Here is a 54,590-nt window from a genome sequence, read left to right on the forward strand (position 1 = left end):
GCGTCTCGCTTGGAGGGCCTGCCGATGAAGGCAATGGCGCGGTCAACGCGCGATGCCAGCTCCAACTGGAGATCTTGGGGGAGAAGTTCCTGCCACAGGCCCCACGCATGCATGGCATGCGCCGTGATCTCCGGGGTGCTGCGGTCAAAGGGCAGGGTGCCCCAGCCTCGGCAGAAGGTGGGGATGCCCCCGTCGCGATTCTGCAGATCCATGAGCCACCTCACACCTCTGGCCACCGCGGGAGCGAGGACCTGGCGCTCGGCTTCGTCTTCGCACAGATGCCAGAGGGCCACGAGAGCGCCGCTGGTGTCGTCCGCATCGGGCACGCCGCCGGGCAGATCGGTCCAGGCCCAGCCGCCGGGGGCTGCATTGGTGAAGGGGTGTATTTCCTGATACTGCTGCCCTAGCAGCCAGGTTTTCAAAGCAGGGATGTCCAGCGCATCGCGGCCTTCCGGGGTTGCGGTGAGCGCCTTGGTGGAAAGGGTGGTGCCCCAGGTGGCGAGATTGGTATCGATCGGCCAACTTCCGTCAGGGCGTTGGGAATCCTCCAGGAAGCGCACGGCTTCAGGAACGCAGGGGTGGAACTTCTCACCCGCGCTGGCGAGCGCCATGGTGACGAAGCTTGTCAGCGGTGTGGCCTCCAAATAGCCGCCCGTGCTGGGCTGCAGGAGCTTCAGCATGGGGCTGATGCGCGGCCAGAGAGCCCTGCGCAGGGCGTGCAGCGGATTGAGCAGGGAGGGCGGTGCGTGGTAAAACCGCGCATAGCCAATGGCGATCAGCGCAGGCAGCGCATAGCTCACCACGGGCAGCCCAATGGCTCCGAACCATTCACGGGGCATGGCCGCCAGCTCAAACGGCAGGGCCAGCACCCGGGACCAGGCCTCTTTCTCCGGCCCCAAGCGGCCGCCGATGGCGCACAGCATGAGGATGGGCACGGAGAAGGTCTTGTCCTTGCCATAGCGCGCCACCACGGCACGGCAGATCACCTCCGGCTCCAGAGAGCCCGTTCTTTCCTTGATCCAGGCTTCGCAGTGCTGGATGGGCTCGGTGCGGTCCGGCTCGCACAGGCTGAGGGCCGACCAGCACAGCAGGGTGGTGGAGAGATTGCTCTTGCTCAGCGTGGTGTCACCCCAGCCGCCATCCTTGTTCTGGTGAAGCACCAGCCACCGCACCCCCTGGGCGATGCGGGCCGAGTGCAGCGGTGCATCCACCAGATGCAGCGCCACCATGGCCGTGGCGGTGGAAAGGGCGCTGTTGGACAGATGCCCCTCCCAGTGCCCGTGCGCATTCCGCAGGGAAAGCAGATGCGCCCGGGTGTTCTGAATGGCTTCGGCAAGTGAGGGATCAGATGTTGCCATGGTCGTCCTTCCTTCACTCATCGAAGCGCAATTTCTAATTCATCATTCCCAATTCAGAATTTTACTGCAGCCCTTCCGCCATCTTCTGGAGCTGACCCAGCTTGGCGGCCCAGTCGGTCTCACGCTGGCGGTGATCGTCCAGCACCTTGGCAGGCACTTTTGAGGTGAAGTTTTCATCCGCCAGCTTGGCGCGCACCTTCTCCAGTTCGACCTCCACTTTGGCGATCTCCTTCTTCACACGCTCGCGCTCTGCGTCCACGTCGATGAGGCCTTCGAGCGGCAGGAAGAGCTCGCCAAACGGCGTGAGCACCACCGGCGTGCCTTTCGGCGCGGCATAGGCGGGATCGAGGTCCAACGTCTCTGCGTTGAGGAGGATCTTCACCACCTCCACCTCGTGAGAAGCCAGTTCGGAGGCGGGCTTGAGCACGAAGCGCACGCGCTTGTTGCTCGCGATGTTGGCACCGCTCTTGAGTCCGCGACCGAGGTTCACCACTTCCTGCTTGGCCGCAGAGAATTTTGCATCCTCTTCGGTCAGGCCGAAGTAGGCGAGCTCAGCTTCGTCGAAAGACTTGGGCCACGGGGCGAACATGATGGTGTCGCCGCCCTGTTCGGCCGGCATTTCCTTGTTGAAGCCCATGCCCTGCCACAGCTCCTCCGTGATGAACGGAAGGAAGGGGTGGAACAGGCGCAGCGTATGGCCGAGCACGAAGTCCATCACCGCCAGGGTGTTGGCCTTGCGGGCTTCATCACTGCCGTTCAGCACGGCCTTGGTGGCCTCCACATACCAGTCACAGTACTCACTCCAGAAGAAGCGGTAGAGCGTGGCGGCGGCATCGCTGAAGCGATACTCCTCCAATGCCGTGGTCACTTCTGCAATGCCGTCGCTGAGACGGGCGAGGATCCACTTGTCGTCGCTGCTCAGCAACTCAGGCTTGATCTCGCCCTCGGAGGCTCCGCCTTGCATCTGGCGGAAGCGGGCAGCGTTCCACAGCTTCGTACAGAAGTTGCGGCCCAGCTCCACGTTCTTCTCATCGAAGAGCACGTCAGCACCCAGAGGGGCGCTGCGCATGATGCCGAAGCGGAGAGCATCGGCGCCAAACTTCGCGATCAGCTCCAGAGGATCCGGCGAGTTGCCCAAGGACTTGGACATCTTGCGGCCCTGCTTGTCGCGGATGATGCCGGTGAAATACACGTTCTTGAACGGCATCTCACCCATCCACTCGTAGCCAGCCATGATCATGCGGGCCACCCAGAAGAAGATGATGTCGGGCCCCGTCACGAGGTCCGTGGTGGGGTAGAAGGCCTTGAGATCGTTGGTTTCCTTGGGCCAGCCCATGGTGGCAAAGGGCCACAACCAGGAGCTGAACCACGTGTCGAGCACGTCGGCATCCTGCGTCCAGCCATCGCCTTCCGGCGCGGTCTCGCCGCAGTACACTTCGCCCTCGCGGTACCACACGGGCACGCGATGGCCCCACCAGATCTGCCGGCTGATGCACCAGTCCTGAATGCCGCCCATCCAGTGGTCATACACCTTGGCCCAGCGGTCGGGGAAGAAGCGCATTTGCCCCTCAGCCACCACCGCCTGGGAGGCAGGCACGCTGGGGTACTTCAGGAACCACTGCTCGCTCAGGCGGGGCTCGATCGGCACGCCCGCGCGCTCAGAGTAGCCCACATTGTTCTGGTAGGGCTCCTCCTTCACGAGGTCGCCCATTTCACGGAGCAATTCCACGGCCTTCTTGCGGGCTTCGAACCGGTCCAGACCCTGCAGGTCCTTGCCGGCGAGCTCGTTCATCGAGGCGTTCGGATTCATGATGTCGATCTGCGGCAGGTTGTGCCGCTGACCGATTTCAAAGTCCGCCTTGTCGTGTGCCGGGGTCACCTTCAGCACGCCCGTGCCGAACTGCGGGTCGATGTGGTCGTCCGCCACAATCGGGATGCCTGCCTGATTTTCCAGGGGCAGGGGACGGCGCACGTGCTTGCCGATGAGATGGGCATAACGCTCATCCTTCGGGCTCACGGCGATCGCGGTATCGCCCGGGATCGTCTCAGGACGCGTGGTGGCGATGGTCAGCCAGGTGCCCGGCTCTTCCACCACCTCCACTTTGAAGTAGTACAAGTGGCCGTTCTGCTGGCGCATCTCCACTTCTTCATCGCTCAGGGCGGTGAGGGCGGAGGGGCACCAGTTCACCATGCGCTTGCCACGGTAGATCAGGCCCTTGTTGTACAGGTCCACGAAGACCTTGGTCACACACTTGGAGTACTCCTCGTCCATCGTGAAGCGCGTGCGCGACCAGTCGCAGGAGGCACCGAGGGCGCGCAACTGCTTGAGAATGATGCCGCCGAACTTCTCCTTCCACTCCCAGATCTTCTCCACCATCTTCTCGCGGCCAAGGTCGTCGCGGTGCTTGATGGAGCCGTCCTTCTTGAGAGTCTTTTCCACCACGTTCTGGGTGGCGATGCCGGCGTGGTCCGTGCCAGGCAGCCAGAGCACCTCCTTGCCTAGCATGCGGGCGCGGCGGGCCAGGATGTCCTGGATGGTGTTGTTCAGGACGTGCCCCAGGGTGAGGATGCCCGTCACGTTTGGCGGAGGGATGACGATCGAGTAGGCCGGGCGCTTGTCGGTCACGCGGGCGGGATCGGCGGTGAAGCAGCCACGCTCCAGCCATTGCGCATACCAGCGCTCTTCCACTTCGTTGGACGTGTAGGTCTTGCTCAGTTCGGGCATAGGGGCGCACAGCTTGCACCAAAAGGGGGGCGTTTGCAAACGGGCGTGAGAAACGATCCCAAGCCGTCCATCAGGATCAGCTTTGAATCCGGCGGGACTCGTATTACGTTTCCACCCTAGTGAAGTTCTGCCAGTATTCCCGCCGCCTCTTGCCCGTCCTTGGGCTGGGAGGTCTGCTTTTGTCCCCGTCTTTGTCGCCAGCTGCGCCCTCCGGGGCCGAGACTTCGCTGGAGGAGTTGCTGTCCCTCCAGACCCAGATTCAGTCCGTGCAGGAGCGCACCCGGAAGGCGCTGGTGGCCATCGAGTGCGGGGGCGGGACCGCCAGCGGGGTCATCGTAAGTCCCAACGGCCTCATTTTCACGGCCGCTCACGTGACGGGTGAGCCAAATCGCAAGGTGAAGGTCATCCTCTCCGATGGACGCACCGTGGAGGGAACCTCGCTGGGGCTGGATACCGCCACGGATTCCGCGATGATTCAGCTGCCCGCTCCGGCCAAAGCCTGGCCCTACGTCTCCATCAGCCGCGAGACCCGCGAGGTGAAGGTGGGCGACTGGTGCTACGCGCTCGGCCATCCTGGCGGGTGGGATGTCGCCCGCGGCCCCGTGCTGCGGATTGGCCGCATCGTCAAGGTGGCGGCCAACATGCTCCAGAGCGACTGCGTGCTCATGGGCGGCGATTCCGGCGGGGCGCTTTTCAATCCCCAAGGGGACGTCATCGGCATCCACAGCCAGATCTGGCAGGGCCGGGACCAGAATCTCCACGTCAGCATGGCTCCCTTCCTCCGGGCGTGGGAGGTCATGAAAAAGGGGCAAGTCATCACGGCCTGGGCTCAGGGGAGCGGCGGCTGGATCGGCCTCAGCACAGAGGCCGCCGAGGGTGGGCTCAGCATTCGGGCGATCGCACCGGACTCCCCGGCCATGAAGGCGGGTCTGAAGGAGGGCGATGTCATCATGAGCGTGAACAATGAGAAGCTGGCCGCTCCGGTGGACTTCTCGCAGGCCATTCGGAATCGCACGGCCGGTCAGTTGATCACGCTGAAGATCCGCTCGCCCCACGGGGAGCGGTTTGTGGAGGTGAAGCTCGGCCAGCGTCCCGAGCAGTAGGCCGGTATCGAGAGGACCATCATGCGACTGATTCCATCTTTTCCGAGACCGGGGTGCTTCAGCCGGTCGCTTGTTTCTTTGGTGTGCTTTGCCCTGGTCGGGGGCTGGGTGTTGGATGGCAGTGTGTTCGGCCAGGAAGTCCTGCCCGACGAACTGCGTACCAACGGCGCGGGCAGTCTCAAGGCGGTCCAGCCCGTCAAGAATCTCGCCATGCAGAGCGCCATTCAGCTAGGCAAGAGCAAGGAAAAAACGCTCACTGGGGTGGCAGCCACGCCAGACGGCTACATCCTCACCCTCGCTAGCGAGGCGGAACCGCTGAAACCTCTGCGCGCTTTCCTTTCCGATGGAACCAGCGCCGAGGTTCGCGAGGTCAAACGCGATGACCGGCTCAATCTGCTGCTCCTGAAAGTGGACCGGGCAGGTTTCATGCCTGCGGCCTGGGGTGAATCGCTCTCCCTGGACATCGGCCACTGGGTGGTGAGTCCCACTGAGCATGGCAGCGAGGTGCGGCTGGGGGTGGTGAGCGCCAACCGCCGTGCCATCCCCAACTCTGGCGCGGTTCTGGGCGTGCGCTTCGGGCTGGATGACGCTGATGTGGGTGTCATGGTGGAGGAAGTGGCCGCAGACAGTCCGGCAAACTTGGCGGGCATCTTGAAGGATGACGTCATCCTGGCAGTGGATGGCAAGGGAGTGTCCAAGAATGAAGCCGTGGCCCGCATCGTCTCGGGGCGGCAGCCAGGGGATCTGATCAAGATCAAGTACCGCCGGTCCGGCGCAGACAAGGAGACGGAAGTGCGTCTCGCCAGCAAGAGCCGCGTGCTCATGAACTGGGCGGGAGAGGACTTTGGCAATCACGGCACCTCCTTCCGCACCGACAACTATCCGGAGATCATCCAGCATGATCTGCCCCTGGGCCCCATGGACATGGGCGGTGCCGTCTTTGATCTGCACGGCCGCGCCATTGCCATCAATGTGGCCCGCGTGGACCGCGTCACCAACTACGCCCTGCCCGTCGAGGCCTTCCTGCCCGACCTGCTGAAGTGGTTGCGTGAAGACCGGCTCGCAGAAAAAGAGAAGGCCAAAAAGCGGGAGAAGTGAGAGGCTTCGGCCAGCTCGCCGAGTTCAAAATCGATTGCCTTTCTTGTCGGGAGTCGTATCTTCGTTCACCGATGACAGAATAAGAGCATCAGACTCCAAGTGGTTTCCTGAATCCCGCGCTCCATGGATGAGCCCGGGCAGCAGCGAGGTGATTTCACCGGCTGCTTGTGAACGCCAACCTGCTCTTCCGCCTCATCATGTCGATGACGCGGGTCCACGCTCATGTCTACCTCGGTTTCTTTTGCCAATGTCACTTGGTGCACCCCTGATGGTGACCCTCTCTTCACAGATCTGACCCTGGCCCTCACCGGCTGTCGGACGGGCCTCGTCGGCCGCAATGGTGTGGGGAAGTCCACGCTGCTCAAGCTGATCACCGGTGAACTCCGGCCGCATGCCGGCAAGGTGATCGTCCACGGTCGTGTGGCGTCCCTTGAACAGGTGGTTCAGGAAATAGAGGGCCAGACGGTCGCCGGGCTCTTCGGGGTGGGTGATGGGCTCGCCCTGCTGCGTCGTGCTGAGGCGGGCACGGCTGAACTCGATGAACTGGGTGAGGTGGACTGGACCCTGGAGGCGCGTATTTATGCCGCGCTGGGCAAGGTCGGCCTCGACGCTGGTCCGGACACTCTTTTGCAGGAGCTTTCCGGCGGCCAGCGCATGCGGGCCCGGATCGCGGCCGTCTGGTTCGCAGAGCCCGATTTGCTGCTGCTGGACGAGCCCACCAACAATCTCGACCTCGAGGGCAGGGCGGCGGTGCTCAGTCTCCTGAGGGAATGGTCGCACGGAGCGATTGTGATCAGTCACGATCGTGAGTTGCTGGAAACCATGGACGTCATCGTGGAACTCACGTCACTGGGAGCGAGGAAATATGGCGGCAACTGGTCCCACTACCGGGAGCGCAAGACGCAGGAGCTGGAGGCCGCCCAGCATGATCTCGCTCATGCGCAGAAGCGTCTGGCGGAGGTGGATCGTGATGCGCAGGTTGCCGTGGAACGCAAAGCGCGCCGGGATGCGGCGGGCCGGCGCAAAAACGCAAAGGGTGGGGAGCCGCCCATCCTGCTGGGGGCCCGGAAAGATCGCGCAGAGGATTCGGGAGGTGTCGGGGCTCGCTTGGCGGAGCGCCGACGGTCGGAGGCGGCGGAGGGGCTGGTTTCTGCGCGGGGACGTCTGGAAGTGATCCAACCGTTCACCGTAGTGCTGGCACCCACGGGGCTTCCCGCTGGAAAGACCGTGCTGGAAGTGGATGCGGTCACGGCTGGCTATGAACCGGGACAATCCATCGTGCGGGATGTTTCGTTCTCCATCACCGGACCGGAGCGAGTAGCGATTCAGGGCCGGAATGGCTCGGGCAAGACCACCTTGTTGCAGGTGATTTCCGGCAAGCTCGCCCCATGGGCTGGCAGTGTTCGACTGGGGGTGCCATTTGCCATGCTGGATCAGCAGGTGAGTCTGTTGATTCCCCAGCTTTCCATTCGGGACAATTACCGGAAGCTGAACCCTGACAGCGATGAAAATGCCTGCCGGTCCTCCCTGGCGAGATTCCGTTTCAGGGCGGACGCCGCACTACAGACCGTCGCCACCTTGAGCGGCGGGCAGTTGTTGCGGGCCGGACTGGCCTGTGTCCTCGGCGGTAGTCATCCGCCTCCTTTGTTGATCCTCGACGAGCCGACCAACTCCCTGGACATTGAGTCCATCGAGACGGTGGAGGCCGGGCTCCGCGGGTATGATGGAGTGCTGCTCGTGGTCAGCCATGATGAGGCGTTTCTTCGCGGAATTGGTATTACGCGGAGGATAGTGCTGTCAGGGTCTTAAGGCGCGCAAGCTGCACTGGATATGGGAGGTGTGGCTTGAAAGCCTTGGGCTTAGTCAGAGCTTTATGCCCACTACTCAGCGGGATGTAGTCCTGAATTCCTTGAATCTGAATCAAGGCTCGTAGAACGTCAACCCTGAGAACGCTTTGCATCTGGTGTCGATACGTTGATCCAAGGAGGCTTTGTCCAGCAAGGATGCAAGATGGGTGCGGTCATCGGCACTCAGCAAGAGGGATTGGGTTCGAGACACGACACCAACATAGCAGATATCTGCTTATTGCATACATATTAATAGGACGATGCGCTAGCTGGCGTCCGCCCTCAAGAACGTCAACAACTTGAACCCGACCCATGACCTCAATCATGGGCGAGCATGCCTTCTCATCCTCTCCGTCGTCCACGGTGTTGAATCCGGCCACCTGCGCCGCGGCAAGACCATCAGCTCCTGCATCAAGACTTGCCCGATCTGGGGTGTTCTCACGAGCATCGTTGCAATCATTTATCTCGCGGTCTGCAAACCCATGCTGTGATCTTCACAGGTGGAACTGTCCGGGCCTCAACGGCGGCGCCAAATTGACAACGCGACAAGCTCTTGGCAGCTTCGCGAAGCGAGGCTACCCCTCTAACACTAAGTTCGCTGGAAAATCCCAGCGCCATTGTGATCGCGGTCCAGGCGGGAAGCCAAGTGGATATTCCATTAGAAAGCTTGAACTTCGGGTCAAGTTAGCTCACCAAGTGCGCTCGAGTTGTCTGGCAGTCCATCCAATTCCCCTGCCAACCGATGAGTCACCGACGCCCAACCAAAAGTCATCCATGCTGTCTTGTCCAAATGCTTGAACTCCCAGCCAATTCGCTCCTTTTACCCCTTGTTCGCCAAAAAACATTCCCGCTGAAAGGTGTTTTGAGAATACACCTCCCACTTCGATTGCATTGATAAGATTGGGAGTTTCAAAAAATTCGGCTCCGTTGGAATGCAAATCAACCGATCTCATCAAGGGATCAGCACGATCAAGAAGCACTCTCAGTTTTTGAGATACCAAGGTAGGTTTGCCTGTCTTCGACGATAACTCAATATCCAATTGATTGAGATTGTCCACCCCCTCGTGAACCTCCTTTGCAGTGGAAGCGATTTCTTTCACTTTTTCAATGTTGTTTCCATTGCCCTGACCCTCGTTGAAAAGCTGTATACAAGCGCCGCTGATGGCTCCATTTGCAAACTTCCCGCCGCCCACAACGGATGCTGTCCCCCCCACCAAGGCGGACAAAACAGTCTTAGCAGCCACCCCGAGATTTGCTTGATTGGTAAGCGGCGACAATCCCGCTGTAAATCCCGCAGCCAAGAATCCGTGAGTGAAACTTCCACCGCCGAGTTCAGATGCTCCACCGCTGACAACCCCGTGCGCAACCACCTTCGCTAGATAGTTTTGCGCTGTTGTCGCATGCCCCAACACTTCACCCACCTGGAACGCTCCAAATGCAGCGATCCCCGAAATCGCTCCAGACTTCAGTCCGGCACGCATCGCATCGCCAACGCTCCCCCCGGCAAGCAAGGTTCCGCTGAAGGCGGTTCCAAAGCCAAAACTAGCCCCTGCGACAGCTGCGCCAAAGCTGGTTAGTCCAAATCCTCCAGCTCCTGCAATCGCGCTAAATGCAGTCCCTAAGCTAACACTTTGCCCTGCCAGTATTGCTGCGCCCCAGACGCCCATTCCAGCAGTCACAATTCCAATGCCCACCGCCGCAATCGTCTTCCAATTGTTCTTCAAGAACTTCCCTATACTCTTGAAGAAAAACCCGCTCGGATCCGTCATCGACAACGGATTGTTCAACACATAACTGTACCGATTTAAGTTCTGCAAGTTATCGGGCGATTGCACAAACGGATCCGGACTGAGAAAACGTGCCGTAAGGGGATCATAGACACGCCCCCCCATGTGCACGAGGCTCATAGCGTGCAGCATCTCGTGTCCGGTGAAGCCGCGATGAGTTTCCTCCGCCCCGGGTTCCGGCGGGGTGGGATAAGTGACTGCCCAGGCATTGTTCGCGAAAGTCAGTGTGCGCGGTCTGCCCCACGCGTCGAAGCTCTGGCGCTCGACCACGCCACCGCTGCTATCCGTGATCGCATCCACTGAGCCCAGGTGGTCCTTGTGGATGTAGCGAGTCTTGGGCGCAGTCGCCGAAGTGGTGCGTGCCTCCGTATGAATGGCCGTGACGCCTCCACCACCTGCCACATAGTGGATGTGGCGAACGAGCCCCTCAGAGGTGACCTCGCGTTCATACAGGCCACCTACATAATCTCGCACAGTCTGATGGAGCTTGCCGGACGAGGTTTTCCGGTACAGCGTCTGCCGGTAGAGAGCGCGGTCGGTGCCATAGTCAAACCGGAGGCTTTCTTCTCCCTTGCGGATCCTCAGTGGTTTGTTGAAGGAGCTGTAGTCCAGGCTGGTGGCTCCATCAATGGTGCGATTGCCCTTCAAGTCATAGGAGCAGAGTTTGTTCAAGCCTGTGGTGCTCTGAGAGACCGCAGTGACGGCGTGGGGGCCGGAGCCTCCTCCTCCATATTCCAAGTGACCCACATCGCTGCGTTGCAGCAGATTTCCCAGATCATCATAGGCAGCCGTCACCGGGGTGGATGCCGTGGTGGCAACCTGGGTGAGGCGGTTTAAGGTATCATACTGAAACTGCTCCGCGAATGGCGCGGCATAGCGGAGGTCCCGACGGGCTGAGAGATTCCCCACGAAGTCGAAATCAAACTCCAGCTTCTGGACATCTCCCGCAACCGTCCGGCCCGCGGTGATGGCCTCCACCAGACCGGTCTCTGGGTCAAAGGTTCGAGAAGTGACGACGCCATTGCCCTGAGCCTCCTGCGTCACCTGGCCCCGAGCGTTGACGGTCAACGCCCGCCAATAGACGAGCGAAGCATTCGAGGCATGCTGCACCTGCTCCAGGTGCCCAAGAGAGTTGTAGGACTGCCGGACCGCAAAGCCACTGGGATAAGTGATGGTAGCAGGCCTGCCGATGGGGTCGTACTGCTTCGATGTGGCGAAGACCTGGGAACCGTGGCTTTCCGTCGCAGCAACGGGCCGGGCCAGAACGTCATAGTAGTGTTGCCTCTGGAAGCCGCTAGTACTCTCCCTGGCAAGCTGGCCGATGCCTTGGGCAGCCGTGTCATACTCGAAGGTGGCGCCCCCTTCAGGCTCAATGCGGGCTACGAGACGACCGAGGACATCATACTGCATCTCCACAATTTGACCGGCAGCGTTGGTCTGGTGGGTGAGTTCGCCAAAGCCGTTATATGAGTAGGTGGAGATGCCGCTGTTGGGCTCGGACATCCAGACTTTATTGCCGCGATGGTCATAGCGGAGCTCCGTGGTGTTTCCAGCAGGATCCCGCACAAAGCGAATGCTCCCGTAGGGATCATAGGAGCGGGTGACCGTCTTCCCTAAAGCCCCCAAGTGCTGAGTGGAGGCCACCGTCCACCCCATGGCATTCACGCGGGTGGAGGTCTTCTGGAAATACGATGCCGTAGCGGTGCCGGCGGTTCGCTCCAGTGTGACAGTCAGGCCGTCATAGGTGGTCTTGGAGACACGATTGCCAGGGTCGGTCTGCAGGGTCTGCCGTCCCACAGCATCGTACTCCATCACCGAATACAATGGAGTCTCCCCCAGGAACGCAGGATGGGAAGCATGGCTAACCTCGCCACGGGCATTATACACCTTGTGAGCCAGGACAGTGCGACCATCGAAGGCGATTGCGTCTGAACGGATCTCCCGATCCAACAGGTCATACCATACCGTTTTGGGTGCCCCACCTGTGGACTGCACGCGCACATAGTGGACGGCTCGCGGTGGTGCACCCAACGTGGCCCCCGTGACTCGGCGGAAAAAGCTCCTTGTCTCCGTGCCATCCGCCCGAGTTTCTTTTTGAGGTCGCCCCAAGGCATCGTACTGCCAGGTGGTGGTGAGGCCATTGGGGCCCGTCTGGCTGAGCGTATTCCCCAGCAGCGGATCATAGACCTTCGACTCGGTATGCCCTTTGGCATTGGTGGTGGAGGCCAGGAACCGGCCGTCTGGAGTGTAAGTGGTGCTTGTGACGCGGGCGGCAGAGCCAGGGATGCTCAGAGTGCTGGTCAGGATATTACCGAACCCATCATGCGCGTAGTCCTTTTGCTGACGCAGTTCCCCAGCACCAGGCTCCACCACTTCCTGCACCAGCAGTCCAGTGACAGGATGATACTGGAACGTGGCCACTCTGGAGGCACTCACGGTGCCGCTACTGCCCGGAATGGGGTTCGGGGCAGTCTTCGTCACTGTGCTGGTAGTGAGTCGGCCGAGGTGCCATTGGGTGGCCGAAGGTGAGTCCGCATAGAGGTTGACCACCTCCTCTGTCAAGAAGCTCCCGTCTGGTGCTGATGTGGTCGTGGTGCTGGCGAGCAGATTGCCAAAGGCATCATAGGAGGCTTTTCCATCGACAGGGCCTCCACGAGTAACCGAGCCACGCAATGCAGTGGCGCTGGGCCGATTCACCTCATAGCTGTGGCTGGCACTCGTTGCCTCTGCGACAAAGTAGGTGTTCGGCTTTCCTGCCCGGGTCGTGGTGAGCAATTGCCAAGTGGTCGTACTCTCGCTGATCAGCGCACTTCCTCCTGCTTGGGCTGCCGACAATCGTTGCTCGGTTCGTTTAGGACGACCTGCCAACAGAGGGCTCGAGTTTTCGTATTCCGTCCGTGTGATGATCCCCGAAGTGGCGTCCGTGGAGACTACGGCTTGAAACCCCTGAAATCCCCGCCCAGTCATGTCCGCCCAAGCACCTTCGTAGCGGTAAGTAATGGTGTTGCTGCCCAATTGAGAAGCGTTGGCACCAGTGAAGGCATCGCCATCAACGCCGTTCCGCTGAGTGACGGCGCTGACCACGCGCATGGGCATCTGGAGATCGTAGTAGGGATAGGCAAAGCTGTTGCCCCGAGTATAGACGCTGGAGTCTGTGAGAAGTTGATAGCTGAAGTTTGTCCTCTGCCCGTGGCCATAGTCCACGGCCTCCACCACAAGCGGGTCAAAGCCCTCCGCTTGGACGGACCAACAGCCATCGTTGCTCGAAAAGTAGAGAAAGTCCCCCTTGCCATCTCCATTAAAGTCACCTGTGACAAAGCGGCTCCCACCATCACGCTCCCGTTCAGCCCACGTCCCGGCGGCTGCGCCCTTGTCCACCTGGAAGGTGCCATCCCCTCGCGAGTAGGCGATGAAGTTTTTGTGAGGCGCAGCCGCGAAGTGTAGCACGTCGGAGAGGCCATCCCCATTGAAGTCCTCGGATACCAGGTGGTCACTGTTATCTCCAATATCCACCCCTGCGAACCCACCCGGGGTCTGCTGATAAGTAAAGGAACCGTCGCCTTTCGAGGTCAGCAGCCAACTGTCATCTGGGCTGGTTGACTGGTAGAAGATATCCGTGAGGCCGTCCCCGTTGTAATCCCCTCCCACCATGCAAGCGGAGGTGGAGTACTGCAGATTCGAAACGCCCATGCTGGCATGGTCTTTCATCTCGAATGAGCCGTCTCCCTTGGATAGTGCCAGCCAGTGAAACTGCCGGTCAGTGTAGTGTAGATGCAATACATCCCCCCGCCCGTCGCCATTAAAATCTCCCGGGATGATCCAGGACCTGTTGGGAATACTCGAGACAGGTTTGTTCTCGAGCCCTGCCGGGTTCTCGATGCGTTGGAACGTGCCGTCTCCATTGGAGAGCGCCACGATCTGGTCCCCATTTCCTTGGAGTCGCAAGATGTCGGCTCGCCCATCCGCATTAAGGTCCATGGTGATCAGATCTGCCCAGTCAGTGGTAGCGTAGTCCAGATTCGTGATGCCACTGATTTGAGCTCCTGTTAGAACTCGGAAGGTGTTATCGTTCTCGGCCAATGCCAGGAAGTTTCCGGGGTTTTGATCTCCCCGGATGTGGAGGATGTCGGAGCGACCATCGCCATTGAAGTCAGCAATACGCACCCGGGAATTCCCCGTCCATCCCGAGATGGGGTGCGCCACCAGTTCGGGGATAGGCTTGGTCAAGCCAAAGAGGCCTGCACCTGTCGCGAGCGCTTTCCAGTGGGAGCCATGCTCATCCAACATCAGCAAATCGTGCTTGCCGTCCTTGTTGAAGTCGCCCGTGATCAGTGGCACCGGCGGCGATTGACCGATATCCTCGTTCTCAAGCTGACCATGCTCGTCGAGGATGGTGAAGCGCGAGCCAGCTGTCGCCTTCCACTGAAAACTGACAGGAGGAAGCTGAGAGCCGTCGGACAGCGTTTCTTGAATGCTGAGGAGTTTGCTAAGATTGGAGATGGCGGCCTGCTCATAGACGAGCGAGTAACGCCTCACCATGGTGGATACTCCACCCTTCGTTGCCCGGGACTCCACGCTGCGCAGCCGTTTGAGGAAACGCATGGCATACCCTGCCATGTAACCACTTTTTGGATCGGGGCGGTCTTCATATTCAAAGACGATCGATTGGTTTGCCGTGAGGGCCTGCGTTGTATTCTGTGTGTATGCGATACTGGTGACAAGCAGTTCTCCCCTCTGCCGCCCGAGGACGTCGTAGCCAAACGTCATGCTGTTTCCGAGGGTGTCGCTGATTTTCTCCACCGCCCAAACCAATGCCGAAGGACAACTTTCGGGAGAGACGCGGGAACCGGAAGTCGTCCCGAACTCAAGGATCAGCCCCGCCTTTGTTTCCACGACCCATCGTGCCGGGCCCGACCCTTGCTGTTGATAACTCCGAATGCGTGAGGAAGGATCAAACTCCAGACGATATTCGGTGCCATCTGCCCCATCCAGACCATTGATGGCAATCAACCGTTGACCGTCCAGGGCAAAACGATCATTGGTGCCGAAGGCAACACTCCCCTTGAAGCCATCCTGAGCCGTGGAGGCTCCAACCCGTGAAATGGCACTCATGCCGCTCAAGCTGAATCCAAGCCCTAATGGGCCGTTGCCCCCCTGGCTGGTGTAGTTGATGGATAGCTTGGGTTGCATGCCCGCAGTACCAGGCGAAACAACAATGGGAACGCTGACCTGTGCCGCCCCAGATTCAGACACGCCGCTCTCTACTGGAGAGTAACCAGATGAGATCCCCGAATGGTCAGGCACGATCGGAATCGTGCCGGAGGTGAAGCTCCAGTCCGCAGACTGCCCCCCAACAGTGAGGGTGAAACTTTGGGGCATTCCGGTTTCGGCGGGTGCAACGGCTTCCAGCCAGAGCACGTCTCCTGCTTTGACCGAGACACTGGAGAGAGATTGAAGCACTCCATTCACATAGAGTCTGGCACCTGCTGGAACAGAGGCCGACACTGTCCCTGCGAAACCACCCAATGTGATGGCATTGGATCGAACCGTCGTGCCCGTCAGCGCAATCTGACCCGGTGTGAAAACGAAAGGTTCGATAGCGGGGCTGGTGACCGAGATGTCGTCGCGCGTGACCCTGAGCCGCATAAAGGCTGTGGATCGATCCGCCAATGACTGAAGGTCTTGGTACTTTACCTGCCTCAGACCAGGAGTCAGGTTATCTCCCTCATCCTGAGTGGTGAGCGTTGACGGCGGCATCGATCCTGAAAAACCGAGCAGCGGGTCCGGTGACCAGTTCGCCAGATCTGTGGAAGTTTGGCAAATCACACCGAGCGCGGGGTCGTCGGTGCGGATCCAAGTGGTCAATGATGGATGCCTCAAGGCAGGATCGGCCCCACCGGGCACGGCAAAGACGTAACAGGCTGAGGCGGGAGTGAATGACTTCGGGTCGGTTTTGCACGCATATTCCACCAGGTTGCAGATCCCATCATGGTCTGGATCCGCCCGATATCCCCAAATGGAAGCCTCAGAAGCAGTGCTTGCAGACACCACCAAGCCCCAATTTGTCGCAGTCCATTGCGTGTAAGGGTCAACAGTGGCTCCCACTGCGGGAATGCAGCAAAGAATTCCGGCAAGACAGATGGCGGACAGTGTGGAGGGGGATGCGGCACGCATAGCTTCTGAATGCGAAGGCTTCTGGTTTGCTCCGTACGGAGGCATACCTCTGCGCGCGTTTTTCGATGCGGCAATCGAAAATTTTGGCACATATGTGCCTGAAAACGTTCGCTGGGTCTTTGGATGCAAATGAGCCTCGGCGGCAAAGTGTTGGGCGCGGTCGCAGCTCGCCACGCCAGCTTGTCCGGGATAGTTCAAACTTTGCCTGTCACTAACAAGCTCTACAGCAGGGACTTGGCATCCCAGTGCTGCAATCTTTTCATCGCCAGCATCCCATGGCTGAGAAGTCGGCCAGCGATTCCAATTCAGAATCGATAAACGCGACATCGCCCCGGAGATGAAACCCTACCCAAGGTTCAGTGCCAGCCGATGCGAGATACAGTGTTCGCTCGAACTCCCGGCTCCATCCCCAATCACGCGGCGCATGAGGACAAACTTTGGCGGAAAGGTGTTGCAGCAACGCGTGGACGGCCGGTGTCCAGGGACCGACGGGACGTCGGACTCGGCTGCCGAATCGCGTCACGGTGGATACGCTGCCGGACGCGGACTCTCCCTCTCCTTAGATCGCGTCCGGTGTTTGACATCCCTGCGTTTTCCTACGCCTCGATCGCCTTCTTCACCACTTGCATGGTGGCGGCCTGGCGCTCGTGGACGAAGTCCATGGCCTTCTTCACCTTGGCTTGGGCGGCGGGATAGTCGCTGTTGATAGTCAGCAGGGTGTCCACCGTCTTGCCCGCGGGCGTGGAGTCGAGCTCGAGGAGCCATTCGGAGAGGCCGATGTCCTTGAACATCCAGCACTTGGGACTGTGGAACTCTGAGTACGTGTGAATGATCGGCGTGCCATTGGCCAGCGCGATGATGGGCGAGTGCGGCTCGTGGCACACGACCGTATGGGCACGGGCGAAGACGGAGGCCGCTTCGTCCGCATTCCAGAAAGTGTCCAGATTCACCACATGCTTTTGAATGTCTGCCGGGAGCAGGTCATAGATGAGGCGCTTGTTGTGCACCATCTCCTTCTTCACCTCGGGCGAGATCAACACCTTGTACCCGGTGCGTTGGACCCACAGCGTCACGAGTTCGCGGTAAACACCGGCGCGGCGTTCGTCGTCGGCCACCTGTTCCGGAGTGGGGTGCAGGGGATTCAGCGGCGGATTGTGCACCCCGGGGTGCTTGGCAGTGTGCGTGCGCAGTTGCAGGGTGATGAACTTGCGGTCTTCCAGGCCAGCTTGTTTCATGAACGCCAGAGCCTTTTCATCATCGCGCACATCAATGCCGAAGCAGCCGTCTGGGGCAAACTCCAGCACCGGCGTTTTGACCCCGGCGGTCTGCAGGATTTCCAGGGTCCTGCCTTCGCGGCAATAGACAAAGGCGGCGTTGTTCAGCAGTTCGATCCGCTCGGCCGCCTTTTCGCCCTGCACGAAGTCGGGGAAGTATGATTGACCGTAGAGACCGTAGGGCTTTCCAATCTTCCGGCAGTAGCTCATGAACGAAGTGTCCGTGCCCATGCCGGAGTTGTGGATGGCCACGTCCGCGCGTTTGAAGGCTTCGACCAGCGCCTCACCCTTCTTGTCCTGCTTGGTCAGATTGCCTTGCAGGATCTCCACTTTGGGAAAGCGGCGGCGCAGCATGGCTTCGACGCGGCCATCCAGCTTGGAGGCCCAGAGGATGACGTGCGCCTCGGGGAGGTGTTGCTCAAGAATGCGCAACGTGCCCGGGGTGTGACCGATGTCGCCAATGTTCACCGTGTCCCACGCGGACTTCAGCAGGACGGTCTTGCCCTTGCCGGCATCCTGCCCGAATGCGGGCAGGGAAGCGGCTCCCAGAGCCAGGCCGGCTTGGGAGAGGAAGGTGCGTCGGGTCTGCGTGGGAGCTGCTGGGGAGGACATGAAGAAAGGGGCGAAACGGGAAGAATGTAACGGCTTCACCCGCCCGGGCAAGGCTTCCATGCTTTGGCGGCGATCCAAATCTGGCCGGAGGGATCACATCTGACGGTTCTGATCCGTCCCCGCCCACCAGCCAGAGAGGCGGTCCCCTGGGAACGGGGGAATGGCCAGCCCTGCGGATTCATAGTGAGAGGTGTCGTTGAAGAGTGTGAGCCGGGCGCGAACGGGGCTCTTGAAATCCACAATGTTCAGCGCGGCAGGACTCTGGTCCAGATTGTCCCGGTAGCGCCGTGGGTCGAAGCCAAGAAGGGAGCTGAGCAGCAGGCGGATGGTGGCCTTGTGGGAGACGATCGCCACATTCCCTGAAGGATGCGCATGCAGGATGTCCATGAGGGCGGGCAGGGAGCGGGCGGTGACGGCCAGGCCGCTCTCTCCGCCGGGAGGAGCAAAGGTGAAGGGATCCTCCTCCCACGCCGCCGCCTCTTCGGGGTACTTTGCCTCCACTTCAGGGCGGGTCATCTCCTCCCAGTGACCGTGCGAGATCTCGCGAAGACCATCCCGAGGCTGCACCTCCAGTCCATGGGGCTGGGCCAGGATGCGGGCGGTCTCCATCGTTCGGTCCAGGGGCGAGGCATAGACGGCAGTGAGGTTTTCATCAGCCAGCCGGATGGAGAGCCGGCGGGCCTGCTCCCGCCCCTGGTCCGAGAGGGGAACATTGATGGAGCCGGCAAATCGGTCCTCGGCCGTGAGGATCGTGGCACCGTGGCGAATGAGAAAAATGCGGGTGTTCATGGAGAAAAGGGAGGAGGGAAAGTTGTCAGGCAGAAATCAGACCACTTCCACACGGCTATTGTGCCCTTCCCAATGGTTGGAAGCCAGCCAGTAGAACGTGAACTCTGCTGCTCCACCGACAGGCAACGCCGTGGTGGGCAGATCCACATACCACAAGCCCAGGGCTTCGTTGCGTGTCGTTTCCGTCTCTTGAGTGGACTGCCAGCCGTCCAACGACCACACCACTCTGGCACCGGCATTAAGCACGATGCGAAGTGTCTTGCCGTCATGCATGTGCCGCAGCGGATGGCGGAAACTCCAGATCTCATGCGTGCCGTGGGTGCGTCGGATGGCGTAACGGTCTCGAACCGGAGGCAGGAGGTCAAAGCAGACGCCGTCATTGCGGCTGCGGACGAGCGAGACGTACTCCGCATGAGACCAGCAGAGAGGCATGGCCGCACCGGTGGGGCCGCCGGGGCGCAGGTGCTCGCCCAACGGGGCGTCGTCCCAGAGTTGCTCGCTGATCATACCGCCGTCATTGGCAAACTCTTCCATGGCCTTGATATAGGGCATGGGGTCACGTCCCGCCGCGAGTTCGTAGTGGCCGCGTTCTCCCGTGAGAATGGGCCAGGATCGGCCCACGCCGCCGCCATCAAAGGGGCCGCCATCCGACTTTTGCCCGTAGCCGTCGTGGTTGTACCGTCGCCAGCCGGGTCCCTGAGGCAGATCGCGCTTGATGACACCATCGATGACCTCCAGTGACTCAAGGATGACCGGATCATCGGCGGGGCGGATGCCCAGTCGCACGAGGTGGAGGAAATCACCTCCCACCACGTTCCGGGCCGGGTGATAGCCACCGCCATTGGCCACCAGCAGCACGAGCGAGTCGGGATCAGGATGGGGATCAGGAGCCAACGGGTCCGCAGGCGTGATGCGGACATAGTGGCGGGATCGCCCCGGCACCAGATCGCCCCGCGTGGTGACGGTCCACTCCTCCAGATGGTCAGACAGCCAGTCGGCATAGGCGAGGATGAACTCGGAGGTGTCGCCAAGGTCACGTTCCTGGGCAAATTCAGCCGCAGCCACCAGGCCGGCGATCACTGTCGCCAGCGTGGAGGGGGAGTATCCCGCATTCTCCTCCCAGCGCTCCTGCATGGTGACGGGACCATTCTGAATGAGATGACCGGCGGCGTGGCGGATCATCTTCCACGGGTCAAACAGGCCGAGTCCGTTGCCTTTGTGCTTTAACCTCCAGGCCAGCAGGATGGGCGCGGCCACCTCATCCATCTGCATGCCCGGCCAGTAGGCGTTGCCATTGATCCAGGAGTTCTGCGGGAAACTGCCATCTTTCCCCTGGATGGTGCTCAGCCAGATCAGGGCGCGCAGCGGCGTGCTGTGTTGCCCGGTGGCCAGCAGCGCGCTGGCGCTTTGCACGAGGTCACGTGTCCATACCAGATGATAGCCGCCGAGGTCATCGTCTCCTTTGGATTCGCCCCAAGGGATGCTCATGGAGGCCACCAGCGCCCCCTGGAAGATCTTGTCTTCATGAGAGAGCAGGATGCACCGGCTCAGGCGGTACATGCTGCCCTGATCTGCGGTGTTGTGGCTGAAGTCATACTTGGGATCGATCACCGCCCGCTGCCACTGCTTCACATAGCCTTCCCGATGGATCTCAAAGGGGGTGGCCAGGGATTGCAGCAGCTTGGCTGCCGTGCTCTGGCAACTGCCGCCTACGCCGACCGCGATGGTGAATTCGCCACTGTCCGTAAGCCTAATTTCACCCGTGAGCGCAATGTTGCCGTGCTCCGCCGCACGGAACTGCCAGTCCATCTGGAAGTTGTCGGACAAGTCCTGCCAGCCATCGCTGGCTCCGGCGAATCCCACCGAGCGCTTGGAAAAGCCCGTGCTGCATCCCAGCAGCAGATGCGTGCCTGCTCTCTCCGCATGCAGCAACTCCGCACCACCCAGGTCGCAGCACCAGCCCGAGTTCCCCTCTCCGCGACCCGCAATGTGCGGTGCCAGCAACACATAGAGCCGCAGCTTCCCTTTCAGCGCTTTATCCTTCACCTCCAGCCGAACCTGCATGAGCAGCACGGAGCGATGTGGGTCCGTGAGGATCTGCTTCACCAGCCGGTAGCGTCCATCTGGAGCCGTGTTGATGATCTGGTAGAACGGGCAGTCTTTCTCCGGGTAGCTGATCTCGTGGCTCAGATCGCGCTTTTCCTCATGAAAGAACGTTTCGCCGTCAGTGATGAGAAGCTGGCAGTCCCGGGTGTTCGGCTGATCCACATGGGGATAGTAGATCTCATTGATGATGCCGTGGCTCAGGGTGAACCACACCCGGCAGCTCGTGTGGTAAGACGTGCCCAGGCCCTCCTTCGCGCTGGAGGTCCAGCGGGGTGGGATGCCCGGCGCGCCAAAGACGGTGCTGGCTGTGCCGGCGTCTGGCTGAGAGGAGGGATGAGGATTCATGCGGCTGGCCGGGATACGTTTGCCATGACCCGGTAGTGGGGCAAATCGTCTCTGAGCTATGCGATTTACGGCGCAGCCAAGTGTCAGTGGCGCCTGCGTTTCAGCACGGCGTTCACGTACTTGGATCCTCCCTTCACCTTCTCGATGTCGAAGACCGAGACCAGTTCCCAGCCCTCGGCGCCCAGCCGGTTGAGTTCACTCAGCAGCGGTTCGGTGTCGAATTCCGTGCCGGAGAGGAACCTGGATTCCGTCTTCATTTTGAGGATGTGGTACTCCCAAGTGACTGGAGATTCGCTCATGATGCATCCGAGAGTAGCGATCTGATGCAAGGCATGTCAATTCTTCATGCCAGTGGGACAGGCCTGATTCATTAGCTTTGACGTGGTTGCTGCTGACCCCAGCGACCGCCATAGTGAATACGCTCGTGGCGCACTTGCGTGAACGTGGGGTTGATGACGGTGGGAGGGTTGAGGAAATGCTCGTAGGCCAGGCACATTTGCAGGCCTGCCTCCGTAGCGCTGGAGCTCGTCGGAGCGGCATGCGGGGACATTGTGCTTGCCATGCTCTCATGGAGAGGTTAGCATGGAATTGCATGTTTAAGTCATGCTTGTGATATGCAGTTTCAGCTCGAAGACATTCATCCCCTGACTGACTTTCAGCGCAATGCGAAGGCGCATCTTGCGCGGGTCAACAAGACAGGCAGGGCTGAGGTGTTGACCGTAAACGGGAAGGCTGAGGCGGTCCTGGTTGGCAGGCGCTCCTATGAGAAAATCATGGCGGCGATGGAGGAGCTTGAAACACTGAAGTCGATCAATCGCGGGCTGGAGGAGATGGATGCCGGTAAGACTGTCAGTGCATCGGCGGTCCATCAGAAATTGAGAAAGCTGTGAGTGCGTTTGATGTTGAGTACACAGTCTCGGCCGTTGAGGAAATTGAGGAGAGCTTTCGTTGGATCCGTGAGCGAGCCCCAATGGCTGCCGAGAAATGGAGAGAGGAATGGATCAGCAATTGAATCTTTGGCGGACAACCCTCTCAGTTGTCCCATTGACCCTGAGAGCCCCAAATTCGCCAGCGAAATCAGACTGATGCTTTTCAGGAAAAAGCGCTCGCAGATCAGAATCTACTACACAATCAGTGGAAGACGCGTGGTCATCCTCGCGGTAAGGCGGGTTTTTCGCAAGCCGTTGGACAGTGACGACTTCGCTCAGTGAACTTGAACTGCTTGAGTTGAACTACCTGTTGCCCCACGTCGCATATGCTCACTCGGTCAAGCTTACCCGAGCGATGATTTGGAACCGGGAACGTCGAGCAAGGGGCGAATATCAGCTGCTGTTTTTGGGGCCAGAAAGGCAGGATCAGCGGCTGCTTGTCCCACGACATACAGCATGGGCAAAGTGAGGCCACAGGCGATCACGGCACCTTCATCGCCATTTGGTACTCCAACTACAATCAACACCACCAACAAGAGCATCCACAGGCCCAGAAAGAGGTGGCGCAACCAGGCTGTGACCCCCAAGGGGCGGGCAGGAGGCCAATTGAGTTGCGAGGGCAGTTCACGTCTGAGCAAGAGCAGCCAGATCAACGGGGTTGTCACTAGCGCACCGACTGCCCAGGTGATGCTCTCAGTAGCAATAGGGATCGCAATGGAATCAGCCCAGATGGGATAGTCCCAACGACTTTGTCGGAGGCCGTAATACCATGCAGAGGCGGGCGCTCGAAAGGCCCAGAGGGACACCCAAACAACGTAGAACGTGCTTTTTCGATACTTGACGGGGAGTGAGCCAAATGCCCTAAGCCCCTGAAGTGTTAGCCAGAGGCTGATGCTCAATGACAAAAGACCCCGACCCCAATCGGACAGTACTTTGTGGGATGTTTCATGGGCGTGAAGCTGGGAATACCATTCTTCTGATTGGTTGGGCGTTGCACTCTTAGAGAGCTGATCGGCCAGACGTTGAGGGAAGCCGTCCTCCGTGTAGACCGGAATGCAGACGGCGATGAACAGTAAAGCCATCCCTGCTGCCATCAGCAGGAGGCGGAGGGTGGACGCCAGTCGTTTGAGTCGTGCCATACAAAATTCCCAGGCTAAGGAGGGCGTTTTCAAAGAAGTGAACGAGCGCCTGTCTGATCTGCGTAGAGTCCCCTCTCCAACTCAATTTCCATGCACATTAAACGCATTCCCTCCACCGGCCTCATCGCCTTTACCGCCGGAATGATGATTTTTTCCAACGTCAACTTGTCGGCGCAAACCCCGGTCCCTGCCGGCGAGCCCACCAACGCTGATGAGGCCGCGGCCAAGAAGGCGGCCGAAGCCAGGGAGCTGATTGCCAAGTTCGCAGCGTGGAAGTCCAGTCTGCCGGAGAAACAACAGGCCTGGGAAACGGTGCTCGAAAGCAACCTGGGCAACTTCTACCTGCCCCTCTACCAAAAGGACAAGATCAAGACTCCGCCCACCCCGACGGCCTGGGACTACCTGGAAGATGACGCCAAACTTCCCCGCGTACTGCTCATCGGCGACTCTGTGTCCCGCGGCTACACGCTCGCCACCCGGGCGGCGCTCAAGGGCAAGGCCAATGTGCATCGGGCTCCAGAGAACTGCGGCCCCACCGCCAATGGTTTGAAGAAGCTCGACATCTGGCTGGGGGAGGGGAAGTGGGATGTCATCCATTTCAACTTCGGTATCCATGATCGCGCGACTCCCAACGAGGAGTATCTGGTGCGGCTGAAGCAGATCGTGGAACGTCTCAAAAAGACGGGGGCCAAGGTGATATGGGCGACCACGACCCCCATCCCACCCGACACCAAGGACGGCCCCAAAGCCACAGAGTCGATTGAGGAGAAGAACCGGATTGCCCTGGAGTTGATGAAGAGTGAGGGCGTCGCCATTGATGATCTCTATGCCTTCATCCTTCCCCAGCTTGGCACCGTGCAGAACCCCAAGGATGTGCACTTCACCGCGCAGGGATACGAGCTGCTCGGAGGCCAGGTCGCACAGTCAGTGATTGGAGTGATCAACGCCAAGTGAGTGATCCTGCCAGATAGTTATTTCCCATTTACCCTCTCATGAACATCAAGTCATTGCCCCATCTGATACCTTCCGTGTTGTTGCTGGTCGGAGCCTCCACGCTCACTGCGGCCCCTGAGCTGACCTTCAACGATCCCAAACCCCAACGGTACGAACTCACCGCACGAGCCAGCCAGATCGACCCCCGGGCCAAAGAACATCCGGAACTGGAGTTCGTCTTCACCAAGAAGGACAAGCCGGCCGATACGGAACGGGCCATGGTGGATACCCGGGTGAAGCCCCAGGGCAAGCTGGTCATCTGGCTCATGGGATACAACGGTGGTCTGTTCGAGCGCATTTCCAGCTACGGGTTGCACGGCATCCAGGTGCACTATGCCAATGGCTGGTTTGGGAAGTTCTCCAAACTCGCGCCTGCGGATGATGACAAGTATCTGGGCAAGATCCGCCTGGAAGCAGCCACCGGTGAGGACTTCAGCCCGGCGGTGGAAATCCCCAAGCCCGACGGCATGATGGAGCGTTCCTACCAGTTCGTGAAATGGCTCGCCAAGGAGAACCCCCAGGGCAGGTGGGAGACCTTCCTCACCGAGGACGGCAAAGGCCTGCGTTGGGACAAGGTGATCATCTCCGGTGCCTCCCACGGGGCCACCACCGCGGCCCGCTTTGCCAAACATCAAAGGGTGGACCGCGTGGTCATGTTCTGCGGCCCGCGTGATCAGCTGGAGACCTGGCAGGGCCTTCCTTCCGCCACGCCGGAGAACCGCTATTTTGGCTTCAGCCATGTTCTCGACGGAGGCTGGACAGGGGATCACTACTGCCGCTCCTGGGAGATGATCGGTTTGCACCAGTTCGGGCCCATTGTGAACGTGGACCAGGTCAAGGCTCCCTATGGCAATACTCGCCGCCTCATCACGGATGCGGACGTGAAGAACGACGCCAACAAAGCCCACGGCAGCGTGACGCCGGGAGGCTCCGCGGTGAAGAACGCCGCAGGCGAATTCATCCACGAAGACGTCTGGCGTTATCTCTTCAACCAGCCGGTGGACGCCGTGGGGCAGCCCGTGCCCGCTGATGCAGATTGCGAGAAAGACCTGCGTGGCAAAGAGAAGAAGGCCAAGTAGTCCGGTGATGGGGGCGGACCGCTACTCCGGCTTCTGCCAGGGTACGGCTCCGCCCATTTGAATGTGTCGACGCAATGCTGTCGAAAGCTCCCGGCTGACCTTGGGAGCTTTCCCCATGGCATTGCGTTCCTCCTTGGGATCGTCCTTCAGGTTGTAGAGTTCCAGTGGGAAAAAGGGTCCGTTTTGCATGAGTTTCCAGCCGTCTTTGATGATGGCCTCATAGCTTTTGCCGCCGTATTCAGGGCCGCCTTCACGGCGCACGAAATAGAGCTCGCGGCCCTCCGGCATTGGCTGCCCTTTCAACGCGGAGGCCAGACTTACCGCATCCGTGCCCGCTGGTTGCGCAACACCAGCGAGTTCAAGGAAAGTGGCGCCGCTGTCGAATCCCAGTCCGGCATAGTCCTGGCGTGACCCTGCGGTGACATGCCCCGGCCAGCGCACCAGAAAGGGCACGCGCAGCCCGCCGTCGTAGTGGTCCTGCTTTCCTCCCCGCCACGGGAGGTTGCTCTGGCCGTGAGGCAGGGATCCTCCATTGTCAGCGGTGAAAACGACGACCGTGTTTTGTGCCAGCCCCGTTTCGTCCAGCGTCTTCAGCACCTGGCCGATGCGGTCATCCAGGTGCTCGACAAACGCCACATTGGTCGCCCGCTTTTCTTCCAGGTCCGCATGTCGTTGCTTCACCCGATCCAGCCATTCCTGCGGCGGCTCGATGGGGAAGTGCGGTGCGTTGAAGGCGAGATAGAGGAAGAACGGCTTGTCCGCGTTCGATGCACGGGATTTGAGATAGTCGTCGGCCCACTGGCTGAAGAGATCCGTGGCATGCCCCTCAGGCTGGATGACCTCCTGGTTGTGGCGCATGTAGTTGTTTCCATGACGCAGGTGGGTCGTGTAGCTGTCCATCATGTCTCCCAGAAAACCGTGGAAGAGATCAAATCCACGTTCATTTGGCAGATTGGGGGATTCCAGCCCCAGATGCCATTTGCCGATTGCCGCCGTATGATAGCCAACGTCATGCAATCGGTTGGCCAGAGTCGGGAGATTGGGTTTCAGGTATCCCCAGGTGTTCTCCGGTTGCGTACGAATCACCCCCGGTACCCCTGCCCGGTCGGGATAGAGTCCGGTCAGGATGGCGGCCCGGCTGGGTGAGCACACCGTGCAGTTCGCCCGCATGTTGGTGAAGAGCATGCCTTCCTTTGCCAGGCTGTCGATGTGGGGCGTCTGCACGTCCTTGGCGCCGTAGGCCGAGACATCGCCATAGCCGTGATCATCGGTGATGATGAGGAGGAAGTTGGGGCGTGTGGCCGCGGGGAGATGGGCCGCGGTGGAGGCAAGGCATGCCAAGGCCAGGATCAGGAGTCGGAGCGGGAGCATGGATGAGGGGAAGCGTGAAGGTGCGGACGTCGGGAGGACGAAGAATGAGTGGGTGTTCAACGGAGGTCGTAGGGCGGGCATTTCAGGAGAGATGGGGAGGGGATTGGGTGGTAACAGAGATGAGATCCACAATCGCGCACTCAGGCTCCAAAAGGCCAAGTTCCTTTGAGACCGGATTGAATCCCGAACCCCGAAGGGGATCCGTAACACAGCCCAACGTTGGACGAGCCTTAAGCGAGTCAACGTTGGGTGTATTCAAAGAGAAACGTCAACCTTGAAAAGGTTGTGTAGATGCTGCATCACATTGACCGTCGCCTTTCCCCTCCGATTCGATGGCCCAGTCCTTTTCAGCAATCTATCCTCATTCGGTTTTCTCAACCAGAGAGAGGCGTCAGTATTTCAAAGATGCCATTCTCCGAGGGGAACTTCACGCATTTCTAGGAGGCGTGGCCAGAACCTTGGAGTGCACACCTCTACAGATTGGTGGTGTTGAAGATCACGTGCATCTTTTGATTCGGGTCACACGCACTTTGTCGACTGCGGAGATCGTTAAGGAACTCAAACGTCATTCCAACGTCTGGTTCAAAGAGAAATCACCTGAACATGCCGACTTCTCTTGGCAGGGCGGGTACGCTGCTTTTTCGGTGAGTGTCTCGAGTATTGATGCGGTGCGCCGGTACATTGAGAATCAAGAGGAGCATCACAAGAAAGTTGATTTCAAGGACGAGCTCCGTGCATTGTTGAAACGACACGGCGTCGAGTGGGACGAGCGGTATGCATGGGATTGAGGTGCGTGATAGGCGGGGAGCGTGTACACAACCTTTTCAAGGTTGAAAATGCTCTTGAAGGCTACCCACCGTTTGCTCGCTTGAGGCTCGCCAACGGTGGGCTGTGTTACGGATCCCCGCTGGGGATCGGTTCAAATGGGATTTGGATTCTAGTTGCCCGGTGCCGCCGCCTTCTTCCTCCCTGCCCCACGCTTGGCTTCAGCGTCATTCAACGGCCCGGACATCGGTGGGGTCTCGAAGAACTTTCCATCGTCCACCAACCTTGGATCGCCGGTGCGTTGCAACTCATCCAACAACCGCTTCTCCAATCCTGCTTTCACCGCGGCATAGGTCGGATCCTCGGCCACGTTCTTGGTCTGGTGCGGGTCCTTTTTCAGGTCATAAAGCTCCACGCGCGGACGCTTGCCATACACCCAGTCGAAATGGGCCTTCCATTCGGGCGTGTTGCGCTGACCCACCAGCCAGGCCTTGGTGGGGCCGGAATCCTCATCGGGCAGGGTGGCCCGGGTCTCGTCTCTTATTTCCTCGTACGTTGGTGGGTCGGCGCTGTCGAGGCGATACGGGTCGCCCATGGGATAGCGGTCGGGTTTGAAGTTGATGATCAAAAGGTGATCCGCAGTGTGGATGGCCCGCTGCGGATAGGGCATGTAGTCGGCCCGGGCGTTTTCCACATGGCGTTCGCGTCCGGTCACCACCCAGGTGCGGCTCTCATCCACCTGGCCTGATTTGTCAGACTTCAATATCGACCACAGACTCTTCCCGGTCATGACTTCCGGCACAGCCACGCCGCCGGTTTCGAGGAAGGTCGGTGCGAGGTCGGGGAGGTTCACGAAGTCGTCCACCACGCGTCCGCCCTTCACGCCCGGTCCGGCGATAGCCAGGCTCACTCCGGTGCCGAAGTCGTAGAGGTTGCATTTGCCATGAGGGAATCCGGGGGCGCCATGATCGCCGCTGATGACGATGAGTGTGTTTTCCAGTTCACCTCGTTTGGTGAGGTCTTCTACGAGCAGGCCGATGGCGTTGTCCAGAGCCTGGATTTCGCCGAAGTAGTCCGCCAGATCTTCCCGCACCTCTGGCACGTCTGGGAGGAACGGTGGCATCTTGCCCTTCAGCGTGTCGGGATCGATCTGCCACAAGGCTTTGCCGCTGCCCTGCTGCCAGGAGCGATGCACGTTGGTAGGGCCAAACCAGTAACAGAAGGGCGTGCCGGGTTCCCGGGCGGAGAGGAAGTCGCGGAAGTTGCCCAGCACCTCATGATAGAGCTCCTGCTTTGCTGCTTCCGCGTCTTTGCCCTGAGCCACCATGGCGGTGACATTCTGAGAGAACTTGTTGAACCGTCCACCCGCTTTCTGGAAGGCGTACTTCTGCCCTCCGTAGGGGGCATCGGCGGGGGTGCCGGGGCCCCATACCTTGTAGGTCTTGCCAATGTGGTAGCCGGCGTCCTTCAACAGCAAGGGATAGGAGGGGATCTTCTCATCCCACACGGCCCCACGCAGAATGGCACCGCGACCCGTGCGCCAGAAATACTGTCCGGAAAGCAGCGAACTGCGGCAGGGCGTGCACGAGGGGGCGTTGACATGGGCATTGCGAAACAAGACCCCTTCACGTGCGATTCGGTCGAAGTTAGGAGTGCGAACCACGTCATTGAGTCCGCCGGGTCCATTGACCTCCGAGTAGATGCTGGCGTAGCGGCCCCAGTCATCAGCAAAGATGAAGAGGATGTTGGGACGTTTGGTTTCCGCGCCTTTCAGGCAAGGAGTTGCCCACATGCCCAGGCAGAGGGCGGCGAAGAAGAGCGAGAAGAATTTCATAGTGACGGAGAAAGGGGGACGGTGCGGAGATGGGCCTCTAGTCCAGTTGCGGAGTGCCAGGCACCACGCCGGATTGGTGTTTGGCAACCGCTTCCTGAATGCGGCTTAGGATCTCGGGATGATCTGTGGTCAGCGATCGTTTCTCCCCCACATCCTGGCCGAGGTGGAAGAGCAGGGGAGGATCCTGCACTTCACGTTTACCCGGACCATAGCCTGGCTGGGTGACAAAGTGGGCTTTCCACTCACCCAGACGGCAGGCATAGAGCTGGTCGCCGCGGTAGTAGAAGAAAGGGCGTTCGGGCAGTGCTTTGCCCTCCAGCAGGTGCGGGCGGATGTCGGTGCCATCGATCACTCGGTCCTTGGGGACTTCAGCGCCAGCGAGGGCCACGGAGGTGGCAAACAGATCCATGGAGTTGGCGGGTGTGCGACTCACACCTGGCTTGATGTGTCCGGGCCACCAGGCGATACCCGGGACGCGCATGCCGCCCTCCCAATTGCTGCCCTTGCCGTCTTTGAGAGGGCCGGCGCTGCCTCCTTGAGCTCCCATGATCAGCCAGGGGCCGTTGTCGCTGGTGAAGAACACCAGTGTATTTTCCGCGAGCCCTTCCTTGCGGAGGGTTTCGAGCACCTGACCCACGCTCCAGTCCAGCTCCTCCACGGTGTCGCCATAGATGCCAGCCCGGCTCTTGCCTTTGAAGTTCTCAGACGCGAACAGCGGGACATGCGGGAAGCTGTGAGCCATATAGAGGAAGAACGGTTGCCCTTTCTTCCGTTGGATGAATTTCACGGCCTCCTCGGTGTAGTGCCCGGTGAGATGAACTTGGTCGGCGGGCTTTTCCACCACCTCGCCATTGCGCAGCAGGGGCACGTTCCAACCATCAGTCGGCGGGGTGGGGGATCCGGTGGCCCCCTTGGGAAGATCAGGCCGGGCGTCCATGTCATTGGAGTACGGGAGCCCGAAGCTCTGGTCGAACCCCTGATCCAGAGGGCGTGATCCCTCGTGAATGCCGAGGTGCCACTTGCCTACATGGGCGGTGGCGTAGCCGCGGGTCTTCAAGGCTTCTGGAAGAGTGATCTCACCCGCGGGCAATCCACCGGCGGAATTGGGAAACAACACTCGCCGTTTCCCATACATGCCGCTGCGCACTGGGTAGCGTCCCGTGAGCAGGGCGGCTCGGCTGGGCGTGCAGACCTCTGAGGCAACGTAGAAGTCGGTGAAGCGCAATCCCTCGGCCGCCATTTGGTCGAGGTGCGGTGTGGCGATGGTGGGGGAGCCATAGCAGCCTAGATCGCCATAGCCCAAGTCATCGGCAAAGATGATTATAATGTTGGGCGGCCGATCAGCAGCCTGCGCGCTCAGGCTGAGCGTGAGGCCCGCCGCCGCAGTGGCGAGGAGGAGAAATCGGGAGGTGAAGGTCATTTGGCAGAGGAGACAGTTTTGGTCTTGGGCTTTGAATTCGTCGTAGTGACCCATTTCATCAGCTCCTGGTGCAGGGAGCGGGTCTTTTCAGGCTGCTCGGTGCTCAGATTGTGTTGTTCCCCGGGATCGGAGGCAAGGTCGTAGAGTTCATTCTGGCCGGTGGTGAAAAAGTGGATCAGTTTCCATGAACCCAGTCGGAGCGCGGCCGAGGGCTGGCTGCCGGAGCCATGCTCATGGGGGTAGTACCAGGCCAGGGGGCGCTCCTGGAGAGAGTTGTCCTTCCCGGCGTCGGCGAGGCTGGCGAGGGATCGCCCATCGAGGTGCTGCTCTGGCAACTGGGGCAGCCCGCTCAGTTCCAGCAGGGTGGGGTAGAGATCGGGCGTGTAGGCCGGGGTTCCGATCACGGTCCCGCCTTTCAGATGGCCCGGCCAGGAGATGTAGCACGGAGTGCGGATGCCGCCTTCATAGTTCCAGCCCTTGCCGCAGCGCAGCGGGAGGTTGCTGGTGGGGCCGGTGCGATCTTTGGCGAGCGTGCACAGTCCGCCATTGTCTGAAGTGAAAACCACGATGGTCTTCTCTCGCAGCTTCTGCTCTTCCAGCACCTTGAGCACACGACCGATGTTGGTATCCAGATTCTCCAGCAGAGCTGCGTAGGCAGGGTCATCTTGGCGGGGGCGAGACTGGGCTCCAAAGGGAGCCTCCAGTGGAGGAGCGGGAGCGTCGCCATACATCGCCTTGGCCTTGGCCTGGTATTTTGCCACCAGTTGCTGCGGTGGCTGGATAGGGGTGTGCACCGCGTAGTGGGAGAAGCACAGGAGGAAGGGCTTGGTGGCGTCGCGTTGTTTCAAAAACTCCAGCGCCTTTCCAGTCAGGGCATCCGTCAGATACTCGCCTTCGGCGCGTGGTTCCAGATCAGGCACGTCCCAGAGCGTGTCTTTGCCGTCCTTCTTGCGGTAGGGGTAGTAGTAGCTCGCCGGCTGGCCACCCCGATTGACGGCGGCGGTCCATTGAAAGCCATGTTGAGCGGGCTGGTCTGCATCGGCCTCACCCAAGTGCCACTTTCCCACATAGCCTGTCTGATATCCCTGAGCGGCAAAGGCCTCGCCAATTGTCGTTTCAGCGGCGGGAAGGGCCACGCCGGACTTGGGCTTGATGTAGTCGGTGATGCCCACGCGTTGCGGCACCTTGCCAGTCATGAGCGCGGCCCGGGTGGGGGAGCAGACGGGATGAGCGGAGTAAAAGCTGCTGAAGCGGACGCCCGATGCCGCCAAGGCGTCGATCGCCGGGGTTTCATAGAATTTGGATCCTTCCACGCCCAGGTCCTGGCTTCCCAGGTCATCCACGAGAAAGAGCAGAACATTGGGGCGCTCCGGGGTGGCGGCAGCGGCTACGCTGCCAGCCAGAAGGATCGCGGCAAGGGTCAGGGAAAATCGTTTCATCCTTGTGAATGACTGGACGGTGGAAAGGTAGGCGCAGAATTATCGCGAACGCTCCAAAAGACGGCGCTGGATGCGGCCCGCGGGCTCCTTGAATGACAGTCCGCGCACGACTGCCTGGGCCTCCCCCAGCGGCACGTGTCCGGCATCCGTCAGAAAGTCCAACGCATTCAGGGCTGCGAGTGTTTCATGGGCATTTCCGTTGGAGATAACCTCCTTCAGCGTCGCCAGTCCCACCCGATCCTCCTGTATCCAAGCCAATGCCTCTGCGGCCGCCACCCGGACATCAGGCCATTCATCTGATTTCGCCAGCGTCACCAGCCATTCTTTGTTCACTGCCGCTTTTTCTTTCAGGATCAGGCAGCCGGTTGCCCCCCAGTACCGGATGACAGGGTGGGGATCTACCATGGCGTTCACCAGAACCGGCAGATCCTCCACCTTTCCGGTACTCGCCGTATTGGCCGCATCAATGATGCGCTCCAACGGGTAATCGCTGCTTTGAGCATAGTCATACAGGGTCTTGTCTCCCGCCAGCCGTGTGTACATGCCTTCCGGGATGAACCCGGTGTCCCGAGTCTGAAGCAGTTTCTGACGCAAAAGCTTCGCCATCTCCTGTAGCTTCGCCGCTTGCTCTGGCGCTGCGGCCAGATTCTTTACGTCGTACGGGTCCCCGGCGGCATCATACAGTTCTTCGCCGGACTTGGGCTGCCAGTAAGCCGACTGTGCGGGGTTGCACTTGCCTGCTTGATATTCCGCGAACCAGGAACGCATGCTCGGTTGTACCTCGAACGGGTAGCTGTAAGGCTGGCCCCAAGGGCGATGAGGGCTATAGTTCCGAATGTAGAGATAGCTGTCGGTGCGAATGGCCCGGGCTGTGTCGTAACGCTCATCCATGCGGCCGCGGAAGAGGAACACTTCATCACGAGGTGCGGTCTTGGTTTCACCGAGAAAGGCACGTCCTTCGTAGTTGGCGGGCTGGGCGATGCCACACAGGCTGAAGACGGTGGCGGGGAAGTCGGCGAAACACACCAGTTGCTCCACCCAGCTCCCAGGGGCTGCGGGACGCCAAGCAGCCCATTTCTCCGGGATGCGGATGATCAGAGGCACGCGGGTGCCGGAGTCATGCAGATGTCGCTTGCCGCCCGGCAGTGCGCCACCGTGGTCGCCGTAGTAGAAGACGATGGTGTCATTCGCCAGGCCTTCTTTCTCAAGCTCCTTGAGCACCTCGCCCACCTGGCTGTCCATCAGGGTGATCTGGTCGTAGTAGTTGGCCCAGTCCTTCCGGATCTCGGGCGTGTCGGGATGATAGGGAGGCAGCACCATCTTCTCCGGCGATACGCGGAAGGTGTCCTTGCCGTTCTTGGGGGTTACCTGGCTTTCATGGCTGGAGGTGAAGTTGAACACGGCAAAGAACGGCTGCCCCGCGGCGCGGTGGCGATAGTGCGCCTGCTTGTTGCTTTCATTCCAGACGTTATTTCCTGCGCCCGCCACATTGTAGTCGGTCTTCACGTTGTTGGTGCAGAAGTAGCCGGCGGCTCGCAGCACCTCGGGGTAGAGCTTGAATCCGGCCGGGATGGCCACGTCACTGCGGTGGTTCTGCACGCCCAGGCTGGAGGCATGCATGCCGGTGATCAGGGTGCTGCGCGAGGCGGAGCAGACCGGGGCGTTGGCGAAGGCCCTGCGATAGCGAAAGCCCTCGGCGGCCAGCTTGTCCAGATTCGGCGTCTGGGCCAGGGCATCGCCATAGCAGCCCAGGTAGGGGCTGTTGTCCTCACTAGTCACCCACAGGATGTTGGGGCGTTCGGCGGCGCAGGCAGGGATGGCGTGAAGGTTCAGCAGGCCAACCAAAAGCAGAAGGATGAGGCGAAGCGGGGGCATGAGTCGCTCGATAACGCCCCGCCACCCCCCTGCCTTGCGCCAAAGTGCGCCGATCTATTTCATTTCCAAAAGGCGCGGACAGTGGCTTCCCAGGCATCGGCCATCACTTGATGCCCTGCATAGGTGGGGTGCACACCATCCCAGATCCAATAGTTCGCCGGTGCGCGCTTGCAGGCATCATCAAATGCCTGCTGGTACTTTACCAGGGCGGCCCCGTGCTTTGCCGCTAGTTGCGCGACAATGGCCTGCCGTTGCTCGATGCTGGCTTTTGCGGCCTCCCAGTTCTCTTTCTTTTTGCTCACAGGCAGGAGAAAGGGTTCGCCGAGCACGAGTTTGACTGAGGGAAAGGCAGCCTTGGTCTCTGTGAGCAGTTTGTCATAGCCTGCCTCGTACTCTGCCATGGGAACATCGCGCCCGTCGTCATTCACCCCAATGAGGATGCTCAAAAGATCCGGCTTGAGGTCGAGAGTATCCTTTTGCCAGCGTGCGGCCAGATCGGAGACTTTGTTGCCGCTGATGCCGCGGTTCAGAAAGGTGAGATTGTGGGAGGGGAACGCGGCCCCGTGTTTTGCCGCGATGATGAAGGCATAGCCATGACCCAGGATGTGATTCGGATCCGCCGTCCGCCCCCGGTTTCCGTCCGCAATAGAGTCACCCTGGAAGAGAATGCGACATTCTGGGGAGAAGGCTGGCAGAGGCTCGGCACCCTGGCTGGACAGGAGAAACATGCTGGCGCTCGCAAGCGTGGTTAACAGGAGGCGGGGCAGGCTCATAAGATGGGCCAATGTTGTATTGCCCCGATCAATAGTACCATTGATTTTATCAAGTCGCGGGCTCCGCCGCCTCTCTCCAGAGTGGCGGCCATGCAAACGCTCTACCGGACTCCCCACCTGACGCCTGACCGCTCCGACCGGGACCGCGGTTCCCGTATGACTCTCCGCCCCGCCACCCAGACGGATCGTGAACACATCTCCGCCATCCGGCACGAAGTCTACGCCCAGGAGATCGGGCAGCATCCGGCGAATCCAACCGGCAAGCTCTCGGATCGGCTCGATGCCACCAATCACTACCTCGTGCTGGAGATAGATGGCGGCTTGGCTGGGTTCATCAGCATCACCCCACCTCAGAGTCCGTCCTACTCCATCGACAAGTACTTCAGCCGTGAGGAGCTGCCCTTCCCTGTGCACTCTGCCCTGTATGAGGTGCGACTTTTGACGGTGCTCAAGGCGAGCCGGGGGTCAGAAATCGCCGCCCTGCTCATGTACGGAGCCCTGCGCTGGGTGGAGTCCCGCGGCGGCACGCACATCATGGCCATCGGCCGGGAGGAGGTGCTTTCCATCTATCTGAAGGCGGGGCTTCGCGACTGCGGGGCCAGTGTGCAATCAGGGGCGGTGACATACCGCCTGCTGCACGCTCAGGTCGAGGCGCTTCACCGGGAGACGGACCGCATGACCGGCTTGCTGGACCGCCTGGAGCGGCATGTGAACTGGCAGCTCGGCATCACTTTCCGCAAGCCCGCTGCCTGTTTTCATGGAGGCGCGTTTTTTGACCGTATTGGCCCGCGCTTCGACCGCCTGGATTCCGCGCAGGGGATCATCAACGCGGATGTGCTGGATGCATGGTATCCCCCCGCACCTGCGGTTCAGGAAACTCTGGAGCGGCACCTGCCCTGGTTGCTGCGCACCTCGCCGCCCACTGATTGTGGCGGGTTGCTGGAGGTCATTGCCGCCGCCCGCGGCGTGCGCTCCTCCCAGCTACTGCCCGGAGCGGGCTCTTCTGATCTCATCTTCCGCGCCTTCTCCCGCTGGCTCACCCCTGCCTCCCGCGTGCTGCTGCTGGACCCCACCTACGGCGAGTACGCGCATGTGCTGGAGAAAGTCATCCGCTGCCAGGTGGACCGCCTCACGCTGAAGCGCGAGGACCGCTATGAAGTGCCTTTGGAAACGCTGAAGACCGCCTTGGGCCGTGGCTATGATCTCGTGGTGCTGGTCAATCCCAACAGTCCCACGGGCAGGCACGTCACCCGGCAGAACCTGCTTCAAACCCTGGCTGCCGCGCCCGCCTCCACACGGGTGTGGATCGATGAAACGTACGTGGACTTTGTGGACCCGGCCCAGTCTCTGGAGACTGCCGCCGCCCAGAGTGAGAATCTGATCGTGTGCAAGTCCATGTCCAAGGCGTATGCCCTGAGCGGGGCCAGAGTGGCCTATCTTTGCGCCGCCGTGCATCAGCTTGAGGAATTGCGCGCCTGGACGCCGCCGTGGGTGGTGAGCCTGCCCTCACAGGTCGCGGCAGTTAACGCCCTCCAGAGCCCTGCCTACTACACCGCCCGCTGGGCTGAGACCCGGGAGCTGCGGGAGAACTTGGCGGCTGCTCTGCGCTACCGCGGATTCCAGGTGGTGCCCGGTTCTGCCAACTATCTTCTCACCCATCTCCCGTCCGAAGGCCCCTCCGCTGCCGAGTTGGTCAGCGCTTGCAGAGGCTTTGGTCTCTACCTTCGGGACGCCGGAGGCATGGGCTCGCAACTCGGAGACCGCGCCTTGCGCTTTGCCGTGAAGGATGCGGCCACCAATCGCCGGATGCTGAGCATTCTTGATGTGTGCCTGGACTGACCCGGCTGACGCAAAAAGAGGCCATCAGCGGGCAATTCGCGGCAGCTCGCTTCGCCACTTGATTCGTATGATGGGGGCATGAAAACCCCCGCTGCAGATCAATCCCTCAATCGTTCCCTGGCCTACGCGCTGGCCCGCGTTGGGCTGGGCGTGAACATTGCCTTGCATGGCTTGGTGCGTTTGCCCAAGCTCGAAGCCTTTGCCACGGGGATGCAGGAGCAGTTTGCCAAAAGTGTGCTGCCGGGCGGGCTGGCCCACGTCACTGCCTACGGCATCGCCATCGGTGAGGCAGTCTTGGGGTTGATGATCCTGGTGGGCTGGTTCCTGCGGCCCGCGCTGGTCCTCGGCGCTCTTCTGATGATCCTGCTGATCACTGGCACCTGCCTGATCGAGAACTGGAGCGGGGCAGGCTTGCAGATGACCTATCTGGGTTTCTATGCCGTCATGATCGCCACCGTTCAGCATGATGGCTGCTCCATCGACAGCCTGCGTCGGCGATAGTTGGGGCAGGGTCCTCTCTGTTTGAAAAACCACCCTTGCCATCCAGGCTTGTCTGATCAAGTTGGCCTATGAGCTACCAAATTCCTGTCAGCGACTACGAGGAAACTTCTGGCATCGTCTTCTTTGCCCGCATGGTGGACAAGATCCGCCTGCACGCCGCGGGCAAGCTGGCTCCGGACTATCTGCGGGGGTTCATGGATCTCACCTGCCTGGACGCGCGCTTCTGCCGCTTCTGGGAGGTAGACTATGACCGATTGGAGGCCCGCACGTTGGAGGGCGGCACCAATGAAGAGTTGCTCGCCTGGTGCTTCGAGGGTCGCAAGTTCCCCAACGATGAGCAGATTCTCGTCTGGAACTCCTTCCTGATCAAACGCGGCTGGCGTGACAGTGGCTCCCCGGGGATCATTGAGGCCAAGGCCACCAACGGCTGGCAGGACCGCAACGACATCCAGACCTACGTGGATCTGCACGACATGGACGAAGGCCGTCAGCCCCGGTTCTCGTCTTAGCCTTTCCTTGGCGGTATTGAAGGGGTGGGGTGGCACTGTTCTTTCTTCACGATGCAGGCCCCATCCCTGCATCCCATGAGAGTTCTCTCCGTCAACCGATCCCTGGTCCGCCTCGTTGAGGTGAACGGCAAGGAAGTTCCCACTGGCATCTACAAGGAGCCGGTGCATGCCCCCGTCATGGTGCACCCGCTGGGATTGGAAGAGGATGGGCAGGCCGATCTAAAGGTGCACGGCGGCCCCTATCAGGCTGTCTATGCCTACCCCGCGGAGCACTATGCGCACTGGCAGCAGGAGTTGAACCGTGACCATCTGGAACCAGGAACCTTTGGTGAGAATCTCACCGTCAGTGGGTTGTTGGAATCCGAGGTGTGTATCGGGGATGTCCACCGGATCGGTGGGGCCGTCCTGCAAGTCACCTGCGAGCGCATTCCTTGCTTCAAGCTGGGGCACAAGCTGAACCGGCCCGATATCCTGAAGCCCTTTTTGCAGAGTGGCCGCAGCGGCTTTTACTACCGTGTTCTTCAGACCGGTCAGGTGGCTGCCGGGGATGCGATCGAGATCCTGGAACGCCATGCAGAAGAGGTCACCGTGAGGGCTCTGCTTGGCATGCACCGGCTTCACGAGGGCACCCCTGATGATCTGCGCCGGGCGTTGAAGGTCGAGGCGCTGTCTCCGCTGGTGCGGAAGGAGTTCGAGGAAAAGCTGGAGAAGAATTGAGTTCGCGCACGGCCGGACGCGGCGACTCAGTCGTTGGGCAGTTCAATGGAGACCCGCAATCCGCCGCCAGCTCGGTTGGCCAGGGTGATGTCTCCCCCGTGACTGCGGATGATGGTGCGGGCGATGGAGAGCCCAAGGCCGACGCCACCAGTGCTGCGATTCCTGGAACTCTCCAGCCGTACAAAGGGGTTGAACACCCTCTCGCGCTCCTCTTCGGGAATGCCGGGTCCTTCGTCATCTATCAGGATGAGGGCGCGCTGTCCGCGAATCTCCAGCGCCATCTTTGCGCGCTGTCCGTAGCGCACGGAGTTCTCCACCACGTTGCGCACCGCCCGCCTCAGGGCGTCGGGCCGGCAGCGCCAGGGAGTCCGTTCACCAGGGACGAAGGTCACCTCCCAGCCCAGTCCGGCCAGATCATCGCACAGGCTCTCCAGCAGGGCGTTCAGATCCACATTCCGGGTCGGCTCCGTCGTCGCCTCCTCCCGGGCGAAGGCCAGAGTGGACTCTGCGATGGCTTTCATCTCATCCAGCGTGGCGATGATCTTCTCCCGAGTGTCCGCATCAGAGATGAACTCTGCCCGCAGTCGCATGGAGGTGATGGGCGTGCGCAGATCATGGCTCATGGCGGCCACCATCTGGGTTCGATCCTGCACAAAGCGGCGCAGGCGCTCCTGCATCCGGTTGAAGGCAGCGGTGGTGTGGCGGATGTCGTCTGCTCCTTCCTCCGGCAGCGGGGCCATCTCTTCGCCCCGGCCGACTTTCTCAGCGGCTTCGGCGAGTCTCTCCAGAGGGCGGCCCACGCGGCGGACCAGCATGACGGCTCCCAGGGTGAGAAGCACTGCCGAGATGCCCATGGAAAGATGGTAGTACCACGGCGGGCCGGTGGAGGCAGGCTTGGCATACACCCCTTGCAGCCACAGATTCGGACCCACGGGCATCTGCAGTCCGAAGCCGTTCCAGTCCTCCAGGTGCATCAGTCTCGCGCTCGCCGTCTCTGGCCGTTCCTCGACGTGTTCTTTGTCCCATTTTGCGTCCGCTTGGGGAGGGAGATCTGCTGCCGCCGGCGGGCGGGGGGGCTCCAGCATTTTGTTGCGACCCTCGTTCTGCCAGGCCATCGGGTCCTCGATGGGGGCGGTGGTGAACCAGAACCGCACCACAGGCGTGTTGGCCGCGCCAAGAATCTCAGGGTGCTGTTCCGGACCCACGGTATTCACCAGGCGCACCACCGAGGCCGTGCGCGCCAGGAACTCCTCCCGCCGCACCTCTCGCAGGGATCGCATCTGCTCTGCGCGGAAGATGAAATAAAACAGCGCCTGGGAGATCCCCAGGGCCAGCAGCATCACCATGATCCACTGGCCAATGAGGCTTCGCGTCCAGAAGGCTCTCACTCAGTTACCGCCTTCCCGGTGAAGCAATAGCCGTCTCCCCAGTGGGTTTTGATCAGCGTGGGGTTCTTGGAGTCGGGCTCGATCTTCCTACGGAGCCGGCTTACCTGGTTGTCGATGCTGCGGTCCCATACATCCGCCTCGCGTCCGCTCGTCAGGTCCAGCAGCGCATCGCGGTTCAGCACCTTGCCTGGATGATCCAGAAAAACACAGAGCAGCCGGAACTCTGCCGTGCTCAGGGGGATGGCCACGCCATCGGGCCCGGTCACCTCATGCCGGCGAACATCCAGGACCTTGTCCCCAAATTTCACCTGCATGGCCTGGTGTGCACTGCGGATCTCCGGCAGCGTGCCCACCCGGCGCAGCACGGCGCGGATGCGGGCCAGCAGTTCACGGGGGTTGAACGGCTTCACTAGATAGTCATCTGCACCCAGCTCCAGCCCGACAATGCGGTCCGCATCCTCCGCCATGGCCGTCAGGAAGATGATGGGGATCTGCGTCTCCGCTCGGAGGTGGCGGCACAGGGCCAGCCCGTCCTCGCCGGGCATCATGATGTCCAGCACCACCAGATCCGGCTTCTCCTTCTCCAGTTGCTGGCGGAAGTCGGCGGCATCCCGGGCGGCCGCGACGCGGAACCCATGCTGGCTGAGATAGCGTACCACCAGTTCGCGGATCTCTCCGTGGTCATCCACCACGGAGATGAGAGGGGCAGGGTCTGGAGGGTTCATCGTTACCTGAAAATGATACTAGAGTGACGCCTCGCGGGTGCAGTGGAAATTGTATCAAAGTGTGTCAGTGCCGCTCCATTCGCGACAAATCGCGACAATAAAGGCGGCCGGATGGCAAGCTTCGCCCGGTTCCTTATGTTATCCTTTATAGGTTGCATCGTCTGGTCGGAAGCCTCTCCCTGGCACCCTCCGGACGGGTGCGGACGCTTCTTCGCATGAAAAAGACACGCTGGTTTTTGTTTCTGTTGGTGCTCGTGGCAGCCGGAGCTGCGGTGATCTGGCGGGCCCGGGCCTCCGGACCGGGGGCTGGTGCCGGTGCCGGGCAGGTGGGAGGGCGGCCTTCCGGCCCCCAAACAGTGGCCGTGCTGGTGGCCCAGGCAGAATCCCGGGATGTGCCCGTCTGGCTCACTGGGATTGGTTCCGTTCAAGCCTTCAACACCGTCACCGTACGCCCGCGGGTGGGCGGCTCGTTGGACCAGGTGAACTTCACTGAGGGCGCGACCGTGAAGCAAGGGGATGTGCTGGCGCAGATCGACCCACGCCCCTATCGCTCCGTGCTCTCCCAGGCCCAGGCCAAGAAAGCGCAGGATGAGGCGCAGCTCACCAATGCCAAGCTGGAGCTCACCCGCGTGCAGTCTCTGGTGAAGAACAACGCCGTCAGCCAGCAGGTGCTGGACCAGGCGCAGGCGTCCATGGCGCAGCTCACGGCCTTGGTGCAGGCGGACCAGGCCGCGGTGGAGTCGGCCCAGCTGGATCTGGACTTCACCACCGTGCGCGCCCCCATCGCCGGCCGCACCGGGGTGCGGCTCGTGGATGCGGGCAACGTTGTCACCGCGAACCAAGGGGGCGGCATCGTGGTCGTCACCCAGCTCAAGCCCATCTCGCTCGTCTTCACCCTGCCCCAGCAGAACCTGCCTTTCCTCCGCCGTCACATGCAGCCAGGGGCCGCTCCGCTGGTGGCCCAGGCGCTGGATGATGATGGCACGGTGCTGGACGAGGGCCGCCTGGAGCTGATCGACAACCAGATCGACAGCAACACCGGCACGCTCAAGCTCAAGGCCACCTTCGCCAATGAGAAGCTGGCTCTCTGGCCCGGCCAGTTCGTCTCCGCCCGCGTGCTGGTGGAGACTCACAAGAACGCCATCGTGGTGCCTGCTGAATCCATCCAGCCCGGTCTCGACGGACCCTTCACCTATGTGGTGAAGGCGGACTCCACGGTGGAGGCTCGAACCTTGAAAACCGGCCTGACTTTTGAAGGCGCGACCCTGGTGGAGGACGGTCTCAGCGCCGGGGAGAAGGTGGTGCGTGAGGGCCAGAGCAAACTCAAGCCTGGTGCTCAGGTCGCCCCGCAGCAGGACAAGATGCAAAACGTGCCCGCCCCCGCGGGGAACCATGGCGCCTCGGAGATCCGCACCGCCAAAGCCGGCCCCGTGTCATGAGCATGTCCACCCCTTTCATCCGTCGGCCGGTGGCCACGGCGCTGCTGACCATCGGCATTTTTCTGGTGGGCTTGGTGGCGTTTCCGCTCCTGCCTGTGGCACCGCTGCCGCAGGTGGAGTTCCCCACCATCCAGGTGTCGGCACGTCTGCCAGGGGCCAGCCCGGAGACCATGGCCTCCTCCGTGGCCACGCCGCTGGAGAACCAGCTGGCGCTCATTCCGGGCATCACGCAGATGAGCTCTGCGAGTGGATTGGGAAGCGTCTCCATCACCATCCAGTTCGATCTCAACATCAACATCGATGCGGCGGCACAGGAAGTGCAGTCCGCCATCAGTGCCGCCGCAGGGCAGCTGCCCACCAACCTCCCGAGTCCCCCCAGCTATCGGAAGGTGAACCCGGCGGACTCACCCATCCTGGTGCTGAGCCTCACCTCCAAGGTGCTCCCCCTGGAAGAGGTCAGTGACTACGGGTCCAACGTGATCGCCCAGCAGATCTCGCAGCTCGAAGGAGTGGCGCAGGTGGACATCATGGGAGAGCGCAAGCCGGCTGTGCGGGTGCAGGTGGATCCTGCCAAGCTCGCCTCACTGGGCCTCAGCCTGGAGGATGTGCGCGGCGTCATTGCCGCCGCCACGGTGAACTCGCCCAAGGGCAGCTTCGACGGCCCCAAGCAGAGCATCGCGATCTACGCCAATGATCAGATCCTGAAGGCGGAGCCGTACAACGATCTCATCCTGGCTTACCGCAACGGCGCCCCCATCCGGGTGCGGGATGTGGGCCGGGCTATTGATGGACCGGAGCAGATGCGCTCGGCGGCCCTCATCAACAACGAGCGGGGTGTAGGCATCATGATCCGCAAGCAGGCGGACGCCAATGTCATCGATACCATTGCCCGGGTGCGGGAGCTCCTGCCCCAGCTGCAGGCCGCCATCCCGCCCGCCATGCAGGTGGATGTGCTGAGCGATCGCAGCCGCACCATCCGCGCCTCGGTGGAGGAGGTGGAGCTGCACCTCGTGCTCACCGTGGCGCTGGTCACCATGGTGGTGTTCGCCTTCCTGCGGAATGGTCGTGCCACGCTCATCTCCAGCGCGGTCGTTCCCATCTCCATCGTGGCGACCTTTGCCGTGATGTACGTCATCGGTTTCAGCCTCAACAACCTGTCTCTGATGGCGCTCACCATCTCAGTCGGCTTCGTGATTGATGACGCCATTGTGATGCTGGAGAACATCTATCGCTACATTGAAGAAGGCATGAAGCCCATGGATGCGGCATTGAAGGGTGCGGCGGAGATCGGCTTCACCATTCTCTCCATCACGTTCTCCCTCATTGCCGTGTTCATTCCCGTGCTGCTCATGGGAGGCATTGTGGGCCGCTTGTTTCGTGAGTTTGCCGTCACCGTATCGGTGGCTGTGCTGGTGTCGGGCTTTGTCTCGCTCACCTTCATCCCCATGATGTGCTCGCTCTTCCTGCACCCGCATCACGCGCCCAAGAAAGGCACCGTGCGGGGCTGGGTGGATGGCATACTGGAGAAGTTCTTTCGCGGCATGGAGAGTGTCTATGAGGCCATGTTAAAGGTGGTGCTGCGCCATCAGCGCCTCACGTTGCTCTCGCTCGTCGCCACCATCGGCCTCACGGGCTACGTCTTCGTGAAGATGCCCAAGGGCTTCTTCCCCCTGCAAGATACGGGCATGCTCAACGTGACGGCAGAAGGCGCCCCTGATGTGTCCTACACCTCCATGTATGAGAAGGCGGAACAGGTGGGCAAAATCTTGATGGAAGATCCCGCCATCCTGGGCATGCAGAACCGCATCGGCTCGGGTGGTCGCAGCAGTGCGGGGGGCAACAGCAGCCGCTACTGGATCACGCTGAAGGACCGGCACGAGCGCGACTCCATGGATGTCGTCGTGGCGCGTCTGCGGAAGAAGACGGCTTCCATCCCCGGGGTGAGCATGTACTTCCAGCCCCAGCAGGATCTCAATGTGGGCGGCCTCACTTCGAAGACCCAGTTCCAGTACACCCTGCGAGATGCCGATGTGGATGAGCTCAATACCTGGGCTCCCCGCGTGGTGGAGAAGCTCAAGGCCCTGCCCGAGCTGCGAGACGTCACCTCTGACCAGGAGTCCACCTCGCCGGCCTTGAACCTGGAGATTGACCGCCAGGCCGCTTCCCGCTTCGGCATTCAGACCCAGGCGATCAACGCCGCCCTGTACAATGCCTTTGGCGAGCGTCAGGTGACGCAGTTCTACACCCAGGTCAGCCAGTACAAGGTGATCATTGAGGTGCCGCCGGAACTCCAGCAGGATCCCTCCACGTTCGACAAGTTGTTTCTCAAATCCCCCCTCACCGGCGGTCAGGTGCCCCTGTCCTCGCTGGTGAAGCTGAATGCAAGCAGCACGAAGCCGCTCTCTGTGAACCACCTGGGCCAGTACCCGGCGGTCACCATCTCGTTCAACCTCGCTCCCAACATCGCCCTGGGCCAGGCGGTGGAGTCTGTGGAACGCGCCCGTACGGAGATGGGCACGCCCTCATCCCTCACCGGCAGCTTCCAGGGCACGGCCCAGGCCTTCCAGTCCTCGCTGAAGTCGCAGCCTTACCTCATCGCGGCCGCCATCATCGCCATCTACATCATCCTGGGCATGCTGTATGAGAGCTTCATCCACCCGCTCACCATCCTCTCCACGCTCCCGTCCGCGGGCCTCGGGGCATTGCTCACCTTGTGGTTCTTCGGTCATGATGTGGGCGTGATCGCCATCATCGGCATCCTGCTCCTCATCGGCATTGTGAAGAAGAACGCCATCATGATGATCGACTTCGCCATCGAGGCGGAGCGGGACCGGGGCAAGTCGCCGTTCGATGCCATCTATGAGGCCTCCATCAAGCGCTTCCGCCCCATCATGATGACCACCCTGGCCGCCATGATCGGGGGCATCCCGCTCGCCTTCGGCCATGGGGACGGGTCAGAACTGCGCCAGCCGCTGGGGTACGCCATCGTCGGGGGTCTCATTCTGAGCCAGGCGCTCACGCTGTTCACGACGCCGGTCGTGTATCTCTTCTTCGACCGCCTCGTGCAGCCCAGGAAAAAGCCGTCAGAGGCCGGGCAGGGCGACACCGGAAAATCCGGCCAGCTTGAACCCGCTGTGTAGCGGGCGACGTAACAGGGTGAAGGGCGGCCTCCACCCTCGCGCTCGAACTCGTATCACACAAATCTCGTGCGAACTCGCGCGGGCTCTCTATTTTCTCATCATGCCTCATGTTCCCGGTCTCCGCAGCCCCTACGACAAAGTAGGCGGCATTGTTTATTTTGGTCGCATGCTCGACAAGATCCGTCTCAACGCCATGGGATCACTCCCTGCCGACTACGCGAGCTTCGTGGGGGAAAAACCAGGCGTGTTTGACCGCCGCTGCCTCCACTTCCTCGGCGTCCGGTATGACGACCTCGTGAAGCGCACGCTCGAAGGCGGCACGGACGAGGAAATCTTGGATTGGGTGTTCGACCATGGTGGTCAACCTGACGAAGAAGAGATCGAAGTCTGGAACGGCTTCATGGCCAAGCGCGGCTGGCGTGATGAGAGCCATGACCGCCTGGTCTTCCGCCTCAACGAGGCCGGACTCAGTGTCGATGGAGCCATCGCGACCATGTTCGACTTCATCGACGCCGACGAAGGCCGCCCGGCCCGCAAGGGTTGATGCGCGTATCGTGGAGTTAGTTCTTGAACCTGGGGCGTCGCCACATAGTGACTGTGTGCTGAGGTGACGCCAAAGGCGTCAAACATTGTAGCCCAGGGTAAGGCGAGGTACGAGCCGCCACCCTGGGTACATTGTGGAGGAGAACCAGAACTCCGAAGCGAGTTCTACAAACCGTGGCTGTTTCCTGATGTTTCCACCGCATGTGGGACGGTCGTCTCCGGGTGATCAGGACCGTTTGTAGAACTCCCTTGGAGTTCCACCACTACCGCGTGTTACCCGGGGTGGCGACCGCTTCGCGGTCTTACCCCGGGCTGTTTTGTATCACGCCGTTGGCGTGGAGCATAACGCCACGAAACTCTACTATGTAGCATTGAGACCATCGGCCTCGCCCGCCTTTCATCCCTCACTTCGCCCTTCGCTTGCTCGTCAGTGTGATCAGCACCACCGCCGCCAAGATCAGCCCGCCCGCTGTCGCCATGGCATGGGGCACGGGCTCCTTCAGCACCAGTGAGCCCAAGGCTACTGCCACCAGTGGATTCACATAAGCATACGTGGAGACCAGCGCCGGACTGCAGGTGCGCATGAGCCACACATAGGCAGTGAAGCCAACGAGGGAGCCGATCAAGGTCAGGTAAACAAAGGCCCAGGCGGAGGTCGCACTGATCAGGTCAATACGTAGCCTCGGCAGCTCACCCAGGAGTGTGCCCACCAGGAGCTGTAGTCCGCCACCGGCCATCATCTGCATGGAGATCCCCATCAGGGCTGATCCCGGCAGCTTGGCATGGCGGGAGTAGATGGAGCCGAGAGCCCAGGTGATGGTGGAGAGCACTAGCACGACGGCGCCCAGGGGAATGACTACGGGATGGCCCTTTGAGTCTTTGCCCAAGACCATCAGCACCACGCCGAAGAATCCCAGGGCCAGCCCGATCATGACCGTCGCCCGGGGGCGGGTTCCGCCAGGTCGCAACCAGTCGGTGACCACGATCCAAAGGGGCACGGAAGCGACGATCAACGCTGAGACCCCGGTGGGGACGTATTGCTGGGCCCAGCTGACTCCGCCGTTCCCTCCCAGCAGCAGGAGGCCGCCGATGATGGTCGCATCCTTCCAGGCCACAGCCGGGGGCCTGGCCTCACCCCGCAAACGGAGCACCCCATAGAGGAACGCTCCCGCGAGGACGAATCGACTCCCTGCCATGAGGAAGGGCGGCATGGTGTCGGTAGCCAGCCGGATGCCCAGATAGGTGGAGCCCCAGATCAGGTACACTGCGGCAAAGGCCAGCAGGGTGAGCAGGAGCGGTGGTCTGGCCGCAGCCTCGGTCGGGGAGGGGGACACCGGAAGGGTGGGGGAGGACGCGGTGCCTGCTGACGAGGATGAGGGAGCCACTGTCCCCTTGCATACGAACGGCGGGGAGGTTTGTCCGCCGTGACTTCGCGGCCGGAGATCCTGGCGGGAGGGTGGCCTACTTCGGCCACGCCTGCATGGCCAGATCTCCCACGCGGGCCAGTTCTTCCCCCGTGGCCCCACTGGCCGCCAGTACGGCCATTCCTTGCGTCACGGCTTGGACGAACCGCGCCAGGTCCGCCGGGTTGGCGGTGACTGGGAGGTCGCCCTCCGCCTGAGCCCGGGCGAAACGCTCGCGCAGCTGCGTTTCCGCAGAGCTGCGCATGGCGGCCATGTCCTGCTGCACCTCCGCGGAGTCCTCGCTACAGGCCAGTGCGCCATGCACCATCAGACACCCACGCGGGTGACTCTTGTCCCCCAGCAGATTCACCGAGCCACGAATCATCGCCTCGGCCACCTGCCGGGCCGTGGGCTCCGCCAGCGAGGTCGTCGCATGCCTTCCTGGACCGGAGCCGTAGCGTTCCACCACTTTGCGAAAGAGTTCCTCCTTGTTCCCAAAGGCCGCGTACAGGCTGGGCCGGTTGATCCCCATGGCTTCGGTCAAGTCCGTCAGGGAAGTGCCCTCATACCCCTGCTTCCAGAACAGGTTCATCGCCGTCTCCAACGCCTGATCGACATCAAAAGCACGGGGCCGACCGGGCGCTGCGGGAGTTTTCTCTGATTTCATACCTTTTGGTAAATTAATCGTTGACGTCGAAATGTCCATCGCTGATATGTGTACCATTCAGTAAATAATACGAACGAACATGAAAACGGAAACGACTGCTGCCCGACTCGCCAACAAAGTGGCCCTTGTAACTGGAGGATCTCGCGGCATTGGCGAGGCGATCGCCATCCGCCTTGCGGCTGAAGGCGCCTCCGTGGCCATCACCTACACCAGCGCCAAGGAGAAGGCGGAGGCGGTGGTCAAATCCATCGAGGCCTCTGGTGGCAAGGCATTCGCCATCAAGGCTGACAGCGGAGACGCCGCAGAAGTGAAGAACGCCGTCGACGAAACGGTGCGCGTTCTCGGTGGTCTCGACATTCTGGTGAACAACGCCGGTGTCGCTCTCATGGCCCCGCTGGAAGAGTTCAAACTGGAGGACTTCGACCGCACCTTCGCGGTGAACGTGCGCGGTGTGTTTGTGGCCTCCCAGGAAGCTTCCCGCCACATGAAAGAGGGCGGCCGCATCATTATCATCGGCAGCACCAATGCCGACCGCATGCCCTTCGCCGGGGGCGGCGTGTATGCCATGAGCAAAGCGGCTGTCGCTGGCCTGACCAAAGGGCTGGCTCGCGACCTCGGACCCCGTGGCATCACCGTGACCAATGTCCAGCCGGGCCCCGTGAACACGGACATGAACCCCGAAACCGGCCCCTTCGCAGAAAGCCTCAAGAAACTCATGGCTATTGATCGCTACGGCAAGGGCGAAGAGATCGCCGCTTTCGTCGCCTTCCTGGCCAGTGCCGAGGCGGCTTACATCACCGGCACCAGCTTGACCATTGATGGTGGCTTTGGTGCTTAATGGGTGGATGCGAGTGGTAATTTAACCACAGAGGCACAGAGAACACAGAGGGGGCAAAACCAGACAGGATTGACAAGATTTTGGGCAGATCAACGAGATGGATTCAGGGGCGGGATCGGAGCTCGGATTTTGAGATTTGGATTTTGAAGTTTGAAGTTTTCCACCCCTCTGCGTCTCTGTGGTTTGACCTCAGTTTTTGTCCCCCTTCATGATCGTCAGGCGTAATCAGAAATCTCCCATGTCAGACTCTCTCTCGCCCCGGCCATCGTGGTTCCCGATTTACCTGCTCTCCGCCGCGGGCTTCACGATTCTGACCACGGAGTTTGTTATTGTGGGGCTGCTCCCGCCCATGGCGAGGGATTTGAAGGTCACCGTCTCCCAGGCCGGGCTGTTGGTCACTTTGTTCGCCTTCACGGTGGCCATTGTGGGGCCGCCGCTCACGGCGTGGGTTTCACGGTTTGATCGCAAGCGGCTCTTTGTGGCGACCCTGCTCCTGTTCGCGGTGTCGAACCTCATCGCAGCGCTTTCGCCGAACATCGGCGTCATGGCGTTTGCCCGGTTCATTCCGGCCGTCATGCTGCCTGTTTTCTGGTCACTGGCCAGTGAGACTGCCGTGAACATCACTGGGCCAGCGAAGTCGGGGAAGGCCATCTTCATGGTCTCGTTTGGCATCGTGGTCGCCACCATCTTTGGCATTCCCATCGGCACGCTCATCTCAGACGCGTTTGGCTGGCGGGTGGCCTTTGGGGCGCTGGCCGTTCTGGCTCTCGCCAAGGCCGTGCTGCTGCAGCTCTTCATGCCGGCGGTACATCCTCATGAGGAACCCGTTTCCGTGAACCGCCAGCTGGCGGTACTGAAAGATCCTCTGATCGTCGGGCACGTGATCCTGTCCATGCTCGTTTTCGCAGGCATGTTCACCGCCTACACGTATCTGGCAGACATCCTGGAGAAGCTGGCCAGGTTCGATGGCTCAACGGTGGGCTGGTGTCTCATGGGCTTCGGCGCGGTGGGCCTCCTCGGGAACTGGCTTTCCAGCCGCATCGTGGACAAGCGACCGCTCGGTGTGACCCTTCTCTTCGGCAGCCCCATGGTCGTCGCCATGGCCGTGCTCGTGCCGGTGATCCATCAGCACGCCTTGCTGGGCATCGTGCTGGTTGTGTGGGGGATTTGCCAGGCCGCACTCTTTACGGGATCCCATGTGAGGGTCATGAAGGCCGTCACCCAGGCTCCGGCCCTGGGGGCTTCGTTGAACATCTCTGGTGCCAATATCGGCATCGGCCTTGGAGCCATCGTCGGTGGGCGGGTGCTGGACTCCTACGGCCTTGCAAACGTCGGCCTCGCCGCGGCCATCGTGGTGGTGCTGGCATTGACTACGACTTTGGTGCTTGTCAACGTGACGCGATCCAAGGCAAAAGCTTCGACGGCAACCTTGCCGCAGGGGTGCGCTGATTGTTCGTGAGGTGGGCCGATTTCTCGCAAAGTACATTGCCAAATTGCGACAGGCGCAATGGACTTAGTGCCGTGAAAGGATACTATGGCGGCGTAATGAATGACCGGCACTTCTGGCTCGAATTGACCGATGAAGCTCAGAGGTTGAGTGGTCTCTATTTTTCTGGCCGGGAGCGTGAGGTGTTCGATTCGATCAACGAACTGATGGAGAAGCACCGGCTTCCTTTCTGTTTTGACATTTGGACGGAGAAGGATGTGATTTCTCTGATCTTCTCTCCAGAGGGAGATCTTGAAACCGCATCAGCGATCGACACCTTCACGAAGGCTGCGCCAACTGTTCCTGGATGGAGCATCCAATCGCGAAGATCCGCCAAGGGTCCGATGGACGTGCGGGCCATTCTGAGGAATCTCTATTTCGTGGATCCAGCGGATTCCAGATTCATGTTCTCAGGTGAGGAGAAGAGAGTCTTGAAAATCTTCCTGCCCGAGAGATCGAATCTGACCCGCGAAGAATGCGTCGCTTTTGGGGATTTCTTGCTCTGGCACGCTTTTGGTGAAGGGCTTGTGATGACAGTAGGTTTGTCATCCGAAGTGCACCTGGGCATTCCTGAGGTTCAAGAGCTTTTGACGTTCGAAGCGGCCATTGACGAAGTTCGAGCATTCTTGAATCAGGCGCAGAGTCGGGGTGAGGAATCGGACAACCCTGCATCAAGCTCGGGTAGCGGTCACGGTGTGCCAGTTGCTTCGTGATTTCACTTTAACGGGAAACAGCATCCCAAACCTATTTACTTCAGACCCCAATCAATGACTTCCTCCTTCGGGTGAACAACACCCCTGCACCCCCAAAAATCAAAAGACACCCAGTAAGAGGCTCCGGCACGGCAGACACTTGAATCGTCACGTCATTCCCACCGAGAAGCGAGTTGGTGGCGGCATTCCCGGTATAGCCAATGTCCACAGTGAGGCCCAGGTCCGCGAACGTCGCCCGACCCTCCAGGATGTATTGGGTGTAGGTGGTGCCATCCAGCATCACGTTCAAGAAGTCGAACTGTCCAAGAACCGAAGAGCTATCGAGGTTGAAGAGGAAATAATTCGCCTCGGGATCTGTCCCGTCCAGATCGTGAAAGTAGGCCATGGTGGAGGCCGTGAGTTGCAGTTCCAGGGTAGTACCCGTCCCGAACTTCAGATTTCCCGTGAGGGCAATCTGATCGTGGTCCTGCCCGGCAACGGGAGACTCTCCGAGCGAGACGGGGGCACCCAGGGTGAACTTGGCGGTCGATCCCGTTTTGTACTCCAGATTGGCCCCCGAGAAGATCTTTGAGTTTCCGGGATGCGTGGCCCCGCCGCTTTCCACGGTGATGTTGCCCGTGACGCGGCCACTGCCGCCCAAGGTCCCCGTGCCACTCACCGTCACCGCCCCTGTCCCGGTGCCTGAACCCGTGGTGTTGTTTACCCGAAGAGTGCCCCCGGTGATGGCGGTGCCGCCCTGGTACGTGCTGGCGGCCGTCAGGATGGTGGTGCCTGCAAGATGCTGCACTTTCGTACTGCCGCTGATCAAGATGCCGCTGTTGGCTGCATTCGTGAACTGGTAAACGGTTTCATTGTGGTTGAAGAGGATGGTGGAGTCGGCAGGAGGCACCAGACTATTGGAGTAAGTCCAACCATACACTTCGGCAACGTTCAACTTCCCTGCGACTCCCCCGGTGCCAATGCGCAGTAGCCCAACACTGGAGGGCGTACCGGGGTTGGTGCTCGTCGGCATGCCCCCTATGGTCAGTTTGCCATCACCCGTTCCTAATGCGGAACCTGTCTTTGAAACGCTGACCACCGCCCCCTCAGAAACCGTCAGGGTTCCCTTCCCGCTGGAATCACCAAGCGTGAGATCCCCGACCACATTCATCTGTGAATCTGCGCCAGTCACCGTCATGGCACCTTCCTCGTTCAAGTAGGAGCCGATAAAACTGTTGCCGCGGGCGTTGATGACACCGCCCGCACTGACGACGGCAGAGTTGGTTGCGGTGCTGTCGATTCTGATCCCTCCTGTCAGGTCCAACGTGGCCGCAGCCTGGGTAAAGGTATCTTTTCCGGTCACCACCAGGCTGCTGCCTCTGTTGACAGCAAAGATGTTGGTCGAAACGGTGCCTCCGTTGCTGATCGTGAAACTCGCGGTGCGATTGTTGGAAGAGTTGCCAACGCCCATCCCCATACTGGGGCTTTCCCATTTCGAACCTGCACCGTCCACCAATACGGAAACGACCCCGGAAGTGCTGCCGATGCTTGTCGTCGAAATTGTGGGTAGAGTCGGAACGCCGGTACTGGTGAGCACAGCCCCTGAACGGATGTTGAGGCTGGCGCTTCCTGTCGATCCCAGTGTGATCGATCTGCTGACCGTCATGGTTGCGCCCATCTCAAGATTCAAGGTGCCCTGACCGAATTGGCCGATCAATAGCTCATTGCTGAGAGTCAGGGTTGTGCCACTGCCAGTCACGGTCACGGTTCCTGGTCCAGAGTAGCGTCCCACACGCAGAGCACCTACGCCAAGACTCGAGGCTTCATTAACTAGGAGGCTGCCAGCACCAGCATGGCCGATCGCAGTTTCGGACGCTGTCGAGTAGGTGCTTCCTTCGTACTCAATCTTGGCTATCGCCTTCGTCGTTGGCAGCGACAGGGCTAAAGTCACAAACAAACCGAGGCCATGTCGAAGTCCGTCCAACCACTCTCTCCCGGGTCCCTTCTGCCCAGGCCTTTGGTGGAGAGCGATGCGATGTTTCATAATCAGTCGAGGGGTTGATGCCGGCATGGAAAAACAAGCAGACCTCCATCTATGCTGGTGCGGGCCATGGGGCTCAACTCGCCAAACCCAGTAGCGACTACGGGGTTTTTTGGGCCGTGGCACTTGCGTTGGGCGCGAATACGGAGAGGCTGGAAAAAATGAAATCCCAGCGTCCCACTCCGTGGCCCGCATTCACGGTGGTGCCGTTGATTGTGATGCTGTTGCTGGCCTGGCTGTTGCTGGGCTACGCGGGCAGCAGGCCGGGAGCGCAGGCCCTGCCCGGCCATTCCGGCTTCTCCGTGGAGTATCTCGACGACTGGCAGGAGAAGTTGATCTTGTCCCAGGTGGAAGCGATCCGCGCCGAAGAATGGACAGCATGGCCTGGTGAAAATGTCGCGGTGTCCGGGCGCACCAGGGCCTTGTGGGTGAAGGTGCGCCTGCACAACCCCAGCCCCACCACGAGCCTGGAAGGTATCCTGGAGAACGACGACTACTTTGCCGACCAGGTGGAATTCTGGGTCAAGGAGCCAACCTCTCCGCCTGGGTCTTTCATTTCAAGCGAACTCACGGGGGAAGGTGTGCCGGTGACGGACAAAAAGTTCAAGGGGCGCGAAGCAGCCATCTCTGTGACGCTTCCCGCTTCGACCAGCAGATTGGTGTACGTTAGACTGGAGAACTATTTCAATCCCTACGCCCGACTCGTATGGTGGCCGGATGCCATCGCTTTTCACGAAGCGCGACTCCGCAACGGGCTGGCAGAGGGAGTTTACCTTGGCGGCATCCTGGCATTGTGGGGCTACAATGTGATGCTGTGGCTTCGCTTGCGCCAACCGGACATCGGCTGGTACGCCATGTATCTTGGCTCCATGGTGGGGTTCATGATTTTGGCGAGAGCGATGCTGCCTGCGGTCGGGGTGCCTTTAGCTTCACCGCACTTGGAGAAAGTCCTGACCTTGATGATCGCCCTCGTCGGCGGCAGTCTCACCCAGTTTGCAAGAGTCTTTCTGGAGGTGCGGACCTCATTTCCTAGGGCTAGCATCTGGATGCAGCGGTGGGGTGCTCTTCTGGTCTTGATCGCCGTGGTCTCTCTGTTCGTGCCCTGGGTCGCTGCCTCAGGGTTGCCTCTCCTGATTGTCTGCATCGGGCTCACCCATGTCTTTCTGCTGACGGTGGCATTCTGCATGTGGCGCACCCGGAGACGCCAGGTTCGCTTTTTTCTGCTGTCCTTTGGCTGCCTTTTTGCAGGCTCCCTTCCGATGGTCGCCGTGTGGTTTGTGGACTCCCTGTACCGGGATGTTGGCATGCGGGGACTGATGATCGGCTCGGCCCTGGAGATGCTTCTCCTCTCCCTGGCTGTGGCCGACCGTTTTGCACGGGCACAAGAGTCCCTCGTCGAAGAGACCGAGCACCGGCGCATGATCGAGGAAACGTATGCCGACGAGTTGGAGGAGGAGGTGCGTGAGCGCACCCGCGAACTCCAGGCGGCCAATGCCGACAAAGACCGCATGCTGTCTGTGATTGGGCACGATCTTCGGAGCCCCCTTACTGGGCTGATGCGTGCCGCAGAAATCACGGAAGGAGATTTTTCAAAAGACGCCGCGCGTACCAGCCGCGCTCTGCTCCTCATGATCGAAGACCTCGTGCTCTGGGCCCGGCTGCGGGCGGGCAAACCGGCGATCTCGGCTCATCCCGCTCCCTTGTTGATGGCTCCGGCGGTGGCCTTGCACCAGTCCCTGGCCGAGCAGGCAGATCTGACCCTGGTGCAGGAGGCGCCGGCGGATCTCTGGGTTGAGACGGATCTCGTGCTGACTCAAACCCTGGTAC

At 60.6% G+C, this 54,590-nt stretch carries 39 protein-coding genes and 1 pseudogene (1 of these 40 only partly in view); 19 read left to right on the forward strand and 21 right to left on the reverse strand.

From position 1 onward, the window contains the following. Both BV106_RS08470 and BV106_RS08475 read right to left on the reverse strand, forming a co-directional pair. Positions 1–1,358, reverse strand: partial view of a prenyltransferase/squalene oxidase repeat-containing protein gene (locus tag BV106_RS08470; protein WP_051945426.1) — the 5' portion only. 508 nt of this gene lie to the left of the window's left edge; the window shows 1,358 of its 1,866 coding nt (coding positions 1–1,358); the start codon lies at positions 1,356–1,358; the stop codon falls past the left edge of the window. 61 nt (positions 1,359–1,419) lie between these two features. After that, complete coding sequence (locus BV106_RS08475) at positions 1,420–4,083, reverse strand: valine--tRNA ligase (protein ID WP_038163358.1); 2,664 nt, start codon at positions 4,081–4,083, stop codon at positions 1,420–1,422. Between the two features lie 119 nt (positions 4,084–4,202). Between BV106_RS08475 and BV106_RS08480 the strand changes: the two genes are divergently transcribed. The 3 genes from BV106_RS08480 (at position 4,203) to BV106_RS08490 (ending at position 8,093) form a co-directional block, all read left to right on the forward strand. Next, entirely contained in the window at positions 4,203–5,186 is a 984-nt protein-coding gene (locus BV106_RS08480) for a S1C family serine protease (protein ID WP_051945428.1), read from the forward strand. A gap of 21 nt (positions 5,187–5,207) precedes the next feature. Further along, positions 5,208–6,284 carry a S1C family serine protease gene (locus tag BV106_RS08485; RefSeq protein ID WP_081891606.1) on the forward strand — a complete coding sequence of 359 codons (1,077 nt, stop codon included), beginning with the start codon at positions 5,208–5,210 and terminating at the stop codon, positions 6,282–6,284. Positions 6,285–6,506: 222 nt separating this feature from the next. Then, positions 6,507–8,093, forward strand: a complete 1,587-nt coding sequence (locus BV106_RS08490; RefSeq protein WP_038163362.1) for an ABC-F family ATP-binding cassette domain-containing protein — start codon at positions 6,507–6,509, stop codon at positions 8,091–8,093. A gap of 727 nt (positions 8,094–8,820) precedes the next feature. On the opposite strand, the gene BV106_RS08500 is transcribed toward BV106_RS08490, so the two are convergent. From BV106_RS08500 to BV106_RS08525, 7 genes and pseudogenes are all read right to left on the reverse strand, one after another. After that, positions 8,821–15,564 carry an FG-GAP-like repeat-containing protein gene (locus BV106_RS08500; RefSeq protein ID WP_265595454.1) on the reverse strand — a complete coding sequence of 2,248 codons (6,744 nt, stop codon included), beginning with the start codon at positions 15,562–15,564 and terminating at the stop codon, positions 8,821–8,823. A gap of 973 nt (positions 15,565–16,537) precedes the next feature. Next, a pseudogene (locus BV106_RS39240) lies at positions 16,538–16,615 on the reverse strand (aminoglycoside phosphotransferase family protein); the annotation flags it as partial. Positions 16,616–16,688: 73 nt separating this feature from the next. After that, positions 16,689–17,978 (reverse strand): polysaccharide pyruvyl transferase family protein, encoded by a 1,290-nt coding sequence (locus BV106_RS08505; protein WP_038163371.1) that lies wholly within the window; start codon positions 17,976–17,978, stop codon positions 16,689–16,691. 93 nt (positions 17,979–18,071) lie between these two features. Further along, positions 18,072–18,767 carry a histidine phosphatase family protein gene (locus BV106_RS08510; RefSeq protein ID WP_038163373.1) on the reverse strand — a complete coding sequence of 232 codons (696 nt, stop codon included), beginning with the start codon at positions 18,765–18,767 and terminating at the stop codon, positions 18,072–18,074. Between the two features lie 36 nt (positions 18,768–18,803). Beyond that, a complete protein-coding gene (locus BV106_RS08515) occupies positions 18,804–21,218 on the reverse strand; it encodes a glycoside hydrolase family 15 protein (protein ID WP_038163376.1) in 2,415 nt (804 codons plus the stop codon). A gap of 83 nt (positions 21,219–21,301) precedes the next feature. Continuing rightward, positions 21,302–21,517: a DUF4177 domain-containing protein gene (locus tag BV106_RS08520; RefSeq protein WP_051945430.1), complete on the reverse strand. Its 216-nt coding sequence runs from the start codon at positions 21,515–21,517 to the stop codon at positions 21,302–21,304. Between the two features lie 71 nt (positions 21,518–21,588). Further along, a complete protein-coding gene (locus BV106_RS08525; RefSeq protein ID WP_265595455.1) occupies positions 21,589–21,780 on the reverse strand; it encodes a hypothetical protein in 192 nt (63 codons plus the stop codon). Between the two features lie 52 nt (positions 21,781–21,832). Between BV106_RS08525 and BV106_RS08530 the strand changes: the two genes are divergently transcribed. Beyond that, positions 21,833–22,108, forward strand: a complete 276-nt coding sequence (locus BV106_RS08530) for a type II toxin-antitoxin system Phd/YefM family antitoxin (protein WP_038163382.1) — start codon at positions 21,833–21,835, stop codon at positions 22,106–22,108. 383 nt (positions 22,109–22,491) lie between these two features. On the opposite strand, the gene BV106_RS08540 is transcribed toward BV106_RS08530, so the two are convergent. Beyond that, positions 22,492–23,286 carry a hypothetical protein gene (locus BV106_RS08540; protein ID WP_038163387.1) on the reverse strand — a complete coding sequence of 265 codons (795 nt, stop codon included), beginning with the start codon at positions 23,284–23,286 and terminating at the stop codon, positions 22,492–22,494. 90 nt (positions 23,287–23,376) lie between these two features. Here BV106_RS08540 and BV106_RS08545 point away from each other — a divergent pair, with 90 nt between their 5' ends. Both BV106_RS08545 and BV106_RS08550 read left to right on the forward strand, forming a co-directional pair. Further along, a complete protein-coding gene (locus BV106_RS08545; RefSeq protein WP_038163389.1) occupies positions 23,377–24,240 on the forward strand; it encodes an SGNH/GDSL hydrolase family protein in 864 nt (287 codons plus the stop codon). 38 nt (positions 24,241–24,278) lie between these two features. Further along, a complete protein-coding gene (locus BV106_RS08550) occupies positions 24,279–25,358 on the forward strand; it encodes a hypothetical protein (protein WP_038163391.1) in 1,080 nt (359 codons plus the stop codon). A 21-nt stretch (positions 25,359–25,379) separates the two neighbouring features. Here BV106_RS08550 and BV106_RS08555 read toward each other — a convergent pair whose 3' ends face one another. Continuing rightward, positions 25,380–26,729 carry a sulfatase-like hydrolase/transferase gene (locus BV106_RS08555; protein ID WP_038163393.1) on the reverse strand — a complete coding sequence of 450 codons (1,350 nt, stop codon included), beginning with the start codon at positions 26,727–26,729 and terminating at the stop codon, positions 25,380–25,382. Positions 26,730–27,061: 332 nt separating this feature from the next. Between BV106_RS08555 and tnpA the strand changes: the two genes are divergently transcribed. Further along, positions 27,062–27,517 carry an IS200/IS605 family transposase gene (gene tnpA / locus BV106_RS08560; RefSeq protein ID WP_038163396.1) on the forward strand — a complete coding sequence of 152 codons (456 nt, stop codon included), beginning with the start codon at positions 27,062–27,064 and terminating at the stop codon, positions 27,515–27,517. Between the two features lie 149 nt (positions 27,518–27,666). Here tnpA and BV106_RS08565 read toward each other — a convergent pair whose 3' ends face one another. Genes BV106_RS08565 through BV106_RS08585 form a run of 5 tightly spaced genes read right to left on the reverse strand, consistent with a single transcriptional unit; the run spans position 27,667 to position 34,835 of the window. Continuing rightward, entirely contained in the window at positions 27,667–29,328 is a 1,662-nt protein-coding gene (locus BV106_RS08565) for a sulfatase (protein ID WP_038163397.1), read from the reverse strand. A gap of 37 nt (positions 29,329–29,365) precedes the next feature. Further along, positions 29,366–30,748: a sulfatase gene (locus BV106_RS08570; protein WP_038163399.1), complete on the reverse strand. Its 1,383-nt coding sequence runs from the start codon at positions 30,746–30,748 to the stop codon at positions 29,366–29,368. After that, complete coding sequence (locus BV106_RS08575; protein ID WP_038163401.1) at positions 30,745–32,187, reverse strand: sulfatase; 1,443 nt, start codon at positions 32,185–32,187, stop codon at positions 30,745–30,747. The genes BV106_RS08570 and BV106_RS08575 overlap by 4 nt, the downstream gene beginning before the upstream one ends. A gap of 39 nt (positions 32,188–32,226) precedes the next feature. Further along, positions 32,227–34,062, reverse strand: coding sequence for a sulfatase-like hydrolase/transferase (locus BV106_RS08580; protein ID WP_051945433.1), 1,836 nt, complete (start codon positions 34,060–34,062; stop codon positions 32,227–32,229). Positions 34,063–34,121: 59 nt separating this feature from the next. Beyond that, positions 34,122–34,835: an SGNH/GDSL hydrolase family protein gene (locus tag BV106_RS08585; protein WP_081891610.1), complete on the reverse strand. Its 714-nt coding sequence runs from the start codon at positions 34,833–34,835 to the stop codon at positions 34,122–34,124. Between the two features lie 90 nt (positions 34,836–34,925). On the opposite strand from BV106_RS08585, the gene BV106_RS08590 reads away from it, so the two are divergent. The 4 genes from BV106_RS08590 to BV106_RS08605 all read left to right on the forward strand — a co-directional run bounded on the left by BV106_RS08590 (position 34,926) and on the right by BV106_RS08605 (position 38,401). Next, positions 34,926–36,674, forward strand: a complete 1,749-nt coding sequence (locus BV106_RS08590; protein WP_051945436.1) for a histidinol-phosphate transaminase — start codon at positions 34,926–34,928, stop codon at positions 36,672–36,674. Positions 36,675–36,752: 78 nt separating this feature from the next. After that, positions 36,753–37,175 (forward strand): DoxX family protein, encoded by a 423-nt coding sequence (locus BV106_RS08595; protein WP_038163405.1) that lies wholly within the window; start codon positions 36,753–36,755, stop codon positions 37,173–37,175. 68 nt (positions 37,176–37,243) lie between these two features. Beyond that, the gene (locus BV106_RS08600; protein WP_038163407.1) at positions 37,244–37,684 is read left to right on the forward strand and encodes a DUF5069 domain-containing protein; all 441 of its coding nucleotides are present in this window, start codon (positions 37,244–37,246) and stop codon (positions 37,682–37,684) included. Between the two features lie 75 nt (positions 37,685–37,759). After that, positions 37,760–38,401: an MOSC domain-containing protein gene (locus tag BV106_RS08605; protein WP_038163459.1), complete on the forward strand. Its 642-nt coding sequence runs from the start codon at positions 37,760–37,762 to the stop codon at positions 38,399–38,401. 26 nt (positions 38,402–38,427) lie between these two features. Here the strand turns inward: BV106_RS08605 and BV106_RS08610 are convergent, their stop codons facing one another. Next, positions 38,428–39,747 (reverse strand): ATP-binding protein, encoded by a 1,320-nt coding sequence (locus BV106_RS08610; RefSeq protein WP_265595456.1) that lies wholly within the window; start codon positions 39,745–39,747, stop codon positions 38,428–38,430. Positions 39,748–39,785: 38 nt separating this feature from the next. Then, the gene (locus BV106_RS08615; RefSeq protein WP_038163412.1) at positions 39,786–40,514 is read right to left on the reverse strand and encodes a response regulator; all 729 of its coding nucleotides are present in this window, start codon (positions 40,512–40,514) and stop codon (positions 39,786–39,788) included. A 215-nt stretch (positions 40,515–40,729) separates the two neighbouring features. Between BV106_RS08615 and BV106_RS08620 the strand changes: the two genes are divergently transcribed. The 3 genes from BV106_RS08620 (at position 40,730) to BV106_RS08630 (ending at position 45,637) form a co-directional block, all read left to right on the forward strand. Next, complete coding sequence (locus tag BV106_RS08620; RefSeq protein ID WP_038163414.1) at positions 40,730–41,953, forward strand: efflux RND transporter periplasmic adaptor subunit; 1,224 nt, start codon at positions 40,730–40,732, stop codon at positions 41,951–41,953. Beyond that, positions 41,950–45,093 carry an efflux RND transporter permease subunit gene (locus BV106_RS08625; RefSeq protein WP_038163417.1) on the forward strand — a complete coding sequence of 1,048 codons (3,144 nt, stop codon included), beginning with the start codon at positions 41,950–41,952 and terminating at the stop codon, positions 45,091–45,093. Before BV106_RS08620 ends, BV106_RS08625 begins: the two co-directional genes overlap by 4 nt. 100 nt (positions 45,094–45,193) lie before the next feature. Then, entirely contained in the window at positions 45,194–45,637 is a 444-nt protein-coding gene (locus tag BV106_RS08630; protein ID WP_038163420.1) for a DUF5069 domain-containing protein, read from the forward strand. A 403-nt stretch (positions 45,638–46,040) separates the two neighbouring features. On the opposite strand, the gene BV106_RS08635 is transcribed toward BV106_RS08630, so the two are convergent. Then, positions 46,041–46,970 (reverse strand): EamA family transporter, encoded by a 930-nt coding sequence (locus BV106_RS08635; RefSeq protein ID WP_265595457.1) that lies wholly within the window; start codon positions 46,968–46,970, stop codon positions 46,041–46,043. A 127-nt stretch (positions 46,971–47,097) separates the two neighbouring features. After that, entirely contained in the window at positions 47,098–47,706 is a 609-nt protein-coding gene (locus BV106_RS08640; RefSeq protein ID WP_038163423.1) for a TetR/AcrR family transcriptional regulator, read from the reverse strand. A 79-nt stretch (positions 47,707–47,785) separates the two neighbouring features. Here BV106_RS08640 and BV106_RS08645 point away from each other — a divergent pair, with 79 nt between their 5' ends. From BV106_RS08645 to BV106_RS08655, 3 genes are all read left to right on the forward strand, one after another. After that, complete coding sequence (locus BV106_RS08645) at positions 47,786–48,544, forward strand: 3-oxoacyl-ACP reductase family protein (protein ID WP_038163425.1); 759 nt, start codon at positions 47,786–47,788, stop codon at positions 48,542–48,544. Between the two features lie 238 nt (positions 48,545–48,782). After that, positions 48,783–50,003, forward strand: coding sequence for an MFS transporter (locus tag BV106_RS08650; protein ID WP_051945440.1), 1,221 nt, complete (start codon positions 48,783–48,785; stop codon positions 50,001–50,003). A gap of 62 nt (positions 50,004–50,065) precedes the next feature. Next, entirely contained in the window at positions 50,066–50,743 is a 678-nt protein-coding gene (locus BV106_RS08655; RefSeq protein ID WP_265595458.1) for a hypothetical protein, read from the forward strand. Between the two features lie 40 nt (positions 50,744–50,783). Here BV106_RS08655 and BV106_RS38200 read toward each other — a convergent pair whose 3' ends face one another. After that, positions 50,784–52,088: a PEP-CTERM sorting domain-containing protein gene (locus BV106_RS38200; RefSeq protein ID WP_265595459.1), complete on the reverse strand. Its 1,305-nt coding sequence runs from the start codon at positions 52,086–52,088 to the stop codon at positions 50,784–50,786. 28 nt (positions 52,089–52,116) lie between these two features. Between BV106_RS38200 and BV106_RS38205 the strand changes: the two genes are divergently transcribed. Further along, complete coding sequence (locus BV106_RS38205) at positions 52,117–52,422, forward strand: hypothetical protein (RefSeq protein WP_265595460.1); 306 nt, start codon at positions 52,117–52,119, stop codon at positions 52,420–52,422. Positions 52,423–52,783: 361 nt separating this feature from the next. Further along, the coding region (locus tag BV106_RS08665; protein ID WP_051945442.1) for a 7TM diverse intracellular signaling domain-containing protein at positions 52,784–54,590 on the forward strand (1,807 nt) is incomplete at its 3' end.

This window comes from Verrucomicrobium sp. BvORR106 (assembly GCF_000739655.1).
Taxonomy (GTDB): domain Bacteria; phylum Verrucomicrobiota; class Verrucomicrobiia; order Verrucomicrobiales; family Verrucomicrobiaceae; genus Verrucomicrobium.

What these genes read in the sequence shown, in the direction of transcription:
- BV106_RS08545 (WP_038163389.1), top strand. Translation starts at nt 23,377, where the DNA reads ATGCACATTAAACGCATTCCCTCCACCGGCCTCATCGCCTTTACCGCC.
- BV106_RS08555 (WP_038163393.1), bottom strand. Translation starts at nt 26,729, where the DNA reads ATGCTCCCGCTCCGACTCCTGATCCTGGCCTTGGCATGCCTTGCCTCC.
- BV106_RS08525 (WP_265595455.1), bottom strand. Translation starts at nt 21,780, where the DNA reads ATGGCAAGCACAATGTCCCCGCATGCCGCTCCGACGAGCTCCAGCGCT.
- BV106_RS08585 (WP_081891610.1), bottom strand. Translation starts at nt 34,835, where the DNA reads ATGAGCCTGCCCCGCCTCCTGTTAACCACGCTTGCGAGCGCCAGCATG.
- BV106_RS08620 (WP_038163414.1), top strand. Translation starts at nt 40,730, where the DNA reads ATGAAAAAGACACGCTGGTTTTTGTTTCTGTTGGTGCTCGTGGCAGCC.
- BV106_RS08550 (WP_038163391.1), top strand. Translation starts at nt 24,279, where the DNA reads ATGAACATCAAGTCATTGCCCCATCTGATACCTTCCGTGTTGTTGCTG.
- tnpA (WP_038163396.1), top strand. Translation starts at nt 27,062, where the DNA reads ATGGCCCAGTCCTTTTCAGCAATCTATCCTCATTCGGTTTTCTCAACC.
- BV106_RS08530 (WP_038163382.1), top strand. Translation starts at nt 21,833, where the DNA reads ATGCAGTTTCAGCTCGAAGACATTCATCCCCTGACTGACTTTCAGCGC.
- BV106_RS08575 (WP_038163401.1), bottom strand. Translation starts at nt 32,187, where the DNA reads ATGAAACGATTTTCCCTGACCCTTGCCGCGATCCTTCTGGCTGGCAGC.
- BV106_RS08625 (WP_038163417.1), top strand. Translation starts at nt 41,950, where the DNA reads ATGAGCATGTCCACCCCTTTCATCCGTCGGCCGGTGGCCACGGCGCTG.
- BV106_RS08565 (WP_038163397.1), bottom strand. Translation starts at nt 29,328, where the DNA reads ATGAAATTCTTCTCGCTCTTCTTCGCCGCCCTCTGCCTGGGCATGTGG.
- BV106_RS08580 (WP_051945433.1), bottom strand. Translation starts at nt 34,062, where the DNA reads ATGCCCCCGCTTCGCCTCATCCTTCTGCTTTTGGTTGGCCTGCTGAAC.
- BV106_RS08540 (WP_038163387.1), bottom strand. Translation starts at nt 23,286, where the DNA reads ATGGCACGACTCAAACGACTGGCGTCCACCCTCCGCCTCCTGCTGATG.
- BV106_RS08520 (WP_051945430.1), bottom strand. Translation starts at nt 21,517, where the DNA reads ATGAGCGAATCTCCAGTCACTTGGGAGTACCACATCCTCAAAATGAAG.
- BV106_RS08600 (WP_038163407.1), top strand. Translation starts at nt 37,244, where the DNA reads ATGAGCTACCAAATTCCTGTCAGCGACTACGAGGAAACTTCTGGCATC.
- BV106_RS08475 (WP_038163358.1), bottom strand. Translation starts at nt 4,083, where the DNA reads ATGCCCGAACTGAGCAAGACCTACACGTCCAACGAAGTGGAAGAGCGC.
- BV106_RS08485 (WP_081891606.1), top strand. Translation starts at nt 5,208, where the DNA reads ATGCGACTGATTCCATCTTTTCCGAGACCGGGGTGCTTCAGCCGGTCG.
- BV106_RS08605 (WP_038163459.1), top strand. Translation starts at nt 37,760, where the DNA reads ATGAGAGTTCTCTCCGTCAACCGATCCCTGGTCCGCCTCGTTGAGGTG.
- BV106_RS08515 (WP_038163376.1), bottom strand. Translation starts at nt 21,218, where the DNA reads ATGAATCCTCATCCCTCCTCTCAGCCAGACGCCGGCACAGCCAGCACC.
- BV106_RS08595 (WP_038163405.1), top strand. Translation starts at nt 36,753, where the DNA reads ATGAAAACCCCCGCTGCAGATCAATCCCTCAATCGTTCCCTGGCCTAC.
- BV106_RS08500 (WP_265595454.1), bottom strand. Translation starts at nt 15,564, where the DNA reads ATGCGGCTCAGGGTCACGCGCGACGACATCTCGGTCACCAGCCCCGCT.
- BV106_RS08645 (WP_038163425.1), top strand. Translation starts at nt 47,786, where the DNA reads ATGAAAACGGAAACGACTGCTGCCCGACTCGCCAACAAAGTGGCCCTT.
- BV106_RS38205 (WP_265595460.1), top strand. Translation starts at nt 52,117, where the DNA reads ATGTTGGTCGAAACGGTGCCTCCGTTGCTGATCGTGAAACTCGCGGTG.
- BV106_RS08615 (WP_038163412.1), bottom strand. Translation starts at nt 40,514, where the DNA reads ATGAACCCTCCAGACCCTGCCCCTCTCATCTCCGTGGTGGATGACCAC.
- BV106_RS08640 (WP_038163423.1), bottom strand. Translation starts at nt 47,706, where the DNA reads ATGAAATCAGAGAAAACTCCCGCAGCGCCCGGTCGGCCCCGTGCTTTT.
- BV106_RS08510 (WP_038163373.1), bottom strand. Translation starts at nt 18,767, where the DNA reads ATGAACACCCGCATTTTTCTCATTCGCCACGGTGCCACGATCCTCACG.
- BV106_RS08490 (WP_038163362.1), top strand. Translation starts at nt 6,507, where the DNA reads ATGTCTACCTCGGTTTCTTTTGCCAATGTCACTTGGTGCACCCCTGAT.
- BV106_RS08630 (WP_038163420.1), top strand. Translation starts at nt 45,194, where the DNA reads ATGCCTCATGTTCCCGGTCTCCGCAGCCCCTACGACAAAGTAGGCGGC.
- BV106_RS08570 (WP_038163399.1), bottom strand. Translation starts at nt 30,748, where the DNA reads ATGACCTTCACCTCCCGATTTCTCCTCCTCGCCACTGCGGCGGCGGGC.
- BV106_RS08610 (WP_265595456.1), bottom strand. Translation starts at nt 39,747, where the DNA reads ATGGTGATGCTGCTGGCCCTGGGGATCTCCCAGGCGCTGTTTTATTTC.
- BV106_RS08505 (WP_038163371.1), bottom strand. Translation starts at nt 17,978, where the DNA reads ATGTCCTCCCCAGCAGCTCCCACGCAGACCCGACGCACCTTCCTCTCC.
- BV106_RS08590 (WP_051945436.1), top strand. Translation starts at nt 34,926, where the DNA reads ATGCAAACGCTCTACCGGACTCCCCACCTGACGCCTGACCGCTCCGAC.
- BV106_RS08650 (WP_051945440.1), top strand. Translation starts at nt 48,783, where the DNA reads ATGTCAGACTCTCTCTCGCCCCGGCCATCGTGGTTCCCGATTTACCTG.